44 protein-coding genes, 3 pseudogenes and 1 riboswitch (2 of these 48 running past the window's edge) are annotated in these 57671 nt (G+C 45.3%); of the genes and pseudogenes, 16 read left to right on the top strand and 31 right to left on the bottom strand.

The window, feature by feature from the left end; genetic code table 11:
• The 4 genes from NYE33_RS14955 to NYE33_RS14940 all read right to left on the bottom strand — a co-directional run.
• Positions 1 to 1494, bottom strand: partial view of an MMPL family transporter gene (locus NYE33_RS14955; RefSeq protein ID WP_076244480.1) — the 5' portion only. The gene continues 699 nt to the left of window position 1, outside the view; only the first 1494 of its 2193 coding nucleotides appear in the window; the start codon lies at positions 1492 to 1494; its stop codon lies beyond the left edge, outside the window.
• A gap of 154 nt (positions 1495 to 1648) precedes the next feature.
• On the bottom strand, positions 1649 to 2551 hold the full coding sequence (locus tag NYE33_RS14950; RefSeq protein ID WP_341066394.1) for a carbohydrate ABC transporter permease: 903 nt from the start codon (positions 2549 to 2551) through the stop codon (positions 1649 to 1651).
• Positions 2548 to 3429: a carbohydrate ABC transporter permease gene (locus NYE33_RS14945; protein WP_042139013.1), complete on the bottom strand. Its 882-nt coding sequence runs from the start codon at positions 3427 to 3429 to the stop codon at positions 2548 to 2550. Before NYE33_RS14945 ends, NYE33_RS14950 begins: the two co-directional genes overlap by 4 nt.
• Before the next feature lie 84 nt (positions 3430 to 3513).
• Complete coding sequence (locus NYE33_RS14940; RefSeq protein WP_076244476.1) at positions 3514 to 4896, bottom strand: ABC transporter substrate-binding protein; 1383 nt, start codon at positions 4894 to 4896, stop codon at positions 3514 to 3516.
• A gap of 150 nt (positions 4897 to 5046) precedes the next feature.
• Here NYE33_RS14940 and NYE33_RS14935 point away from each other — a divergent pair, with 150 nt between their 5' ends.
• From NYE33_RS14935 to NYE33_RS14925, 3 genes are read left to right on the top strand one after another with little or no spacing between them, the layout of a single operon-like run.
• A complete protein-coding gene (locus NYE33_RS14935) occupies positions 5047 to 6840 on the top strand; it encodes a cache domain-containing sensor histidine kinase (RefSeq protein ID WP_341066391.1) in 1794 nt (597 codons plus the stop codon).
• Between the two features lie 20 nt (positions 6841 to 6860).
• Entirely contained in the window at positions 6861 to 8441 is a 1581-nt protein-coding gene (locus NYE33_RS14930; protein WP_042139017.1) for a response regulator, read from the top strand.
• Complete coding sequence (locus NYE33_RS14925; protein WP_042139018.1) at positions 8422 to 9414, top strand: AraC family transcriptional regulator; 993 nt, start codon at positions 8422 to 8424, stop codon at positions 9412 to 9414. Before NYE33_RS14930 ends, NYE33_RS14925 begins: the two co-directional genes overlap by 20 nt.
• Before the next feature lie 57 nt (positions 9415 to 9471).
• Here the strand turns inward: NYE33_RS14925 and NYE33_RS14920 are convergent, their stop codons facing one another.
• The 3 genes and pseudogenes from NYE33_RS14920 to NYE33_RS14910 form a co-directional block, all read right to left on the bottom strand.
• Positions 9472 to 11049, bottom strand: a complete 1578-nt coding sequence (locus tag NYE33_RS14920) for an alpha-L-rhamnosidase-related protein (protein WP_341066389.1) — start codon at positions 11047 to 11049, stop codon at positions 9472 to 9474.
• 200 nt (positions 11050 to 11249) lie between these two features.
• Positions 11250 to 12206 (bottom strand): glycoside hydrolase family 43 protein, encoded by a 957-nt coding sequence (locus NYE33_RS14915; RefSeq protein WP_042141453.1) that lies wholly within the window; start codon positions 12204 to 12206, stop codon positions 11250 to 11252.
• Positions 12207 to 12479: 273 nt separating this feature from the next.
• A pseudogene (locus tag NYE33_RS14910) lies at positions 12480 to 13148 on the bottom strand (glycoside hydrolase family 43 protein); the annotation flags it as partial.
• An 863-nt stretch (positions 13149 to 14011) separates the two neighbouring features.
• Here NYE33_RS14910 and NYE33_RS14905 point away from each other — a divergent pair.
• Positions 14012 to 15019 (top strand): response regulator, encoded by a 1008-nt coding sequence (locus NYE33_RS14905; protein WP_341066387.1) that lies wholly within the window; start codon positions 14012 to 14014, stop codon positions 15017 to 15019.
• A gap of 162 nt (positions 15020 to 15181) precedes the next feature.
• Here the strand turns inward: NYE33_RS14905 and NYE33_RS14900 are convergent, their stop codons facing one another.
• From NYE33_RS14900 to NYE33_RS14860, 9 genes and pseudogenes are all read right to left on the bottom strand, one after another.
• Complete coding sequence (locus tag NYE33_RS14900; protein WP_042139022.1) at positions 15182 to 15583, bottom strand: MerR family transcriptional regulator; 402 nt, start codon at positions 15581 to 15583, stop codon at positions 15182 to 15184.
• A gap of 285 nt (positions 15584 to 15868) precedes the next feature.
• Entirely contained in the window at positions 15869 to 16228 is a 360-nt protein-coding gene (locus NYE33_RS14895) for an alpha/beta fold hydrolase (protein WP_336103364.1), read from the bottom strand.
• Between the two features lie 7 nt (positions 16229 to 16235).
• Positions 16236 to 16392, bottom strand: a riboswitch (cyclic di-AMP (ydaO/yuaA leader).
• A pseudogene (gene mnhG / locus NYE33_RS14890) lies at positions 16366 to 16695 on the bottom strand (monovalent cation/H(+) antiporter subunit G); the annotation flags it as partial. It overlaps the preceding riboswitch by 27 nt.
• Positions 16685 to 16978: a Na(+)/H(+) antiporter subunit F1 gene (locus NYE33_RS14885; RefSeq protein ID WP_042139024.1), complete on the bottom strand. Its 294-nt coding sequence runs from the start codon at positions 16976 to 16978 to the stop codon at positions 16685 to 16687. The pseudogene mnhG and the gene NYE33_RS14885, both read right to left, overlap by 11 nt.
• On the bottom strand, positions 16978 to 17460 hold the full coding sequence (locus NYE33_RS14880) for a Na+/H+ antiporter subunit E (protein ID WP_042139025.1): 483 nt from the start codon (positions 17458 to 17460) through the stop codon (positions 16978 to 16980). The genes NYE33_RS14885 and NYE33_RS14880 overlap by 1 nt, the downstream gene beginning before the upstream one ends.
• A gap of 5 nt (positions 17461 to 17465) precedes the next feature.
• On the bottom strand, positions 17466 to 18941 hold the full coding sequence (locus tag NYE33_RS14875; RefSeq protein WP_042139026.1) for a Na+/H+ antiporter subunit D: 1476 nt from the start codon (positions 18939 to 18941) through the stop codon (positions 17466 to 17468).
• On the bottom strand, positions 18938 to 19270 hold the full coding sequence (locus tag NYE33_RS14870; protein WP_042139027.1) for a Na(+)/H(+) antiporter subunit C: 333 nt from the start codon (positions 19268 to 19270) through the stop codon (positions 18938 to 18940). Before NYE33_RS14870 ends, NYE33_RS14875 begins: the two co-directional genes overlap by 4 nt.
• Positions 19258 to 22110 (bottom strand): Na+/H+ antiporter subunit A, encoded by a 2853-nt coding sequence (locus NYE33_RS14865; protein WP_341068674.1) that lies wholly within the window; start codon positions 22108 to 22110, stop codon positions 19258 to 19260. Before NYE33_RS14865 ends, NYE33_RS14870 begins: the two co-directional genes overlap by 13 nt.
• Before the next feature lie 45 nt (positions 22111 to 22155).
• Positions 22156 to 22788: a universal stress protein gene (locus NYE33_RS14860; protein WP_336103361.1), complete on the bottom strand. Its 633-nt coding sequence runs from the start codon at positions 22786 to 22788 to the stop codon at positions 22156 to 22158.
• Between the two features lie 193 nt (positions 22789 to 22981).
• Between NYE33_RS14860 and NYE33_RS14855 the strand changes: the two genes are divergently transcribed.
• The gene (locus NYE33_RS14855) at positions 22982 to 23206 is read left to right on the top strand and encodes a hypothetical protein (protein WP_341066386.1); all 225 of its coding nucleotides are present in this window, start codon (positions 22982 to 22984) and stop codon (positions 23204 to 23206) included.
• Positions 23207 to 23283: 77 nt separating this feature from the next.
• Positions 23284 to 24144, top strand: coding sequence for an alpha/beta fold hydrolase (locus NYE33_RS14850; RefSeq protein ID WP_341066384.1), 861 nt, complete (start codon positions 23284 to 23286; stop codon positions 24142 to 24144).
• A gap of 67 nt (positions 24145 to 24211) precedes the next feature.
• Here NYE33_RS14850 and NYE33_RS14845 read toward each other — a convergent pair.
• Positions 24212 to 24454, bottom strand: a pseudogene (locus NYE33_RS14845) (ATP-binding protein); the annotation flags it as partial.
• A gap of 151 nt (positions 24455 to 24605) precedes the next feature.
• Here NYE33_RS14845 and NYE33_RS14840 point away from each other — a divergent pair.
• On the top strand, positions 24606 to 25304 hold the full coding sequence (locus NYE33_RS14840) for a hypothetical protein (RefSeq protein ID WP_341066382.1): 699 nt from the start codon (positions 24606 to 24608) through the stop codon (positions 25302 to 25304).
• A 1487-nt stretch (positions 25305 to 26791) separates the two neighbouring features.
• Here NYE33_RS14840 and NYE33_RS36525 read toward each other — a convergent pair.
• From NYE33_RS36525 to NYE33_RS14820, 5 genes are all read right to left on the bottom strand, one after another.
• Positions 26792 to 37903 carry an alpha/beta fold hydrolase gene (locus tag NYE33_RS36525; protein WP_445669780.1) on the bottom strand — a complete coding sequence of 3704 codons (11112 nt, stop codon included), beginning with the start codon at positions 37901 to 37903 and terminating at the stop codon, positions 26792 to 26794.
• A 47-nt stretch (positions 37904 to 37950) separates the two neighbouring features.
• Entirely contained in the window at positions 37951 to 38517 is a 567-nt protein-coding gene (locus NYE33_RS14830) for a hypothetical protein (protein WP_341066380.1), read from the bottom strand.
• A gap of 637 nt (positions 38518 to 39154) precedes the next feature.
• A complete protein-coding gene (locus NYE33_RS14825) occupies positions 39155 to 39868 on the bottom strand; it encodes a hypothetical protein (RefSeq protein WP_341066378.1) in 714 nt (237 codons plus the stop codon).
• A 190-nt stretch (positions 39869 to 40058) separates the two neighbouring features.
• The gene (locus NYE33_RS36520) at positions 40059 to 40400 is read right to left on the bottom strand and encodes a prepilin peptidase (RefSeq protein WP_445669812.1); all 342 of its coding nucleotides are present in this window, start codon (positions 40398 to 40400) and stop codon (positions 40059 to 40061) included.
• A 711-nt stretch (positions 40401 to 41111) separates the two neighbouring features.
• A complete protein-coding gene (locus tag NYE33_RS14820) occupies positions 41112 to 41813 on the bottom strand; it encodes a DUF4145 domain-containing protein (protein WP_341066377.1) in 702 nt (233 codons plus the stop codon).
• Positions 41814 to 42484: 671 nt separating this feature from the next.
• On the opposite strand from NYE33_RS14820, the gene NYE33_RS14815 reads away from it, so the two are divergent.
• A complete protein-coding gene (locus tag NYE33_RS14815; RefSeq protein ID WP_341066376.1) occupies positions 42485 to 42748 on the top strand; it encodes a hypothetical protein in 264 nt (87 codons plus the stop codon).
• A 121-nt stretch (positions 42749 to 42869) separates the two neighbouring features.
• Here the strand turns inward: NYE33_RS14815 and NYE33_RS14810 are convergent, their stop codons facing one another.
• Entirely contained in the window at positions 42870 to 43046 is a 177-nt protein-coding gene (locus tag NYE33_RS14810) for a hypothetical protein (protein WP_341066375.1), read from the bottom strand.
• A 222-nt stretch (positions 43047 to 43268) separates the two neighbouring features.
• Between NYE33_RS14810 and NYE33_RS14805 the strand changes: the two genes are divergently transcribed.
• A complete protein-coding gene (locus NYE33_RS14805; protein WP_341066374.1) occupies positions 43269 to 43805 on the top strand; it encodes a hypothetical protein in 537 nt (178 codons plus the stop codon).
• 588 nt (positions 43806 to 44393) lie between these two features.
• Here NYE33_RS14805 and NYE33_RS14800 read toward each other — a convergent pair.
• Positions 44394 to 45083, bottom strand: a complete 690-nt coding sequence (locus NYE33_RS14800) for a hypothetical protein (RefSeq protein ID WP_341066372.1) — start codon at positions 45081 to 45083, stop codon at positions 44394 to 44396.
• A gap of 430 nt (positions 45084 to 45513) precedes the next feature.
• On the opposite strand from NYE33_RS14800, the gene NYE33_RS14795 reads away from it, so the two are divergent.
• From NYE33_RS14795 to NYE33_RS14780, 4 genes are all read left to right on the top strand, one after another.
• On the top strand, positions 45514 to 46581 hold the full coding sequence (locus tag NYE33_RS14795; RefSeq protein WP_341066370.1) for an MBL fold metallo-hydrolase: 1068 nt from the start codon (positions 45514 to 45516) through the stop codon (positions 46579 to 46581).
• Positions 46582 to 46797 (top strand): DUF3006 domain-containing protein, encoded by a 216-nt coding sequence (locus tag NYE33_RS14790; protein ID WP_341066368.1) that lies wholly within the window; start codon positions 46582 to 46584, stop codon positions 46795 to 46797.
• An 84-nt stretch (positions 46798 to 46881) separates the two neighbouring features.
• The gene (locus NYE33_RS14785) at positions 46882 to 47952 is read left to right on the top strand and encodes a YecA family protein (protein ID WP_341066366.1); all 1071 of its coding nucleotides are present in this window, start codon (positions 46882 to 46884) and stop codon (positions 47950 to 47952) included.
• A 424-nt stretch (positions 47953 to 48376) separates the two neighbouring features.
• A complete protein-coding gene (locus NYE33_RS14780) occupies positions 48377 to 48598 on the top strand; it encodes a hypothetical protein (RefSeq protein WP_341066364.1) in 222 nt (73 codons plus the stop codon).
• Between the two features lie 34 nt (positions 48599 to 48632).
• Here the strand turns inward: NYE33_RS14780 and NYE33_RS14775 are convergent, their stop codons facing one another.
• From NYE33_RS14775 to NYE33_RS14765, 3 genes are all read right to left on the bottom strand, one after another.
• Complete coding sequence (locus tag NYE33_RS14775) at positions 48633 to 48830, bottom strand: YolD-like family protein (RefSeq protein WP_341066362.1); 198 nt, start codon at positions 48828 to 48830, stop codon at positions 48633 to 48635.
• Positions 48831 to 48965, bottom strand: a complete 135-nt coding sequence (locus NYE33_RS14770) for a hypothetical protein (protein ID WP_341066359.1) — start codon at positions 48963 to 48965, stop codon at positions 48831 to 48833.
• A gap of 311 nt (positions 48966 to 49276) precedes the next feature.
• Positions 49277 to 49471, bottom strand: a complete 195-nt coding sequence (locus NYE33_RS14765; RefSeq protein WP_341066358.1) for a hypothetical protein — start codon at positions 49469 to 49471, stop codon at positions 49277 to 49279.
• 562 nt (positions 49472 to 50033) lie between these two features.
• Here NYE33_RS14765 and NYE33_RS14760 point away from each other — a divergent pair.
• Positions 50034 to 50645, top strand: a complete 612-nt coding sequence (locus NYE33_RS14760; RefSeq protein ID WP_341066357.1) for a toxin-antitoxin system HicB family antitoxin — start codon at positions 50034 to 50036, stop codon at positions 50643 to 50645.
• Positions 50646 to 50936: 291 nt separating this feature from the next.
• Here NYE33_RS14760 and NYE33_RS14755 read toward each other — a convergent pair whose 3' ends face one another.
• Positions 50937 to 51155 (bottom strand): hypothetical protein, encoded by a 219-nt coding sequence (locus NYE33_RS14755; RefSeq protein ID WP_341066355.1) that lies wholly within the window; start codon positions 51153 to 51155, stop codon positions 50937 to 50939.
• A gap of 391 nt (positions 51156 to 51546) precedes the next feature.
• Between NYE33_RS14755 and NYE33_RS14750 the strand changes: the two genes are divergently transcribed.
• Both NYE33_RS14750 and NYE33_RS14745 read left to right on the top strand, forming a co-directional pair.
• Positions 51547 to 52884 (top strand): reverse transcriptase domain-containing protein, encoded by a 1338-nt coding sequence (locus NYE33_RS14750; RefSeq protein ID WP_341066353.1) that lies wholly within the window; start codon positions 51547 to 51549, stop codon positions 52882 to 52884.
• A 9-nt stretch (positions 52885 to 52893) separates the two neighbouring features.
• Positions 52894 to 53508, top strand: a complete 615-nt coding sequence (locus NYE33_RS14745; RefSeq protein ID WP_341066352.1) for an SLATT domain-containing protein — start codon at positions 52894 to 52896, stop codon at positions 53506 to 53508.
• A 288-nt stretch (positions 53509 to 53796) separates the two neighbouring features.
• Here the strand turns inward: NYE33_RS14745 and NYE33_RS14740 are convergent, their stop codons facing one another.
• The 3 genes from NYE33_RS14740 to NYE33_RS14730 all read right to left on the bottom strand — a co-directional run.
• Positions 53797 to 54216, bottom strand: coding sequence for an A24 family peptidase (locus NYE33_RS14740; RefSeq protein ID WP_341066351.1), 420 nt, complete (start codon positions 54214 to 54216; stop codon positions 53797 to 53799).
• Between the two features lie 163 nt (positions 54217 to 54379).
• Positions 54380 to 56770 (bottom strand): CARDB domain-containing protein, encoded by a 2391-nt coding sequence (locus NYE33_RS14735; protein WP_341066350.1) that lies wholly within the window; start codon positions 56768 to 56770, stop codon positions 54380 to 54382.
• A gap of 122 nt (positions 56771 to 56892) precedes the next feature.
• Positions 56893 to 57671: the 3' portion of a copper amine oxidase N-terminal domain-containing protein gene (locus NYE33_RS14730; protein WP_341066349.1), read on the bottom strand. The gene runs 76 nt beyond the window's last position; the window shows 779 of its 855 coding nt (coding positions 77–855); its start codon lies off the right edge, out of view — the gene reads right to left on this strand; it ends in the stop codon at positions 56893 to 56895.

Raw genomic sequence — 57671 nt, 5'->3', positions numbered from 1 at the left:
ATGATCCTGCTGTTCAATGGCCGGGGCTTTATCCCGAATCAGATGCACAAGATCGATCGTTTCGGAATCATTAGGACCCGTCGCCGGCATGACGGTAATCAGCGATACTTTACCGGAAGGTCCGGTGACTGCCGGATTTACGGCAACCACATTGGGATAGGTTTTCACTTCCTCCATTACTTTATTAAGATTAGCCGCCGCCTCTTCTCCGCCATCCGTTTCGGCCAGAATGACCAACGGTCCGTGGTAGCCTGCACCGTAGGTATCAGACAAGAGATCGTATGCCCGGCGTTCAGTGGTATCCGGCGATTTCTGCCCGTCATTCCCCAGACCCGTCTCCATGTGAAAGAACGGCAGCGCAATGGTTGCCAGCAGCGCTACACCTGCCACGACAGCTATTAATGGCTGCCCGGTAACAAACGTTCCCCACAAATTCCCGCTGCCTGCGTTTTTTTGCTTGCTGCCTCTATTCCGGGAACGCTTAGCAGGAGCCTTAATCCGGCCGCCCAGCAAATCCAATACCGCAGGAACTACGAATATGGATGTCAATATTGCGGTGAGCACACAGAGCGCACCTGCTGCTCCCATCGCGGTAAGGAAGGGGACGCCAACGAAGGAGAACCCCAGCAGCGCGATAATGACGGTTACTCCTGCAAATACAACCGCACTTCCGGCTGTGCCGTTCGCGATGGCAATCGCTTCGCGTCTCTCATATCCTTCCGCCAGCTGCTGGCGGTATCTGGCAATAATGAATAGTGCATAATCGATGCCAACAGCCAGCCCAAGCATTCCGGCCAGTGACAGGGCAAAGGAAGGGATATCCAGTATACTTGTTCCGATGATAATCAGCATAATGCCAAATCCGAGGCCCAGACCTGCTGTAAGCACCGGAAGAACACCGGTAAGGATGGAGCCGAGTGCAACAGCGAGAATCACCAGAGCCAGCAATACCCCAAGTCCTTCAGCCGGACTGCTGGTTGCCATTTTTACATAGCCGTCCCCGATCAGTTCTGCCTGCCAGCCCGTGTCCCGAAGTGAGTCTGCGATTTCAAGAACGGAATCCTTCGATTCCTCAGTAACATCATCACCCGGAACGTTATAAGTAATCGTGGCATACCCGACGGTACCCTCCGCATTCAATGAATGATTGTCGTACGGACTTACAACTGAAGCTACCTCCGGGTCCGCTGCCGCTTCCTTGAGCTTCCCGGCAATCAGCTCCTTGGATGCTTCTGAAGATAAGGTTTCGTTGTCCGGCGCCTTCAGCACCAATTGGGTTGTCCCAAGATTTCCTTGCGGATTCGGGAATTCCTTGTTCATAACCTCGAGTGTTTTCTGTGAAGCAAGCCCGGGAATACGGGTCTCCTCACCGAAATGGATCCCCATCGACAACGCCACAATCGCTGCCACCACCACCAGCATAAGGCTTCCAATGAGGACCTTTAACCGGTTCTTCGCCGACCAATATCCCAGCCGGTATAATAATTTCGCCATAACAGTATCGTCTCCTCTGTGTAAGTTCTTCTCTATGCCCTTATCTTATAGACGTGTGAGCCTGCTGCCATCGTCCGATCGGGCGGGAAGCGTCTGCCCTTTCGGGCAGACGCCGAAAAGGCCCCGGATAGGGGCCTTACCGGAAATCTTCATTTCATCCCTTAACCGAACCCACCGTAAGTCCCCCTACGAAATACTTCTGCAGAAAAGAGAAGGCAATCAGGAGCGGAAGTGCGCACAGCATACAAGCTGCAAACAGCACGTTCCACTGGGTCGGATTCTGCTGATCGCCCATGAAGCCGAGCATAGCCAGCGGCAGCGGAGACTGCGACGACTTGGAGATAAACGTCATATTGAAGAAATAATCATTCCAGATCCAGATGCCCTGCGTGATGATCACGGACACCGTGACCGGAATCAGCAGCGGGAATACGACCGTCCAGAACCGGCGGAAGAGTCCCGCACCGTCAATATGGGCTGCTTCCTCTACTTCTTCCGGAACACCGCTGCGGATAAAGCCGGTATACAGGAAGGTGGAGAACGGCAGGCTGCAGGTTACAAACATTAGAATCGGCGTGTACTGCGTGCTGGGAATCCCCAGACTGTTGATCATTTGCACAATGGGGATCAGCACCATCTGCCCCGGGACAACCAGACCGGCCAGGAAGAAGAGGTACAGGAACTGGCTCCATCTGCTTCTGATCCGCGCCATCGGATAGGATGCCATGGCTGCGAAGACCACTACCAGCAATACGGAAATGGCCGTCAGCACCACACTGTTCAGGAGAGCAGTCCCAAAATGCATCCGCTCAAAAGCTGTCCGGTAACTGGCAAAGGAAAACTCATTGAACAAATTCAGCGGATTCGTATTGTTATCCGGAGACCGCAGTGAGGTGGATAACACAATCACCAGCGGAATCAGATTGAGCACCATAATCACGATGACCAGCAGCTGAAGAAGTGTCTTTTTGAGCAAAGCTCCGGGATTGAACGGTTTACGCGTCTTTAAGGCAGGCTCAGGCTGCAGCATTTTACCTGCAGTGGTTCCGCTGTTCATGCTGACACCTCTTTTCTATTCATCAGCCGTACCGAGACGGCAGTAACAGCGATAATCAGGATAAACGAAATAATCCCCAGCGCCGAAGCCTTGCCGAACATCTGCTCCGTGAAGGCCATTTTATAAATTGAATAAATCAGGGTGTTAGTCGAAGTTCCGGGACCGCCATTGGTCATAATGAACGGGAAGTCGAAGGCCTTCAGCCCGTTGATCAGGCTCAGCGTCGTGTTGATCGTAATCGATGTGGCAAGCAGAGGAAGCTTCACATAACGCAGCAGCTTCCAGCCGCCGCAGCCGTCAATCCGCCCTGCCTCCAGCAGATCATTCGGAACGGTCTGCAGCCCAGCGAGGAAGATAATCATCGTTGTGCCGACATTCTTCCAGATTTCCACGAAAATGATCGAGTATAACGCCGATGAATAGCTGCCGAGGAAGTTTAAGTTGTCATTTGGAATACCCAGCTTATCCAGGAATGTGGCAATCATCCCGCTGTCCGGCATATAGACATAGCTCCAGATGAAGCCGACCACAATTGCACTGAACAACGTTGGAATGTAAGAGATCGAGCGGTAGAAGCCTTTACCCCGGATCTTCATGTTGAGCAGCAGCGCCAGCGCAAGTCCAATCAGGTTGCCCGCCACTACACTGACTACGGTATAAATCAGTGTGTTGCTGATCGAATTACCTAGCGTCCCTCCGTTAAACAAAGCCTTGTAGTTATCGAAGCCGATATAATTGAAGGTCTGAGCAAACCCGTTATAGTCCGTCACACTATATTGAAACAGCTTGGTAATCGGAAAAATCCAAAAGGTCAAATAAAAGAGCAGCGCCGGGACTGCGAAAAAATACATCGTTTTTTTCATTACGGTAGATTTCATCTCTGTCTTATCCTCCTGTCCACAATTGTTCCGCCTCTCCGGCTGCCAGTTGACGGAGCTGGCGGAACAATGATCAGTTATACCTTATTTGTTCTTCCACAATTCCTTGAACTTCGCATCCATTGCCTCTGTAACCTGCTCCGGAGTGGTCTTGCGTCCGCCGATAATTTCGGCAAATTTAGCTTCCATTTCTTCAGCTACACCTGTCGGCCACATCTGATTAGGGAAGTATACGGACTTTCCGTTATTCAGGTAGGAATCGTTGACTTCCTTGAAGAGTTCATGGTTCAGGGCCACACCTTTATATACACTGATCGAGCTGTTCGCTCCGGTCCAGGCCTTGAACAGGTCAGACTGGCCGTCAAACAGATAATTCATCACTTCTTTGGCGACATCCAGATTCTCCGACTTGGCATTCAATGCGAACCCGGCAGCAGTTGCAGCGGACACGTAAGTCGGCTGTCCTGCTTCATTCGCCGGCAGGGAGAAGAATCCGCGGGTAAAGTCAGCTGCACCTTTGGCCGTTAATGTAGCATAATCCCAGGTTCCGTCAAAAATCATCGCCGATTTGCCGTCAATAAACAGCTGAGCCGCTTGGGCACTTCCAAGTCCGAGTGAATTTTTGACCACATAGCCTTTGTCGTACAATTCCTTCATCTTGGAGATTGTCGCTGCCCATTTCGGATCTGACAGTGATTTCTCACCCGCCTGAAGCTTGGTGTCAAAATCCATTTCATCCGGGTAAACGACATTCGCGGCAATCTGATACATTCCGAACTGCAGGAACCACGGGTCTTTATCCGCCAGTGAGATTGGAGTAATACCCGCGTCCTTCAGCTTCTGGCAGGCTTCAAGGAATGAAGGCCAGTCTTGCGGCATTTCCGTAATGCCCGCTTGCTTGAACAAGTCCTGATTATAGTAGACCCCCAGGTAATCCAAGCCGCCAGCGATACCGTAAGGCTTGCCCTCATAAGACATATCCTCCTTCGCCCCTTGGCTGATGTTATCCCAGAAGGTCAGGTCGGACAGATCGGCCGCATAACCAGCTTTGGCCATATCCAGCACTCCAAGGGATGCATTTCTCGGGAAAACCCAGTAAATATCCGGCCCTTGGCCTGAAGCAAGCTTGGTACGGATAGAAGTGAAATACTGCTCATCCGGAAGCTTCGAGGTTTCCAGCGTAACATTAGGGAACTTCTCCTTGACGAGCTTAGGCATGATATCGAGTGCAAAATCCTGTCCGTCCGGGGCTTTCGTGCCGGATACCATCATTGTGAGCGTCACCTTCTTGGCGCTGCTGGCGGTATCTGTGGCCGCTGCGGCCGTTGCCTCAGCCTCCGGTGTGGTTGAAGCGTTCCCATTATTGGCCGGCTGATTCCCGTTGTTTCCTGATCCGCAGCCGGCAAGCAGTGTAAGCATTAACGCCAGCAGCAGCGTGCCCGTCCGTTTCTTTGATCGCGTTTTCATTAAATAACCTCCCTATTCTTCTATACCTTCGATTTCCCGGCCGCCCTTCTTCCCGGTGGCTGTATTGATATCTTAATCGTGAAAGCGGTATAATTACTTTTGCATTTAAGGTGCACTATTTTACGGTCTTCTACATCGGAGGAAACAAGTATGAAATTTGTCAGTATCAAAACAAAGCTTTTTCTGGCGCTGGTTCTTGTCTCCGTCATTCCGATTGTCATTGTCACGTATAGCTCCTATCAGAGCTATACCGATCTGGTCAACCAGCAGACCTCACTTGTTGCCTCCAACACCGTTCATAATACGGTTCAGGGCATTGAGGACATTTTCGGAAATATTGAACGCATCTCGCTGACCATTCAGCAGCAGTCCTCGAGTGCAACCGCATACAGTACAGTAAGTGATGAACTGAAGAAGCTGGCACTTACCAGCGACTCCTACGACATTTTCATTATACAGAACAAGCTGAAGCTGATCTTCGAGAATTTGCTGCTCAGCTATGATTATGTTAACGGAATTTATCTTTTTGCCCCTGACGGCAAAAACATCAGCTACGGCAGCACCGCCGAGCTTCAGGTCGGCTATGTCCCGTTCCAGGATGACTGGTATCAGCAGACCATAGCCAGCAAAGGCCAGCTTTATATCGGAGAACCCGGTGTAAAGCCCTATATCATTAACTCTGAACCTTCCCTTGTCTTCTCCCGGGCGCTTTACGATATGAAGACCCAAGAGTTCCTCGGCGTATTCATGCTGGACTGCAGCCTGGATATTTTCAAGGGCCTGAACCAGGATGCCGTACCCAATATGAGCTACTTTGTCCTGGCGAATGACGACGGCAACATTATCTATGACAGTACCGGCAAGAACACCGACACCCGGCTGCCAAGCGCCTTAATCCGCAGAACGGAGGCCATGGCGGGCGATGAGCTGGAATTTTACGACGGGGACATGTTAACTGTGATTCAAAAGCTTCCGGTCTATCACTGGAGTGTCATCGCCAATATCTCACTAAGCGGGCTGTATGAGAAATACGGGATATCCCGGAAGCTGATCGTTTACATTTCTCTGACCTGCGCCGTTATTTTCATTCTGCTCTCTGTCCTGCTGTCCAACTGGATTACCAAACCGATTACCCGTCTGGCCCGGATCATGCGCAAAAACAAATCACAAAAGTTCATCACGACCGATATTGAGCCTCAGCGGGTGGACGAAATCGGCTTCCTGTATACGGAATACAACAAGATGATGAAGGACATCGATACCTTTGTCAGGGAAAGCTACCAGAATAAAATCCTGACCATGGACTCGCAGATGAAAGCGCTTGAAGCCCAGATTAATTCACATTTCCTGTACAATACACTTGAATCTATCAACAGTATCGCCGAGATTGAGGAGGTAGACAGCATTGCAGTGATGACCAAATCCCTGGGGGACATGTTCCGTTATAGCATCAAGACCGACAGTGAGCTGGTGCTTGCCCGGGAAGAGCTGCAGCATGTCGATAACTATATGACCATCCAGCAGATCCGCTATGGCAGCAAAATCCGTTATGTCAAAGAAATGGAGCCGGCTGTGCTGGAAGCCAGAATTCTCAAGCTGATTCTTCAGCCTTTGGTGGAAAATGCCGTCTACCACGGATTAGAGAACAAGAAGGGCAGCGGATTGCTTCTGCTCAGAGGCTACCTGGAGCAGGATAGCGGGCGGATTATCTTTGAAATCCGCGATGACGGGATCGGTATTCCCGCCGAACGGCTGAATGAGATTCAGGAGCTGCTGGAGCTGCAGCCTGAGTTCATGGGGCTGGGGCATCGCAGCAGACAGAGCATCGGCATTAAGAATGTGCACTCCCGCATCGCTCTCTACTACGGCTCCGACTTCGGACTGGCGATTACCAGCGAACCTGCGGCGGGTACGGCCATAACCTTGACTCTCCCCTCCAAATAACACTGAAAGTAGGCTGGACCATGTACAAATTCATCATTGTCGACGACGAGCCTTTAATCCGCCAGGGCCTGCTGAAGAAGATCCGCAGCGTAACTGCTGAGCTCAGCTTCTGCGGTGAAGCAGACAACGGCGGGGATGCCCTTGAGCTCGTCCGTACACAGGACCCGCATCTGATCTTCACCGACATGCGGATGCCGGTAATGGACGGCAAATCCCTGCTCCGGCAGCTGCAAAGCCAATATCCCGACAAAAAGATTATCGTAATCAGCGGCTACTCTGATTTCGAATATATGCAGGAGGCCATTTCGGCGCGCGTAGTCCATTATCTGCTGAAGCCGTTCAGTAAAGAAGAAATCCTTGATGCCATCTCCAAAGCGGTAACCGCAATCGAAAGTGAGCAGTCCTCCAAGGCGGAGACGCTGAGCATCACCAGAGAAGCTGAGCAGCTCAGTCTGCTTGGAGATATGCATGCCCTGCTGCAATATATTTCCGGGTTTTATCCCGTGGAGCACCCGCCCGTGTTCCGCTCTGCCCCCATGCGGAATCTCATGTCTGCCGGCAGAATGGTCCTGTTAACTCTCTATACACCGGAAGAATTAGCTGCCCAGGAGCCTGCTTTGGAGGGGACCCGCCTGTTTCTTCTGCACCCGCAGAGCAGGAAGGTGGCCTTCTCTCTCCAGCTCTATGACAGTTCACTTCCAGAGACCGAGATCCTGGAACTGGCCGCCTCAGAAGCCCGGAAGCTGATTGCCGGGACAGGACCCCAGGCCTGCATTGGCATCAGCAGTGTAATAAGCACTGTGTCCGGGCTGCAGCAGGCACGCGAGGAATCTATGTCTGCCCTGAACTGCCGGGCCATCGCAGACCAGGGCCAGTATTTCCTCTACCATCCCGGCAGCTACCAGACCACGCCCGTGATGTGGGAAGGCAGCCGGGACCTGATCTTTTTCATTGAATCGGGCAACACTGGAAAGGTCACTGAAGGGGTGCTCGATTATTTTGACTATTACCGCGGGCAGCCTGCGGCGACCATTCATCAGCTCAAAGAGAATTGCCGGCATATCATCGCTGAGGTCAAAACGCTGATCGCTGCTTACTTCCCGGCCCAGAACGGACAGCATCCGTCTTCGAGCCTGGAAGCCGTGCTTAGCATCTCGTTCGATGCTGAGGAGATCCGGCTGTACTTCCTGACGGTGCTCACCTCCGCAGCGGACTTGCTCAAGGAGCAATCGGTGTACTCTTCGCCAAATGTCATCGACAATGTGAAGGTGTATATCCGCAAAAACATAGCTTCTCCCGTCACACTTGAGCATCTGTCAGGTCTGTTCTACATCAGCCCGAGCTACCTGAGTTTTCTGTTCAAAGAAAAGACCGGTGAGAATCTGATTGATTATGTCAACAAAGAGCGTATTGAACGTGCCAAGCTGTTGCTGCGCACAAGTGAGGATAAGATTTATAAGATCGCCAAAGCTTTAGGAATCGATAACGCCAAATACTTTTTCCGGCTGTTCAAGAAAATGACGGGACACACACCGGAAGAATACCGGAAGCTGTGTGTAGCCGGAAAGGAGACCGGACCGGATGGATCACCGGGAGCTTGAACAGGCTCTGCGCCGCCATAATACCATAGAAGCCAAGCAGCGGCTCACCCGCCGCAACATCGAAGAGTTCGGCGGCCAAGAAATGACCCTGCCGCCCGGAGAACGGGTTCCGCGTCTGCCGGAACACCTTTTCTTCCGCCAGGGTGATTATCATATCAGCAAGCATCACAGGTTTGCGGCGATGCCGGAGCATACCCATTCTTTTATCGAGCTTAATTACATGTACTCCGGCCGCTGCCGTCAGAGGATCGGCGGCTCTGACATCGAGCTGACTCAAGGGCAGATCTGCCTGCTCGATACGGATATGCCCCATTCGATATCCATTCTGAATGAGGATGACATCCTGATTAATATTCTGATGCGCAAGGAAACGCTGAGCACGGCATTTCTGACACGCCTCGGCATTGACGGGAGATTAACCGACTTTCTGGTCAATGCCCAGTCTCCTTCCACCGCCCATGACCGTTATCTTCTCTTCCGCTCGGAGCACTGCCTGAACCTTCACCATATTCTCGCCAGTCTTATGTGCGAGTATTTCGATCCCCGTGAGTTCTCGGCGGATATGATCAGCGGCTATATGGTCATCGTATTCACGGAGCTCATGCGGGTACTGAGCCAAGATCCTGCCTTAAGCGGGCTTCCGTTAACCAAACGGGCCGATCTGCTGGAGATTCTGCAGTATCTCGAACGGCATTTCCGTCATTGTTCCCTGAAGGATCTGGCTGCTCACTTTAACTTCAATCCGAATTATCTGGGCAATCTGCTGAAGAAAAGCACCGGCAAAACCTTCGGGGAGCTGGTGCAGGAGCACCGTATGGCTTATGCCGCTCTCCTGCTCACCAGCAGCGGCCGCTCTATCGGAGAGATTGCCGGTGAATGCGGCTATGAAAGCCTGAGCTTTTTCCACAAGAAATTCGTTGAGCGCTACGGGTTAACTCCGCTGCTCTACCGCAAGCATAACCAAACAACCTGAGACGCCGCTTGCTGCGGATGCTCAGGTTGTTCGCGCTGCTGCCTTATCCAGTTGCTTCTACAGCTGATATTTACGGATCAGATAAGCCGGAGTACAGCTCCAGGCATGGCAATAGCTGTTAATCAGATGACTGCCGTAAGGTGAAAAGCTCTTGTCGTTTGGATCATACAGCTCCCAGAACGTATCCGCTCCGTCCTTAATCATCTGCCCCCAGTACTTCTTGATCTCCCGGATGGCTGTCTCCCTCTCGCCTACCTGAATCAGCGCCTCAATGAAGTGATGAACCATATAAGGTGTGGACATCGGAATCGCAGACTTGTCCTCCAGCAGCCTCAGCATGAGCGCCTTCGCCTGCTCCGGTTCCGGAACTTCAGCCAGCACCATCCAGATCTGTGACGCATAGGAGATCTGTCTGTCCCTGCCGCTGATGAAGCAGCCGGATTGGGCGTCCCATAAATGCTCCGCCGCCGCTTGTGTAAGCTCTCCGATTGTCCGCTCCAGCGTAGCCTTACGCTCATCTCCGAGCAAAGCTGCCAGATGCAGCGCGCGCTTCAAATTATAGATTAAGATAGCTTGGGAAGGGGCCTGCTTGTTCAGGTTAGGGTGCCAGTCAATAAAGGCCCACCAGCTCTCGTCATCAGCAACGATTCCGCGTTCGTCGAGCCGCTCCAGCCCCAGCTCAATCTGCCGGTAAGCAGACGGCCACAGCTCCTCCAGCGTATTCCGGTCACCGGTAGCCAGGAAATAATCGTGAAGCACAGAGACAAAAAAGAGTGAATAATCATAGAGATACGTATCGTCCGCTATGACCTGCGGCTTCATGAACAAATTGGCTGTGATCCTGCCCCGTTCATCCGGATAAGCCGCGAACAGGTACAGACAGCGTTTCACAAGACCGTTGCCTGAGAATGTCTCATAATTGGCGAGCGCCTGCAGCCGCAGGTCACCAAGCCATAGTCTGCGGTCCCGCTTGGGCCCGTCCTCGAACACCTCCTGCATACACTCCTCCAGCGTCTTTACACTGACTTCATCGATCACCTGCAGCTCCGCGTCCGCAGAGGTGAGCGTGGCGGATAACGCAGAGCGGTCGGCCGAGGTTACAGCTGTGCAGCTGATGTCGGCAAAGGATACCTTGTACTTGGGCGAGGTATCCAGAACCTTTAGCTTGAGATACCGGAAGCTGTATCTTCGTTCCAGCTTCAGGGCAGCGGGGAGTACATCCAGATGAATCCGCTCCTCCTGCAGCCAGGAGCTGCTAAGCCATCCGTTGTATTCCGAGAAGGGTTCCGCCATCTCCACCGGCATTTCACCAAGTGTAATCTGCAGATGCAGCGGGGCATCCGGCGGGCTGCCGACGGGAACGATCCGGATTGCCAGAGCTCCGACCAGATGTTCGCCGAAATCTAGAATCACCTCTTCACCTTTGCCGAATGACATGCCGGGCAGGTCTTGCACGTGTTGCACCGCTTCTGCCTGCCAGCCATGGATCAGCTGTTCATTCCTTATCATCCGGACGATCTGCTTCGGCGTACATTCCCGGTGAATAAGCCGGGGCTCCAGCTGCGCGGCAACTGCGGCAAATGCCTCATTTTTGCGTATGGATACGACTTCCTGACGCTGCATAGCTTGTGTCATACTGTAGTTCCTCCCTCGGGTTAGCTTGTTTCCTCCTCTAGTAAACCGTATTCCAGTCCGTTTGAACATGCAGTGAATACAGCAAATTTTGCTCTTATTACAGTTTGCTTCCCTATTAGGGAACACTATTTGGATAATCCATTGCTCAGCAAGAAGGGGCACCCGGCTGCTTGGCGCATGCCGGGTACCCCTTCCTCATTCTATAAAGTTAGCTCATGGCCATCCGGCACCGGCAATCCGAATACCGGCAGTCCGTCTTCTCCCCATGCCACAGGCTGGACACGGGTATGACGGTTAGGGTCATTCAAGGGATCTCCCTCTATTTCCTTATAATTTCTGGCGTGATAGACAAGCAGGTCCTGCGTTCCATCTGCCGTTACCGTAAAGCTGTTATGTCCCGGACCGTACTGGCCGTTCTCTTCGCTGGTCGTAAAGACGGGGACCGGGGATTTCGTCCACGAGCCGGGGTCCAGCAGATTGCTGTCATCCGGTGCGGTAAGCAGGCCCATGCAGTAATGGTGATCGGTCGCGCTGGCCGAATAGGTCAGGAGAACTCTTCCGTTCTTTTTCATAACAGCAGGCCCTTCATTTACACGGTATCCAATCGTCTCCCACTCATAGTCCGGCCGGGTCAGCAGGATCTGCTCACCTTCCAGCGTCCATGGATTAGCCATCTTCGAGATAAACAGGCTGGAGTTCCCCTGAACCGAAGGGTCCTCCTGCGCCCACACCAGATACTGCGATCCCGCATGCGCAAAGGTAGTGGCATCCAGCGAGAACGTATCCCATGCGGTATAGATTCTCCCCTTCTCCTCCCAGCTTCCTTCCAGCGGATTGTCAGAAGCATTCTCCAGTACATACAGACGCTGTGCAAAAGGTGCATCATCACTGCCGGCGGAGAAATAGATGTACCACTTCCCGCTGATGTAATGAATTTCCGGCGCCCATACATAACCGCTCATAATACCGGTGGTATGCTTCGTCCAGATGACGACAGGCTCGCTGGCTGTAAGTCCGCCGATCGTCCGGGCTCTCCGCAGCTCAATCCGGTCATATTCGGGAACCGAAGCGGTGAAGTAATAATAGCCGTCACTATGCCGGTAAATGCAGGGGTCTGCCCGCTGTAGGACAACCGGGTTGGTGATTGTTTCATTCATTATGTAGCTATGTCCGTCCCCGAAGGCCGCCAGCAGCAGGCTGCGTTCCCCGGCAGTAACCGGAAGGACTCCGCCGTGGCGTTTGGTGTTTACACCAAGGTCGAACTCCCTGTCTGCAAGCACGCGGAAATCGCCGCTGCTAAGGTCAGACGTTAACAAGGGAAGATATCCCTTCCCTTCCGCATAACGGTCCACAATCAGGCACCATTCCCCGCGGCCGTTCAGCTTATAAATCTCCGGGCCTTCCACGCCCATAATGGCCTCCAGAACCGGCGCATCCACAAAGCTGAAGGCGTCTTTATCCAGCGACGCACCTTGCTCCACCCGGATATTCTTAGTTGTCTCATCCTTCGAGAAACGGTAGTACCTCCCGCCAGCAGCGATAATTGTCGTATCAATGATATGATTGTCGCGCTCAATGTACTTCTCTGCTGCCGTAAATTCCCGGAAATTCTTCGTGCGCGCGCTGTATATTTTATGCTTCCGTTCACTCTCATGCGGCTCCTGAGTAGCCGAAGCCCAGAATACCAGGAATTCATCCGCAGCCTCATCGTAAATCGCCTCAGGAGCCCATACACATCCGGCGCCCTCCACACCGACCGTAACTGCCCACGGCTGTGACCAGTTCACCAGATCTGCAGATTCCCAGACGATAATATCGCGGCTGCCGGCCTCCACGGCTGCACCCCAGCCCTTGCCGTTGGCAATGCGCAGATCGGTGGCAATCAGATAGAATTTGCTTTCCTTCGGCGAACGGATGATAAAGGGATCTCTGGCTCCCTTTTCCCCGAGCTCCGAGCGCAGAACAGGCAGACCCGCGTTCAGATCCTTAAAGTGCAGGCCGTCCTCACTGTAGGAGAAGTAGACCTGTTCGCCATCCGGCTGCTCCCCGATGAAATGAACTAAGAGATAACCGGTGTATGCGGGTATAGATTGAGACAAGCTAAGCCCTCCTTAGGGAATTATTATACCGAACAAATCTTCCAGTCCGGCTTCGTGTCATTTAGTTAACACAAACATTAATCTATTTACTATTATATTAATATTATAGTTAGGGAACATAGATAGAGTCAATGCTGTTTCTGCTGAAATTCACCTGAGAAAAAAAACCGCTGAACGGATTCAGCGGCTTCATTACCTTTTACATGGCTGCAATGTCTGCCACCTAATGATAGCTGGGCAATAAAAATCAACCTGCTGGATCTCTCACGTTTACGGGATCACCGCTTTGATCTTCACCCGGGGCTAGTCGGGCTCCATCCTTGTTCAAGTAAGGAACACTGCGCCTATCCACTCAAAATTACAGCTTCGTTTCACCAGCCGGTTGCGCCCGAGACTGGTTACAGCCTTGCCTTCGCCATCAAAGCCCACAAAATTTGTTCATTTATTGTTCAGTTAAGACGTTTACACTATGCTCGAGGGAGGCATCTAACCTTGGGAAAAAAGCGAGCAGAAGAAAAACGGAAATGTGAGTGAGGTAGCTGCACTAACAACCATTACGCCAAAGGAATGTGCAAGCAACATTATTGGAAGGACTTTCGGTTTTATATGACAACCCTCTCCATTTATAGCATTTATATGTTGATTTTCCCGGTTAACTATCTCTTCAAAACTCTCACACGTATATGCAGATGAAAAAAGATTATCCCAAATTCTATTTAATTTGCTGCATAACGCAATTAAGTATAACGGAGCAAGGAGAGATTATTATTGAAGCCTCTAGGGTTAAACAACGCCGCAACATTAGCGAAGATAAAGGATCTGCTGAAGTGGTCCGTGCAGGATCGTCCGGGCCTCTCTATGAGATGGCAAGACCCAATATTCTAATTGTGGACGAGGATCCGGTGAACCTGAAAGTGTTGGCTAATATTCTCTATGAAGAAAATTACAGATTAACTGCGGTCTCCAGTGCCCATGAAGCCCTTGAACTGATCCGCTCTGCTTCCTGGGATTTGTTAATTGCCGATGTGAAAATGCCGCAAATGTCAGGACATGAGCTTACCAAGCAGGTCAGACAACATTTTGATATTACGGAGCTGCCGATACTCTTGTTAATTACCCATTCGATTTCAGAAGAGTCATATACAGAATTCTTACATGGAGCCAATGACTATGTAACCAAACCTGTTGAAAGATTAGAGCTGAAGTACAGAGTGCAGGCATTGATTTCGTTGAAACAATCGATTGACCAAAGTCTGCGGATGGAAACAGCCTACTTGCAGGCCCAGATCAAACCGCATTTCTTATTCAACACCATCAACTCCATTATGGCCCTGAGTGAATTTGATATGGAACAGATGCGTAATGTAGCGGGTGCATTTGCAGATTACTTGCGGTATAGCGTTGATTTCATTAATACGAATCAGCTGGTGGATCTGGAGAATGAAATTTCCCTGGTGAAATCCTATTTATTCATTGAGCAAGTCCGTTTTGGAGACAGGTTAACTGTGGTGTGGGAGATCCAGCCCGCTCTCCGTTTCAAGCTTCCTCCGCTGTCCATCCAGCCGCTCGTTGAGAATGCAGTAAGACATGGATTGCTGAGCCGGGCGAAGGGCGGCGAACTGGTGGTGCGCATATATCAGGCGGAAGCTGGCGCCTGTGTACAGATTATAGATAATGGCAAAGGGATTCCGGCTGCCGAGATTGAGAACCTCCTAAGCCTTACCCGGCATAACACCGGGGGAATCGGCTTAAGGAATACCAACCGCCGCTTGGTTCAGCGGTATGGCCAGGGTCTTCTTATCCAGAGTGAACCGGGCAGGGGCACGACAGTATCGTTCATGATTCCTCTTGATAATCATCCGGTATCTTAAGTTCCAACCGGATTTCACCACCTCATAAATCACGTCTAATGTCCGCGCATCTGGGCATTACTCCCGATACCTCGGTTACGCGGGGGCAGTGGCTGAGTCTAAGCAAAATGGACAAGCTCAAACCATGAAGCTGCCGCTCATTGAATTCGGGCCGGAATGTATTTATTGCACCTTCAAGTGGTTAAGATGATCCGCAATCCGGTTAAGCTCATCGGCAAGCGCCGCCAGGGAAGCAACAAGCAGCTGCTGTCTGTCCGGCTTCTTCGGCTCGGCGCTGATTTTCTCCATTGGCGGAGGAGGTTGCAACTCCTTCTTGTCCTCTTTGCCATACATCGGAAAGCCGTCTTCAATCAGCAGACGAACAATGGTACTAAGATGGTAACGCTCTGCACGCAGTTCACTGATCCGCTTCAGTAGTTTCAAAGTTTCATAAGGGTAAAGCACCTGGTCTCCCTGACGGGTCGCGGCTACAAAATAAGAGAAATACTCTAGCCATCTCTTCACTGTGGTCGGAGGTAATTTCGATATCGTGATCAATTCCAGCTGCGTGTAATGGCGAACCATAACATCTCTCCTCTTTCTAGTGGACTTATATATTTTAATGGTATTCGTGTTCCACGAAATAAATGTGTGAAATTACTTATTTGCGTTTTTTCGCATCAAAAACGGCCAACTGCCTGCGAAGGCAGTTGGCCGTAGATACATCCGGCTATGGGAAAATGCACGTTTACGAAGAAGTGGGCCGATCCACTGGATATTGCAGTCCCGCCGGACCCGCCGGTTTCGCCGGAGGCTTGAGGTTACCCTTCCCTCACTGTTCAGTTCCTTGAACAACCGATCCATTCAAAGTCATAAATGACCGCACCATACTCTGCTGCAATTTCCTTCGTGCGGTCTGTCGAGCTGGGCGAGCACAGCACCACTGGAACAAGCTACGATCACAGCCTTCTCTACAGATAAAGCGTCCAATAACAGCTTCAAATCTTCACATTGTGTGTCTACGATCCGGCTAATCTCCACATCCATTTTCCCCGATTGCCCGTTCCCTCTTAGATCAAATACGATCACTTTCGCACGCTTGCTGAAATAATCCGCTTGCGGCTCAAACAGATGATGGGAGGTCGAATAATCATGAATAAAAACAATGGGCAGACCGTTGCCCGACATCTCGTAATATAGCGACGTTCCATTCACTTCAATATGCGGCATAAACAGTGCATCCTCTCATGAACGCTTGCGGGGTTAGCTGCCGGATTCGGGCCTGAAAGTAGCCCTACTCGTTTTTCCCGAGATTCACCCCATATAACCTGGAAGTATTATTTTGCAGACGTTTCCTGACTTTCTTCCCCCAGGACCTTCAGATCATCCTGTATGCTTCCCTTCCATAAGGGAACTCCGGAACGGTAGGCTGCCCGGCCATTTAAATGGCCTGCCACCGGTGAAGTGATGAATACAAAAACAATCGCCAGCAGCAGCTTGATATTAACCGTTCCGTCTTTAAACCAAAAGTACAGGAAGCCTCCTGTCAGCAGACACAGCACCCCGAAGGTTGCACTTTTGGTAGCCGCATGTGAACGCAGGTACACATCAGGCAGCCGGACCAAGCCGAAGGCACTTAAGCCGCAGAAGACTGCACCCATCACCACAAGAATGGAGCTAATCAGTTCACCTGTCATTCGGGTTCCCTCCATCCTCTATAACGGCTCCCCGTTCAATATATCTGGCCAGTGCCGTTGTTCCAATAAACGTCAGAATACCGATAACCAGAATAACTTCAAGAAAATCCTGGGTATCCAGCAGCATACAGAAAACAGTGATCATTGCGAGTACATGAATGCCTATCGTATCGAGCGCGGCAACCCTGTCTGAACGGGTTGGCCCTTTCAGGAGACGGAACAGGCATGCCAGCATCGCCAGCGCCAGAATGATCATTGCCACGGTTAGCATAACTTGGATCATTACCGGGTCACCTCCATAATCGCTTGTTCGAAAGTGCCTCTAATCTGCGCGACAAGCAGCTCTGCATCTTTAATATCAATTGCATGAATGTACAGCGTCCTGCCATCCTTCGAAACATCAAGAGTCAGGGTTCCCGGCGTCAGACAGATCAGGCACGATAACAGCGTAACCTCCCAAGCCGAGGTCAAGGCAGTCTCATAAGCAAAGATACCGGGACGTATAGCCAGCTTTGGACGGATGATATGGCCGATGACCACGAAATTCGAGACCGTAAGTTCACGGGCAAAGATCAGCAGAAGCTTCAGTATAGCCCATATACGTATGAGATAGAATGGCCGGGTCCGGGCCAGGGATTTCGTCAAAATCAGCAATAATATAATACCGATGACGTAGCCCGCTATGAAGCTTGAGCCAGAGCCATCGTTATTTATCGCCATCCACAGAAAGGCAATCAACAGATTTAAGAGGAATTGTAGGGCCATCTTCTCTACTCCTTCATTATGGCTTCAATGTACCGCGCAGGTGACGCCAAAACCTCGCCTGCCTGCGATACATAAGCATAGACGGACTCGGCACCGACCCCCATAGCAATCACAAGCAGCAGGAGTCCGGCGGCAATAGCCGATGCAGCCTTCAAGTTCACTCTAGGCAATTCATTCACCGGTTCATTTCCCCAGAACGCCAGCCTGAACACCTTCATCAGGGAATACAGCACCAGTAAGCTCGATCCTAGTCCAATTAAGGACAACGTCAGCATTCCCTCAGCCAGAGCTCCGCGGATGATCAGAATCTTGCCGGCAAACCCGCTCAGCGGCGGAATACCTGTCAGGGCAAGAGCAAGGATAAAGAACATCCAGCCGATGAACGGATACCTTTTAATCATCCCGCCCATACTGCCTAGCCGGTCAGTTCCGGCTGCGGATATAATCATCCCGCCCAGAATAAACATGAGTCCCTTGGCCAGCATATCGTGCAGCAGATAGAAGACCGCCCCATTCAGTGAATCTGCAGTCCCTGCAGCGAGTCCAAAGGCTACAAATCCAACGCTGATAATGATGTTATAATTCAGAATCCTCGGGATATCCTTATAAGCTACTGCCCCCAGGCTGCCCAGAATCATGGTAGCAGCAGCCATCCAGGCAATCCAGTCATGGGTGAAGCCGGGATCGTTAACAAACAGCAGCGTGAAGGTGCGGATGATTGCATAGAGTCCCACTTTGGTCAGCAGTGCACCGAACAACGCTCTAACAGCCGCCGGAGGCGCACTGTATGACCCTGGAAGCCAGAAGAACAGGAACAGCCCTGCCTTTAGGGAAAATACAATCAGGAACAAAACAGCAATCACATTAAGCACGCCGCCTTGTCCCGCTTCAGCGATACGCTGGGACAGGTGTGCCATGTTGAGTGTTCCTACTGCTGCATAGAGATAAGCTACCGCTGCTACAAACAGTGTCGAGGATACGATATTGATGAGCAGATATTTCGATGTTTCTCTTAGCTGAAGCTTGGTCCCTCCGAGTGAGATGAGCGCATAAGAAGAAATCAGCATGACCTCAAAAAAGACAAACAGGTTGAAAATATCTCCGGTAAGAAACGAGCCGTATACCCCGACCAGCAAAAACTGAAAGAACGTATAATAATAGAACCGCTCCCGCTTCTCTCCAATACTGCTGAAAGAGTAGCACAGAATCGCAAAGCTGACGATCGAAGCCATCATTACCAGCAATACAGCAAACATATCACCTACAAATACAATCCCGTACGGAGGAGCCCAGCCCCCCATCTGCAAGGTCTGTATGCCCTCAGAGTGGACACGTGAAACCAGCAGCACTGCAACCAGAATGTTCAGCAGACCGCTGAGCGCACTAATCACGCGCTGAAGCCGGATCTTCTCTTTGAGAAAAATCAGGATGACAGCCGTAGTCAGCGGAATGAGAATCGGGAGTACCAATAGATTGCTCATTCGTTGTCCTCCTTAATGCTGTCAATTTCGTCAGTACCCAGCGTCTGGTAAGACCGGTACGCGAGTACGAAGTAGAAGGCTGTAACCCCAAAGCTGATAACTATGGAGGTTAGAATCAATGCCTGCGGCAGCGGATCAACATAAGTATCCGCTTTGCCCAGCACAGGGGCTGCACCCTTTTTGAGCCCGGCCATTGTGAGCAGCAGCAGATGGACACCATGCGTCAGCAGGGAGGTTCCCAGCACAATGCGCAGCAGGCTTTTGGACAGAATCAGGTACACACCGATCGTGAAGAGAATGCCGACCGCAACCGCCATTAGGAGTTCCATTTCTTTTCCCCTCCGATCGATAAAATGATGTTCATCGTTACACCGACCACGGCCAGGTATACGCCAAGGTCAAACAGGACGGCAGTCGCCAGCTCCGTATCGCCAAGCACTGGCAGATGAAAATGGCCGAAAGCATGACTTAGAAAAGGAGCGTCAAACAGGAATGAGCCTGACGCTGTTAGAATAGCCAGCAGGAGTCCGGAAGCTGTAAGCAGCCGGTAATTCACAGGTAACACCTTACGTACCTGATCCATTCCAAATGCGATTGTAATGAGGATCAGCGCAGCAGAAGTCATCAAAGCCCCGATAAAGCCTCCCCCCGGATGATTATGTCCGGCAAAGAACAGATACAGGGAGAATATCAGAATAATGAGGACAATCCCCTTGGACATTGTCTGCAGAATCACGTCATTGCTGCGCAGCGGTAATTTTTCATTCTTGGCGGGTTGGAGCGGCGGCAACTCCTCTTCCATTCTCAAATGAATCAGACCATAAATGGCCAGTGAGGCGATGCCAAGCACCATGATTTCAAACAAGGTATCGAACCCGCGGAAATCTACCAGGATGACGTTAACAACATTCTTGCCGCCAGCCAGGTTATAGCTTTCTTTCAGGAAAAACTCGGAGATAGGTTCAAAAGGACTGGTACCCATAGCCGCCAGAGCGATCAACGTCATTGTAATGCCGGCTCCAAGCGCTATGATCAGATTGGGCAGCTTAAAGCGCAGCGGCTCTCTCTGCTTCTTCAGCTTAGGTAAATACCGGAAACAAAGAAGGAACAGAATGACCGATACGGTCTCTATAATCATTTGGGTGAGTGCAAGATCCGGTGCCCGGAAAAGAACGAAGAGCAGCGTCACCATGTACCCTACACCACCGGTGAAAAGAATCGCGTTAACACGTGACTTGGCAAATGGAACAGCAAAGGCAGCCAACAGCATTGCTGCTACAACAGCCGTTTCATAAAAAGACAATGAGGCATACTGATCCATGCCAAAGCTTATGCCTGACTGCAGCAGCAGAACTGTGAGTAACGAAATGATGAAAAAGCTGAAAATATAGAGCAGGTAATGGCGATTGGAACCAGTCATATAGGCATCAGTCAAACGTCTTGAACCATTCTCCAGCAGTCTTAGCGAGAAGTCATACATACGGTTCAGCGTATTGCGTCCGCTTGCTTCGCGGTCCAGTACCCGCAGCCGGGTATAGATTCTAAATAACAGTGTACCTGCGGCTATAACGCCGAGGGTCATGAAGATTTCCGGTGTCCAGCCATGCCAGAAATGAATAGAAACTTCAAAAGCTTCTTCCGGTGCGAGTATCCCCGTATGGATGGAAGACATTGCCGGTTCAATCAGCGTAGCAGAGACCAGGTCAGGGAAGAATGCAAACACTACAGCAAGTGAAATTAGAATCACCGGTGACAGCAAGAGACCCAGTGGAGCTTCATGCGGAATTTTATCCAGTTTGTCTTCCCTCAGCTTGCCGCGGAAGGTCTTGAAGACAAAAATCATGCTATATACAAAGGTAAACACACTGGCAATCCAGGCAATTACCGGAAAGAGCTGCGTCCAGTATCCTGAGCTCAGGATGTCAAACTCCCGGATATTAAGCATAGAGGTGAAGAACATTTCTTTACTAAGGAATCCGCTGAATGGCGGCAATCCAGCCATGGAGAACGCCCCGATCAATGCGACAGAGAAGGTGACTGGCATGAGAGACATAAGCCCTCCAAGCTTGCGCAGATCACGGGTACCCGTCTCGTGGTCAATGATGCCCACAACCATAAACAGACTGCCTTTAAATACAGCATGATTAATGAGATGAAAGAGCGCTGCAGTAGTAGCCATCGTATAAAAAACCGCATCCCCCGTGCCGGTAAAGAAGGCTGCCGCCGACCCGAGTCCCAGCAAAGACATGATCAATCCGAGTTGACTGATCGTGGAGTACGCGAGTAAGGCCTTGAGATCCGTTTGCCGGATGGCTTTGAACGAACCATAGATCAGAGTTACCAGTCCTGTGACAGAAACGAGCCAGAACCACTCGGATGCTCCGGCATATAGAGGGGTGAGCCGCGCCACCAGATAGATCCCCGCCTTAACCATGGTAGCCGAGTGAAGGTATGCACTTACCGGAGTCGGCGCTTCCATAGCATCAGGCAGCCAGATATGGAACGGAAACTGGGCGGATTTCGTAAAGGCACCCAGGAGAATAAGCAGCATGGACGGGATAAACATGGCACTTTCGGTCAAGGTCCCTGCCTGTGCAACAATCTCGCGGATACTATAAGTGCCGGTCATTATATACAGAAGATTAAATCCGGCAAGCATCGCCAGACCGCCGAACACTGTGATCAGCATGGACTTCAATGCTCCATAGGAGGATCTTTCCCGGCGGTGCCAGAAGGCAATGAGCAGGAACGAAGAAATGCTCGTCAGTTCCCAGAATCCGTACAGCACCATCAGATTATCTGACAGGACAACACCCAGCATTGCTCCCATAAACATGAGCAGGTACATATAAAACTGGCGGATTCCTTCCATCAGCTTATCGAGATAATAAATGGAATAGAGCACAACCAGGGCACCCATTCCGGTAATCAGCAGGACAAAGAGCAAGCTGAGTCCGTCCAGCACCAGAGAAATATTTACCCCAAAGGACGGCATCCAGTTGATATTGTTAACAATAGGCTCGCCAGCCCGGATGGCTGGAATTCTCGTCAGGAAATAAATGAAGAGAGCTGCGGGAGGGGGCAGAGCGATCCAGCCCAGGTGGAACCGTTTATTTCGCTTCATCAGCAGCATTAGCGCAGCCAGCAAAAACGGAAGCAGGATAATCATATGCAGCAAGGCTTAATCCCCCTTTCTAGTTTTGGTATAATCCGCTTAACGGGGCTTAACCCATTCGTTCTGTACAATCCTCAAATATTGCGCTTCACCGTTTCTGACGATTTTGAACAGGCCGGTATTGAAATCCGTATCGAGCTCACGGAAGAAGACCCCCTTCATGGCTTCATCTCCATCCGGTTCATCCATAAGGATATGGCGGTCGCCCTCTTTGACCAGATAAGCAGAGAATCCTTGCTCATGGGACTTTTCGAGCAGCTCCGGATAGCGCTGCACCGCAACGATATGAAGATCAATCGGGCCCATCCGCTCCAGCAGCTCATTGATGAAGCTTCCCCGTGTAATCTCCTGCCACAGCGTTTGGCTTGACTGTCCGAGTACAATTTGCGTTATTTTATTATCCTTTGCAGTCTCCACAATCACATCAGCCGTTTTCCTGCCATTACATTTGCGGATCACAAATTGTCCGCCGGCCTCCTGGGTCTGTTTCTCCCAGCCAGACAGGTACTGCTGCTTCTCCCGGTTATATTCATTGTCTCCGGATGCATCTACTGTAAGCACAATCAGCGGAGCCTTGAGCAATTTGGCCAATTGTCCTCCACGCTGTATTAACCTCTGCCCGTGGGGGCCATAATGCACACATACCATAATGCTCTCATTGTTCATTTCCATTCCAATACCTCCGCAGCAGTAAATTTATTCCAGCAAAAAAACACAAAAAGAGCCCGCTGTTGGCAGGCTCCTCCGGTTAACTCCGTATACAATTATTGCAATTATATAGTCACCGAAGGAGAATGTAAAGGCAATTTGCGGTGAATAATCCGGGAAGCATCAGGAGAGCCTGTGTGAAAAGGAGGCATTCCCCATGTTAATACGTAAAATAATATGCAGCATTTTCCTGTTCGCCGGCATGTTGATACTCGGCTGGAAAATGGAAAAGTTATTAACTCCTAATACGGCAGTATCCCAAACAAGCAGCTTTTCCGTTGAAGAATTTAGTATCCGTACTGAAAGCTTTACTGATCCGCTCCCCATTAGCGTACCCTATCACCCCAGGGAATATGTGAGAATTAGACGATCGGTAAAATAAAGTGGTTATGCTTCCCTCTGTTCACTTATTTCGGGTAAGATGGGATTAACTTTTGATAAGAATGGGAGCAGAGAGATATGCTGAGAAGCACCCGGACATTAGAGCTAGACAATGGGACATTCCTTGAATATACAATAACCGGAGCAGGGAAGCCCATTTTGCTTTTTCATGGTGGGCATTCCAATTGTCATGAAGAGTTTGGATACAAGAATCTGTTGGAGCAGGGCTATTCGATTATTACTCCTTCGCGGGCTGGTTACGGCTTAACAAGCAAAGAACTTGGACTTTCGTTAAATACGGCTTGTGAGGCTTATCTGCAGTTGATCAATCACCTAGATGTATGTACGGTTCATGTCGTTGCTGTATCAGCTGGCGGACCCAGCGGTCTAACCTTCGCTTCCCTCTATCCCGAGCGCGTCAGCAGTCTTGTCCTTCAGTCTGCCGTATCCAAGGAATGGCATACTCCTAAAGACGCTATTTATAGAATGGCCAAAATATTGTTCCATCCGGCCACAGAAAAATATACATGGAAGCTTGTTTCCTTCTTCAGCCGTACATTTCCAAATTTCATTCTAAAACAGATGGCACCTTCCTTCAGTACCCTTCCCGTACCTGAGGTCTTGCAACAGTTCAGCCAAGAGGATATTGACCAATTTGTCGCCATGAATCAGCGCCAGCGCTCCGGCCATGGGTTCATGCTTGATCTTGAACAGAGTGCAGCCTTTACACCCTCCAAACTACAGAAAATTTTGTGTCCGACCCTGATTATGCACAGTAAAAATGATAAGGCTGTTTTTCCGGAGCATGCATTGTCTGCTCATCACCATATCCCCGGATCCAGACTATGCCTTCTTGACTCATGGGGACATTTGATATGGCTGGGCAGTGGAGCCCGGAGCGTTGACACGGAATTGAATAAGTTTTTGGGCTCATTATAATTTTATGAATGAGCAACATCCGAACCTGCCACAAAGCAAGGAATCGCGAACGAAAAAACGTGCTGCCCTGCTCGCTGGTATCCTTAAGCCATACTCTGCCGTTCATTAACTCGACTAGCTGTTTACAGATAGAGAGCCCAAGTCCGGCACCGCTATAGCTTCCCGTTGAGCGTCTTTCATGAATTTGTGAGAAGGAGCGGAACAGGTTGGCTTTCTGTTCTACAGGCAGTCCAATACCGGTATCCCCCCCATATTCAGAGTTACGGCCATATCCAAGGCCTAAATGGCTATAGATTTCGACATTACTCAAGCAGGCATAGTCAGCGGCTGCTTTACAGTTTGAGATCCGTGAGTCAGATCATTGTCGATAGCATCCGTCGTGCGATTAATAGGCATGGTAATATTTAACTAGCTCTGTTAGACTTATTTTGTAAATTATTATCGTACTTAGGAGGAAAAGAGTGAAAAAGCCGATTTATAAAAAATGGTGGTTCTGGGTACTATTAATTCTCCTTATTGGAGGTATTGGTAACCTGGGCAATGATAAAGAACTTAATGATCAGACCATAGCTATTGCCACTGTAAATCCTGAAGAAGAAGTGGTTGCAGAAGCTACTATAGAACCAACGACCACTCCTTTTTCTGAGCCAACGTTTGCGCCCACAGCCCAGTCAACCCCAGAACCAACACAAACAGTAGCCTCTGATCAATCGCCATTATCCAAAGATGAGGTACTTGCCTACACAGCGAATCTTACGGGAAAAACTTTTATCAAGGAAGTCAAAGTCGGAACGGATAGTATAAGTGTGATTTTCTTTAAAGACTTCATTGAATATAAAGACGCCAATCCGAATTCTGGGATTTCTAACGAGGATTATGTAGATTATTTTGCTACTGGAGATCAGATCAATAAGTTGCTCATGCAGGAAACTACTCGATTATTTAAACAGTTCCCAGGTACTGCTACAGTTGATATGACCATTCCCTATGATGGAGAGACATATTCCGTTGATTTGACTAAGGGTGAGATAGAAAGCTTCTACAACGTTGACTTTAGTACAATTACTTCAAATGATATATGGAGAGAAAAGATAAGTGATCCCCACTTCAACAAATCGGACCGACAAGACTTCGTCGATAAATTTGTTACTATAGAATAATTAGGACCACCCGTCCAACGGGTGGTTTGCTCTTGAGGTACACCCCCCTGTTGGTCTTGGTGATCAAACCCTCGTTCCCTCCACCCACATAGCGGGTGGATTTTTGTTTCGCACGTTTCACGCACTAAACTGGCTAAAGCCATAATAAAACACGCTATCAATGAGGCGTGTCCTCTATATGGTATTCAACTCGATTACTGTACACATTTCATTTCGTTACCTAAATCCAGTCCATTTGGGCCCTAGTTTCTTTATCAAGTAAATCATATGAAATAAACACAACTCTTCCACTGTACGGTAAAGAAGAACCGGCTCAATTTCTATGCCTCGATCTGCTTTGGGGCCAAGGCTTGTATCTGAACTTGCGCTTTGTACTAGTGGTGAATGAGGGCTACTGCTCCATTTCGGATAGTATGGATTTGAGACTGGATGTGCCAGTGCATTGTAATGGGGCTTAATGGGGCTCCTACAACTCGTCACCTCCAGCTTGCAGGCGAACCTTGGGACCATTTTTACGCTGTTTGCAAACAGCCCTCCCATGCCATGGTCTCAGAATCCAGCGTTGCCGCTTACTTACGCAAGTCTATTTTTCATCTATTTGCTCAATATCCGCAATTATTCATAACGGAAATAATTATATAAAAGCAGGAAAACATTGATGTGGAGCACGAATCGCTGGTTTCTTAGAGTTGTAGAACTTTTGACTGACCAGTGAATCTCGCTCAAACAAAAAATTCAGGGCACCCAACAGAGGGTGCCCTGTTTATTTTGCTCAGGCCCACGCATTACGAGTGCGACCCAGCATAGATTTATAAGGTTTTCCTGGGGTCTTTTGGCAATAGATCGCGTGTTATAAGTGTATAGTTACTTCTAAAATTTTGTTGATATTTGGATGTTGTTAGTAGATTGGTTAGAAGTTTTGTTAGACCGAAATACTACTTAGCACCATCTTCCCGCTGTAATACTTAACAAAAGAAAGTCTGAGGTAGATAATCTACAACTGTGGCCGAGCATATCACTTCTTCCTGAATCTCCTTATACTCGGGTGTCTTTGTGTTTACACGTTTATTATAGACGTCATTGCATTACTTGGAGAAGTGGGAACTATTTCTGTATAGGTATATCGCAAAGCTCTGGATATATAGTGGATAAAAAATATAAGCATGCGAGCTATCTCCTACCATCTTTCATTTTTCTAAGTTCACTTATAAAGTAATTTATTGTTCAAAGTAAATTTGAAAAGTACATAGTGTATCATTGGCTTGTTAATTTTGTTGAAGCAAAATATTCCTACTATCTCTTATCTTTAATGAATTTATTCTGATTAAATCTCCCTCTTATAGAATCAATAATTCAAAGAGCATCAAAATTCAATTACGATACAATTGAGAAAAACCCCATCATTAAGATGGGGTTAGGATAATTAAATCTCTATACTGATTATTCTCTCTAAATATCAACTTATTCAACAATACTTATTTGAAATTTTATTGCGAAATCATCCATTTAATTACTGACCATTCTGACCAAATCGCACCGTCGGTTACCTTCACTCGCACTTGTAACTTTTTAAAGGTAGGTATTGCTGTAGTTACCGTCCAAGTGTTGCTAGTTAACGACGTATTCGTTGCTAGTACCCCTGAATCCAGCACGACCGCTCCAGACTCATCCAGCACCTGCACCTGGTACTCCGTAAAGGTGGTCACCGCGGCATCTGCCTGTGTCCATCCGATCGTCGGTTTCGTAATGTTAAACACGCTCGGACTGGCCTGAGTTCCCGATGGTGTCGTTACCGTCACCTGTGGTGCGGTATTCCCCACCACCGCCACCGGCGTCAGGCGCTGTACGATACTTCCATCGCCTAACTGGCCGGAACTGTTATTTCCCCACGCCCAGACACTTCCGTCCGTTTTTTGGGCTAAACTATGACTGTAACCCCCAGCGACGGTTTTCACGCCGCTTAGGCCACTGACCTGCACCGGAGTCACCCGTGTAGTTGTACTGCCATCTCCCAGCTGACCATACCCGTTATACCCCCACGTCCACACACTGCCGTCACTCTTCACGGCCAAACTGTGTGTGTTGCCGGCGGCAATGGCGGTGATCCCGTTCAGTCCACTAATCGCGGCCGGGATGGTCCGCTGTACGGTCGTTCCGTCTCCCACTTCACCATAACTATTACTTCCCCATGACCAGACCGTTCCGTCCCCTTTGAGAGTTAGGTATTGACCGGCACCTACAGCAATCGCGGTAACTCCACTCACGCCTGTCATCTGAATTGGTGTTCCTCCGGTCGTCCAAATCCACACCGTTCCGTCACTCTTTAGGGCCATGCCGTTCGTTCCGCCGGCTGCAATCGCGACGATTCCGCTCAGACTACTAATGGCTACAGGGCTGGTGCCGTATCCTTGACCCCATCCCCAGACTGTTCCGTCACTCTTCAGGGCAAAGCTTTGGGAAGATCCTGCGGCTACAGCAATGATGCCGCTGGTTAACGTGCTGACTGCCACTGGCGTTGTACGCTGCACGCTCGTTCCGTCGCCCAGTTGACCGTTATAATTGTAGCCCCAGGCCATCACGCTGCCGTCACTCTTCAGCACGAGAGTATGCGAGCTACCGTTAGCCACCGATACGGCTCCATTCACACCCGGCACATTGACACTCGTTGTCCGGGTTACCGTCACTGCACTTCCGTCGCCCAGTTGACCATTTCCGTTATTTCCCCAGATCCGGATCAGTCCTGCACTATCAATGGCAGTACTATGACCACTGCCTGCCGCAATCAGATTCTTGGTTTGAACCGTGTTAATCATCATCCATTTCACGCTTGACCATTCCGACCACGCTGCACCATCCGTCACTTTTACCCGCACCTGCAGTTTTTTTCCTGCCGGCAGGGCTGTACTAACCGCCCAGGTATTGTTATCCAAAAGCGTACTGCTTACCTGTACCTCTGAATCCAGCACGACCGCTCCAGACTCATCCAGCACCTGCACCTGGTACCCCGTAAAGGTGGTCACCGCGGCATCTGCCTGTGTCCATCCGATCGTTGGTTTCGTAATAGTCATTGCGGTTGGACTTGTTTGCGTTCCCGATGGTGTCGTCACCGTCACCTGTGGTGCGGTATTCCCCACCACCGCCACCGGCGTCAGGCGCTGTACGGTACTTCCATCGCCTAACTGGCCGGAACTGTTATTTCCCCACGCCCAGACACTTCCGTCCGTTTTTTGGGCTAAACTATGGCTGTAACCCCCAGCGACGGTTTTCACGCCGCTTAGGCCACTGACCTGCACCGGAGTCACCCGTGTAGTTGTACTGCCATCCCCCAGCTGACCGGTATAGTTATATCCCCACGTCCACACACTGCCGTCACTCTTCACGGCCAAACTGTGTGTGTTGCCAGCGGCAATGGCGGTGATTCCGTTCAGTCCACTAATCGCAGCCGGGATGGTCCGCTGTACGGTCGTTCCGTCTCCCACTTCGCCATAACTGTTACTTCCCCATGACCAGACCGTTCCGTCCCCTTTCAGGGCCAGGTATTGCCCGTTGCCCATGGCAATCGCCGTGATGCCGCTCACTCCTGCCACCTGGCTTGGCGTCACTCCGTTCGACCAGGTCCAGACCGTTCCGTCACTTTTCAGAGCCATGACTCTCGTATCACAAGATGCAATCGCGACGATTCCGCTCAGACTACTAATGGCTACAGGGCTGGTACCGTATCCTTGACCCCATCCCCAGACTGTTCCGTCACTCTTCAGGGCAAAGCTTTGATTCGCTCCAGCCGCTACAGCGTTCACGCCACTCGTTAATCCACTAACCGTCACTGGCGTAGCTCGCTGCACATTCGTTCCGTCACCCAGTTGACCGGAGCTATTAAAACCCCAAGCCATCACGCTGCCGTCACTTTTCAGCACGAGAGTATGCGAGCTACCGTTAGCCACCGATACAGCTCCACTCACGCCCGGCACGTTCACACTCGTTGTCCGGGTTACCGTGACTGCACTTCCGTCGCCCAACTGTCCGTTTCCATTCGTTCCCCAGATCCGGATCAATCCTGCACTGTCAATAGCCGTACTATGACCACTGCCTGCCGCCACCACTTTATTCGGCAATACGGTACTAATCGTCATCCATTTCATGGCTGACCATTCCGACCACGCCGCACCATCCGTCACTTTTACCCGCAACTGCAATTTTTGCCCTACGGGAAGCGCTGTGGTAACCGCCCAGGTATTATTATCCAAAAGGGTACTGCTTGTCTGTACCCCTGAGTCCAGCACGACCACTCCAGACTCATCCAGCACCTGCACCTGGTACCCTGTAAAGGTGGTTACCGCGGCATCTGCCTGTGTCCATCCGATCATCGGTTTCGTAATGTTAAACACGCTCGGACTGGCCTGAGTTCCCGATGGCGTCGTTACCGTCACCTGTGGTGCGGTATTCCCCACCACCGCCACCGGCGTCAGGCGCTGTACGATACTTCCATCGCCTAACTGGCCGGAACTGTTATTTCCCCACGCCCAGACACTTCCGTCCGTTTTTTGGGCTAAACTATGACTGTAACCCCCAGCGACGGTTTTCACGCCGCTTAGGCCACTGACCTGCACCGGAGTCACCCGTGTAGTTGTACTGCCATCTCCCAGCTGACCGGTATAGTTATATCCCCACGTCCACACACTGCCATCACTCTTCACGGCCAAACTGTGTGTGTTGCCGGCGGCAATGGCGGTGATCCCGTTCAGTCCACTAATCGCGGCCGGGATGGTCCGCTGTACGGTCGTTCCGTCTCCCACTTCGCCATAACTATTACTTCCCCATGACCAGACCGTTCCGTCCCCTTTGAGAGTTAGGTATTGCCCGTTGCCCATGGCAATCGCCGTGATGCCGCTCACTCCTGCCACCTGGCTTGGCGTCACTCCGTTCGACCAGGTCCAGACCGTTCCGTCACTTTTCAGCGCCATGCCTCGCATATTGCTGGATGCAATTGCGACGATTCCGCTTAGACCATTAATGGACACCGGGGTGGTTCCGTATATTTGACCCCATCCCCAGACTGTTCCGTCGCTCTTCAGGGCAAGGCTTTGGTTCGATCCCGCGGCTACGGCAATGATTCCGCTGGTTAACCCACTGACTGCCACTGGCGTAGCTCGCTGCACATTCGTTCCGTCACCCAGTTGACCGTAATAATTATAGCCCCAGGCTGCCACGCTGCCGTCACTCTTCAGCACAACCGTATGCGAATCGCCATTGACCACCGATACGGCTCCGCTCACGCCCGGCACATTGACACTCGTTGTCCGGGTTACCGTCACTGCACTTCCGTCGCCCAACTGTCCGTTTCCATTCGTTCCCCAGATCCGGATCAGTCCTGCACTGTCAATTGACGTACTGTGAGATCCACCTGCCGCCACCAATTTATTCGGCAATACGGTACTAATCGTCATCCATTTCATGGCTGACCATTCCGACCACGCTGCACCGTCCGTCACTTTTACCCTCACCTGCAGTTTTTGCCCTACGGGAAGCGCTGTGGTAACCGCCCAGGTATTGTTATCCAAAAGGGTACTGCTTGTCTGTACCCCTGAGTCCAGCACGACCACTCCAGACTCATCCAGCACCTGCACCTGGTACCCCGTAAAGGTGGTTACCGCGGCATCTGCCTGTGTCCATCCGATCGTCGGTTTCGTAATGTTAAACACGCTCGGACTGGCCTGAGTTCCCGATGGCGTCGTTACCGTCACCTGTGGTGCGGTATTCCTCACCACCGCCACCGGCGTCAGGCGCTGTACGGTACTTCCATCGCCTAACTGGCCGGAACTGTTATTTCCCCACGCCCAGACACTTCCGTCCGTTTTTTGGGTTAAACTATGGCTGTAACCCCCCGCGACGGTTTTCACGCCGCTTAGGCCACTGACCTGTACCGGAGTCACCCGTGTAGTTGTACTGCCATCCCCCAGTTGACCATACCCGTTATACCCCCATGTCCACACACTGCCGTCACTCTTCACGGCCAAACTGTGTGTGTTGCCGGCGGCAATGGCTGTGATCCCGTTCAGTCCACTAATCGCAGCCGGGATGGTCCGTTGTACAGTCGTTCCGTCTCCCACTTCGCCATAACTGTTACTTCCCCACGACCAGACCGTTCCGTCCCCTTTGAGAGTTAGGTATTGACCGTTGCCCATGGCAATCGCCGTGATGCCGCTCACTCCTGCCACCTGGCTTGGCGTTACTCCGTTCGACCAGGTCCAGACCGTTCCGTCACTTTTCAGCGCCATGCCTCGCATATTGCTGGATGCAATTGCGACGATTCCGCTTAGACCACTAATGGACACCGGGGTGGTTCCGTATATTTGACCCCATCCCCAGACTGTTCCGTCGCTCTTCAGGGCAAGGCTTTGGTTCGATCCCGCGGCTACGGCAATGATGCCGCTGGTTAACCCACTGACTGCCACTGGCGTAGCTCGCTGCACATTCGTTCCGTCACCCAGTTGACCGTAATAATTATAGCCCCAGGCTGCCACGCTGCCGTCACTCTTCAGCACAACGGTATGCGAATCGCTATTGACCACCGATACGGCTCCACTCACACCCGGCACATTGACACTCGTTGTCCGGGTTACCGTGACTGCACTTCCGTCACCCAACTGACCATTTCCGTTATTTCCCCAGATCCGGATCAGGCCCGCACTGTCAATTGACGTACTATGACCACTGCCTGCCGCCACCAATTTATTCGGCAATACGGTACTAATCGTCATCCATTTCATGGCTGACCATTCCGACCACGCTGCACCGTCCGTCACTTTTACCCTCACCTGCAGTTTTTGCCCTGCAGGTAGGGCGGTGGTAGCTGTCCAAGTATTGCTAGTTAGCAGTGTACTCGTTGCCTGTACCCCTGAATCCAGCACGACCGCTCCGGACTCATCCAGCACCTGCACCTGGTACCCTGTAAAGGTGGTTACCGCGGCATCGGTTTGCGTCCATCCGATCGTCGGTTTCGTAATAGTCATTGCGGTTGGACTTGACTGTGTTCCCGATGGTGTCGTTACCGTCACTTGTGGTGCGGTATTGCCCACTACCTCCACCGGCGTCAGGCGCTGCACGATACTTCCGTCACCCAGCTGGCCCGAGGCATTATTCCCCCATGCCCACACACTGCCGTCACTTTTCATCGCTACACTGTGGCTGTAACCGCCCGCAATGTCCTTTACGCCGCTCAAGCCGCTGACCTGCACCGGAGTGGACTTCGTAGATGTACTTCCATCTCCCAGCTGACCGTATCCGTTATACCCCCACGTCCACACACTGCCGTCATTTTTCAGTGCCAAACTATGCATGTTACCAGCGGCGATCGCGGTAATTCCGCTCAACCCGTTAATCGCCGCCGGAGTGGTCCGCTGTACGGTGGTTCCGTCTCCCACTTCACCATAACTATTACTTCCCCAGGACCAGACTGTTCCGTTCCCTTTAAGGGTCAGGTATTGCCCGGCCCCCATCGCAATGGCGATGATGCCGCTCACCCCTGCCACCTGGCTTGGCGTTACTCCGTTCGACCAGGTCCAGACCGTTCCGTCACTTTTCAGCGCCATACTCTTCGTTCCGCCGGCTGCAATTGCAGCAATTCCACTCAGCCCACTAATGGCCACCGGAGTAGTGCCGTACCCTTGACCCCATCCCCAGACCGTTCCGTCGCCCTTCAGTGCAAAGCTTTGGGTCGATCCCGCTGTTACTTCAATAATTCCATTTAAGATACTGACTGCAACTGGCACACTATGCTGAATGATAGTTCCGTCACCCAGTTGACCGTTATTGTTATTTCCCCATGCTACAACGCTACCGTCACTCTTTACGGCAATGGTATGCTCTTCTCCGGATGAAATAGACGCAATACCATTTATCAAAGGTACATCTATGGCAGTAGTCTTGGTATATTTTGTACCATCACCTAATTGTCCATAAACATTAGAACCCCAAGCAGATAAAGTACCATTCTGCTCAGACTTTAGAAGGAAGCTTTGACTTCCTGAAGCTTGAATCATTGTATGTCTTGTATACACATCAATAGCATTACTTTTTTCTGAAGAATTACCAGCCTCATCCTTAGTTATTATATAAAAATTATATAGTGAATCTGCATTTAGATTATTAATAGTAAAATTCAAACTAGTAGTTGATCCTATTAATTTTGAATCCATATAAATTTCGTATTCTTTTATTACACCAATTGGATCTATTGATTCTCCCCACGTTAAGGTAACTGACTTCAGTCCTTTTCCTGTCAAAAAAGGGAGTACTGTCAAATCAGTTGGTTTACTAGGAGGTGTTCTATCAATATAAACCTTTGCTTGTACTTCAGCACTTATGTTTCCAGCCAAATCTATTGTTCTAGTGTAAACTGTATTGATTCCTTCCTCATGCAAAGTAACAATAGCTGTATAATCTACCCATTCACCCTGATTAATTTTATATTGGCTTTTTTTAACGCCACTTAATAAATCAACTCCATCAGTGATGGTTGCTTTAACATCATCTTGTGTCCAATGTATATTGCTTAAAGTAATGGCACCTTTACCAGGTGGAGTTTTATCGATTTTAATAATAGCTGAAGCTTCATTGCTGATGTTTTCAACTCTATCGATGGTTCTGGCGTATACATGATAAATCCCTTCTTCAGTTAGCTTAAGTGGAATATCCTTATATTCAATCCATGTACCATTATCGATTTTATATTCTGTCCTACTGACGCCGCTCAACAGGTCGACTCCAGGAACAATTGAGAAATTCACATCTGTATTGATCCATTCTAGAGTATCAGCATTTATCTGGGGAATCGTTGGTCCTGATTTATCAACCTTTACAACAGCATAAGTCTCGTTACTTATGTTTCCAGCCATATCTACTGCTCTTGCGTATACAAGCGTTTCCCCTTCACTTGATATAAAAACAGGTCCAACAAATTTCATCCATGATCCTGTCGTCCCAATACGATATTGAAAATACTTCACACCGCTAAGTGAATCATCAGGCTTATCAATATAAAAAGAAACATCTTCCGCGGACCAATCCTGATGGCTAAGTACGATTTCCGGTGCATTAGGTGCAGTCTTATCAATGTAGACTGTTACTTGAGTGACATCACTTATATTGCCGGAGTTATCGATCGAGCGGGCAGAAATAGAAATTCTACCTTCCTCCGAAATAGTAGTTTCAGAATTAAAATCAAGCCATTCACCGTTTCCAATTTTATATTGACTTTTTTTAGTTCCACTTAAGGAGTCTATACCATCTACAATGGTAAAGAATGCATTCTCATTCGTCCAATCAATTGGATGGTATTCTATGGCTGGCTTTTCAGGAGCCGTTTTATCAATCCGAATTGTTTTGCTAACAAAGTCAGAAGAGTTTGTATTATTATCAGTAGAATAAGCTTTAATTATATATATTCCATCTTCTGTTAAAGTAATCGGTGAATTATATTTTTCAAATGGATCGTTATCATTAAAGTTATACTGAATTTTCATTATATCATTCAAATCATCATGAGCTTGAAGCGTTACATTAACATTAGTATTGTTCCAAGCTTCATTAGGTGCCCCATCATCAGAAATAACTGTTACCGGAGGAGCTTCATCCTGACTTTGGATACCATTTAATATAACTGACGGTTGAATTATATAGTCTGTTGTGCCATTACCATCTTCATCAACGTGCAATACAATTCCTTGATCGGGATTTGTAGTAGAGTTAATAATCATTGTTGGTGTTATTGAAACATCATCAAAGCGGTATGTTTTTTCCTTAGTATCTGCTTCGTCAAATTGTTGAACTGTATAAGTAATCGAACCACTTCCAGTTCCTAACAGTTTCACATGATAGTCGCTCTTATTTAACAAAGCATATCTCAAACCGCCACTTTCATAATAATCTCCAGTGTTTATCTGTTCATCAATAGTTCCATCAGAGTTAGGCCCGAGATGTGCACCATTAAGATCATATAAATTTAGATCTATCAAACTATTAACTGTATAATCTAAGTTTTCAGTTTGAAGACTCGAGCTTCTCAAACTTGTCTTACTTGCAGTAGTATTTGTTATCGGATTCTCAACCTTGATTTTCAAAGTTTTTGTCTTAGCAATTGATCTGCTCAATATATTAGTATTTCCGCCTTTTAAGATATCCAAAATTTGTGCTTGAACCTTGGGGTCCTCAGGTAATTTCGAATGTTCCACCTGCATTGCATAATACATTTTGCTTTGGAAATTTTCTGCCACCGAAGCACTCCACAAGGGGACTGTTTTATCGCCATTAACTGGATCCATATCATTATCCGTGAAATTTTCCCAACCACTTGCCCCCTTTATAAAGTGAGGAATGATAACACCTGGTGTTTCTAAGTTATACCCTGCGATAATATATAATTTATTTCGAATAGAGTTTAAGGTGCTGATAATGTCAAGTTGGTTATGGAATGACTCAGATTTACTATAAATATAGGAATTGAAAAACGCCTTATTTATATCTGAACTAAGAAAACCTTTTGTATCCGAGTAGTTAATCATTGGGGTGAACTTTTGAGTAAAATTATAAGCTACATCTAATCTCTTCTTTATATAATATTGATTAGATAAAAAGTAATTTCGAGAAGGAAGTAGTTCATTTACACCTGTCGAATCTCTAGCAAGCTCCATTAAAAATTCATGAAGGAATCCTTCTTTAATTTTATCCATTATTGGAGTATGGTCCATACTAGACAAAAAGAATCCACTATTCATAGTAGCATAAGCCTTTGGAGCTCCGAGGTACGGAGTTCCTATAGAAATGAATTTTTTTACTTTATCATCTTCTCCTGCAGAATTGGCATTTTGTATGTATTTTGCGGCGACTAAGCCACCCATACTATGTCCAACCAAATTGACTTTCTTTACATTTAAACTATTTATAAGAGTTTTCAACCCTTGGGCTGCTACTTGATTGTCTTGCCGAAAATCATAACCAAAAGGAATAACGTTATAATCTTGTTTTAAATAATCAATTAATGAGCCGTAGAAGCCCGGCAAAGGTTCTCCCGTTGGATACTCACTATTTTTAAAAATAGTGTTATTATCTAATGCCACCCCATACGAATCAACTTTCATATGTTCCAAATCTGTATGAAGATGAGCTGGCCTTGGCTCCCAAATCTGATCACCTTGATAAAATGCTGCTGAACCAGCCATTCCAGCAAGTACAATAACTGTTTCTTTCAGAGTAGAAATACTTTTGATACTGTACTCACTCTGGTCCTTTGAGTTTACAGCTGCAACGCCTACTCGATATAAAGTATTTGGACTTAAATTTTGATCAAACGTTATATACTTTCTATCTGCTGGTAAAATAATATCTGATTGTCCGTAAACCTTAGCTTTGTATGAAGTAGCCCCTGGCACACTATCCCAACTAAGTGTAATAGTTGAGTCTGTTGAAGAAACCGTCAAATTAGAAGGACTTGCCAAAGCAGCAGGTTCATTTACAGTTACGTATGTATTTCCACTAAAATCATGGTCTTTATCGTTCGGCGCTACATTAATTTTATAACTTCCGAGATATTCAGGTTCAAAAACCCACTGTCCTTGAGTCTGTTCCTGATATATGTAAATTGGATCTCCCATTTGGATATAATCATCATATCCGGCCAAGTATCTATATACTGTAATAATTGTTCTGTGCGCCTTGTCTTTGTAGTCAAAACTGATTGTGGAAGTTTCACCCAATTCTATTGTGGAGGGTGAGGCGGATACATTAGTAGTTGAAATTTCTACTTCCCCATCAGGGTCACCATCTCCTTCTTCCAATCCAGATGGATCAATGATAGTATCTCGAATGAAATTCTCATCAATTGCGGAAAGTGGATCTACAACTCCATACCCAAACAATTCTTTATCACCAATAATTTCAGCCGAGTCTAACAAAGCTTTTCTTATCTTTAAAACATCCCAATCGGGATGAGAAGACCAAACTTCGGCTGCTGCTCCAGAAACAAAAGCCGCGGCAACTGAGGTCCCTGAAACGGACTCATACTCATTTCCTCTAGCAGTAGTAATTATCCCTTCTCCTGGAGCTGAAATATCAAGTCCAACTCCATAATTTGAAAACGCAGATTTTTGCATATTATAAGTAACCGCACCAACTGACATTACTGTTTGATAACCTGATGGATACGAAACCTTAGGGCTGTTGGTATTTCCTGAAGCCCCTACAATAAGGATGCCAGCATCCCATGCTCTCTGAGTAGCATCTTTCATTGATTTGCTAAATTCTAATCCCGTAATGCTCATATTGATTATTTTTATATTGTTTTCTATTGCCCAATCAATAGCTTGTATAACATTACTATATGAACCCTTTCCAGATTGACCAAGCATTTTCACAGCATATAAATCAACATTTGGTGCCAGGCCACCAATACCAGAATCATTTATTTTCGCCTGAATTATTCCTGCCATTTTAGTACCATGTCCATTATCATCATCATAAGAATCTCCAATAAATGAAACTCCACCAGCAAGTTCAAGGTCACTATGATACATATCAACACCTGTATCAAAAATAGCCACCTTCACTCCATCACCTTTTACACCTCTGTCATGTAATTCATTAACTTTTAATTTTATATGTCCCCAGGAAAAAAATCAGTTCCATATACTAAATTGTCTACAGTTTCTGGTTGAACCGAGTAAGTATTGTAAGTAACACTCGAAACAGTGTTATCAATTAAGTCAGCTTTATCTAAATCGCTTTTAGTGAATTCAATTAATTTCGAAGAGAAATCTTTGGAGTCAGTATGTAATGGGGAGGTTGATGCAACTTTTTCAACAGATTGTTCATTATCACTTAATTGGACTTCTTTATCAAGTTCAATAAATGAAACAACTGAGTTATCCTGTAGGTTGCTCACTTCTGCGGAAGTCAGATTAAGAAGGAGGTATGGTAAATTTTCAAATTCTTCTTTTACTTTTTTAGTACCAGTCATGTTCTCAATTCCCAACATAACATTTTCTAAGTCTATTTTGTCCTCTTCCGTTTTTAACTTCACAATATAAGAATTAGTAGATAAAGAAGTCGCATTTACTATTCCATTCAAGTCACTAAAACTAGAAGTCTCTGCGAACGCGAGATTAGGTATAGTACTTATAAGTACCATCAATGATAAGGCTACGTTTAAAATTTTTTTCAAGTGCATCCCCACTTCTCAAATTTTTATTGTTGTTTATCATATTGAGAATTCGCTCTTTTCCTTTTATACCGTTAAATCCCTCCTTATTGTATTTCAGTGATATCAGTATACATTTTTTAAAAAAATAAAATAGAGGGTCAATTGTAAATAAGTGTCGAATTTAAGTCAGAATAATCAGTTAAGTAACTAATGTATATTAATCAAATTTCCTATTCATTATTTTAAGATTCAGCAATGAGTTTAAAACATATTTTCACCAAAACACCCTATATTTTTTGTTACGAATTGATGATACACACCGCTAGAAATTTGGCATCTATGACCCACAACATAAGAAAAAAACTCTCCGTGAAATAGCCGCCACGGAGAGTTCTGTAAGGATTTATAACTTGTTGGTGTCTTCCAAAAAAAGAAAATTAAAAAGCAACTATCATAAACCACTAATTTTCAATAGTTATTTTCACCGATTCCAAATCTCGATCCAGCATAAAACTGAAACCAAAAATTTTTTTACGCTATCATGAAAGGAAAAAAATACTCTACATTATTGAAAAGTTAAACGAATAATGAATCCTTATACAAAATGAAGAGGTAAAATTTCATAAGCCTCAGTGAATGCTTGACAAAATCTTTCAAATTAATTCATGATCAATTTCCCATCAGACTTAATAACATTTAAAATGTTAACCTCTCCCGTAATATCATTTATAAATACACTTGTTATAATTTTTTCTTTTCTTTCGAAATGATACACTTTTTCACCATGTTTTTTTAGAACTTTCGAAACTTGCTGTTCCGTAATAAAGTTTGATATTTTGTTTGTTTTAATATCATAATATGCAAATCTAGATAAACTCCCCATTAAAAGAGATGGTTTAAGAACCTCAAACCAAACAATAGGTTCATCGTTATCAGTCTGTAACCGGCTTAACACAAAATCTTTCGGAATCTCATCATTTATAGTTATAATTAACTTGTTTTCTACATTGCGATCATTGGGATGAGATGTAGAGACAAAGTATTGGACGCTAGACTGGCCTGATTGTTTATTATAAAGAGAGGATTCGTAATTGCTTTTTCGTTGATCCAAGTTGATAAAATAAGGCTCTACAATTGAAAACAAATAAAATGAAAGAATAGGTATCAAAATAAGCAATATAATTAAAATTCTTTTTCTCATTGTTATAAGGAAAATAATTGTAAGGACTAGAGACAAGGCTGGAATATATACTCCCCAATTTGCAAAAGGAAAACCTTCTACAAAAGGTTTTGGGTTAAAAAAGGCCAAAATAAAAATAATAAAGCTTTGTATCACTACAAATATAAATATAGAAGGAATTATTCTTTTCATACCTCTTCCCCCCAACAATAACTCTTTACTCTTACTCGGATTTAGAGGAATTACCTCACTAAAAAATCACCCTATCAGCCTAAGCTAACAGGGCGATTGTGCCGATTCTTTCAGACTCACGCCGGTGCTTCCGATCAGTGTAGTTTCACATTAACATGATTGTAACAATCTGTAAATCGACAATTCAAAGTCATAAACCGACAACGATCCCTAGCAGACCTAAAGTAAGAAATGGTGCGAGCGGCACAGTGGGTTGAGCATCCATTGAAAGCAGCTTTCTTCCTCCCTGATACAGAAAAACAAAAATGCACATCACCAACAGAACTACCACCACTCGTTCTAGGCCGATACATAATCCAAGCAGTGCAACCCTCTTCACATCACCAGCTCCCAAGGACCGGGGGCTGATCATAAAGATCAAGAAAAACACTGCACCTGGGATCAGCCCCCATAAATAGTCCGGACTACACACGATCCTTAACGCATGCAAAACTATAATCGCAAGCATATTGGAAATCCGCCGCTCCGTAATATCCGTGTAACTGTTTTTACATGTTTATTAAAGACGTACTGATATTGTATTGAAATCATTATTGCAAATCCTGTAATAACAAAACAGCGCAACTCCAGTCAGATATATTAAATCTGATGGAATTGCGCTTTATTACAGGGAGCTGACAGCTCTATCCAACTGATATAGAGGAAAGGGATAAATGCCCTAAATTCAGTTCGCGAATCGTTGATTTTATTGGGGTTAGGGACTATGAGATAAATTGGATTATAGAGAGTTCGTGACCAAATATGTGACCAATAAATCCTGGAGAAATCCAGGGTTTATTTTTTTTGCAAAGGAATTCACCCTGAAATACTAAGACTGTTCAAGCACCTCTATCCAACTGAACTTGAGGAAAGGTTAAATTACATATAATACAATTATCTTTCCCTTGATTTCATGTGAAAAAATGTGTTTAACTCTAGGACAAATAGTTTGTTAACAATATGCCTTTCCCTTTACGCTTTAGGATTCTTCACTGTTGTTCCAAGTTCGATACAGCTTCCTTGGCCTTCGTCTATATGCCCGAGACTCGGCATCCTCTCTGCCCCTTTTCAGGGCCTTTTTTGACGACGCGGCAGGATTCACTTCATGTTGCGGCCTAGGTTGTTGCTCGCCCTGTCTCGGACAGGTACTTTTGTCGATGCGCTTTACTCACAGTTTTCGCCATGCGCAGCGCTCCTATGGGGCTTATTGTTTAAGCATTTCTCCTTTTCCAAGTTCTCTCAACTTTGTGTTTAAGCTATCCTGACGTTCTTGGAGCTTGATAGGTTGAACGAATGTGTAATCGAATAAAGCATCTAATACATTAAGTAACCATTCAGCTTCCCCATCTTCTACATCCATTATCTCACCAGTTTGTTTGCTCTTTAAAGGATGTGCAGCAAAGTTGCCAATGTTTCTTACAGCATCGACAGAATCTGCTATGTATGAAGGCACGCCCTGACGCTGAATGAACTCCTCAATTTCTTGATATAAATCTTTTTTCTGAATCTGGAATTCATCTCGCAAGATTTGTTGAAGCATCCTTCTACAAATTGCAGCACTTGCTTTAGGACTTATGGGAAGAATAAGGCCCGCCTCTCTGTAATCCTTTCTATACTTTTCTGGAACATAATCCGATAAGTCCATATCAGCAGTTTTTGGAAAAATGGTTTTTTCAGTTAATATTTCTTGCTTGATCATATGGTAAGAATGCGCCCCGAGTGGTACTAACCTTCCATACCGCAGAATAACAATCATATCGCTACACTCTGGACATACGAAACTTTCTATTTCATAGCCAGCGACCGTCTCTTCATACTCTTGATATTCTTTTGCTTTTTCATGATGTACGGTCTCACTTTCTTGAACTTTAAAACTTGTACCACAATGCGGACACAGCATTTTCATAATCGCAGCCCCCTCTAATCATATCTTGTTGACTCATTTTAACATGATATATTAGGTGAAACAGGGTAAATGTATTACGATCAGGCTATTTTTGAAATGTCGCAAACCACTTCTCAATGTAGCCACGCCACCATTCATCCCTACAATAACGCAGCCTCATTGCTCTCCAGCCTTGCAAGGTGATCTCTTGGCTTACTTTACAGTTTCATAATTGTTCTATTCCATTACTTTACTACTCTAAAGTTTCCGGCTAATATCCACTTCAAAAACAGGCGTTGAGTTAACCACAAAGGATATCTGGTGCATTCAAGTGATAACCTATTTATGCAGTTCCTAAATGTTCAGTTCCGATTATTGAGGATAACCGCATTATAATAAAAAGTCCCGTGTTTCGATTCCGATTAATTCAGATCAGTTCTGATAAAAATATGGTCACGGAGGCATGACTTAATGAAAGTGGAAACTATGCAGCTGCAGCAGTTCTTAGACAACTTTATTGAACATCATCCTCATGCGTCAAATTACGAGCGTCCCCAACTTACACCAAGTCTATCGGTACGACGAGGACATTGAACGCCGGGATCGAGATGATCTTCCCTATGGAGCGCCGGTGCTTGCAATCAAGCGCAGAACGGAGCGTATTGGACGGACATACTAAAGGAGGCCGCACAGTGGATTTGTCACAGCACATGAGGGAAACAGCAAATATGATTGACGGCTACTTATCCGGCCGTTTGGTTGTTGATCTTGATGAATGTTTAGTCGGTCTGCAATTAGAAAATAACAGCATTACACCGCTGAATGCGCAGCACCAAATCGAAGTAATGCAATGGGAAAAATATTGCCCTATGAGATATCAGCGGCTTCTTGATGCTAAGACAATTGAAGGCTGGCCGGGGTATGCCGGACTTGAAGCTAGAATTAAAGGCATATAGATTCCCTCTGTAACTAGCTGTAGATAGCTCAGAGGGTCTGTCGAAACACCCGTCCAGGATGGCGGGTGTCAGGCAGACTCGCTACGAGTTAAGCATGCCATCGGTAGACATTAAATGAATTTCATATATCAACACCTTGCTCGCGAAGCTTGAGAACAATCCTCCAGCCTGCTTGATAGAACTCGCGCGTTACCTTTTCAATATCTTCAGGTGTACGAGCTACATAATCATCACAAAATTCTATTTCCCCCCCATCGATCCAAATTGTTTTAACTACATTCCCTTCAGGTAATTTCATTCCCCACAACTCCTTTTTAGGTATAGCTAAGACTTCGTCATATTTTCCACAGAAACTCTATTTTTCTTCCTAATTTCAAAAATTTCGGTATGCACCAAATAAGGGTTCCCTCTACGGTTCCTAATACTTTTTATCTCATTTGACCCTGGGGGGGCAAAATAAATGAATAATTAGCGAAAAAAATCACAATATATAAATACAACTTGATTAGGAGGTTTTATTGTGGAAAATTGGAAAGTAACTCACACCAGTGACACTACACTTTTGCGGAAAGTAGTACCTAAAGATTTAACTTCAATAAGTACTCAATCACGAACTGAGTTAAGGAATTTTAATGGTGAACTTTGTAGACTTGGGCATGGCTCCTCTTTCGCTCTCGAAGATACAGTTTTGGGAAAGCGTCCCATTGTGGGTGGAGAGGTACTTCTCAAAATGAATCCTTCTGTCGGTCCCGGTAAATACCGCACATCTTGTTGGACCATTTCTATCCATGATTCGATGATGGAGGCTTTTTATAAACAAATTGATGAGAAAACTGATCATATTTACGCATTAAAGGGGACGCAGGTGATTTTCGAGTACGACGAAAACAACAAGCCCTTTGTTATAACAACTATTGAGGAGGGTCAAAAAGCTGTAATGAGTATCTCTAAGACTGATAATATTCGAGATCGATACTCCGCCAAGGTTGAAAAGATAACCGACCAAGAATATGATCATGTCTTACAAAACTACATGGACAATAGAAAATGGAACTAATTAAAAGGAATCGCCTCAAAGGCGGTTCTTTTTTTCATTACCAATATTGTTTAAACCATTAGTATTCGTGTTTGAACAGCACACTTCTAACATTTTTTCACATTTGTTCCCTTAACTAAATAACGTCTGCTGTTGTTCTCCTCCTGAAAAACAGCCTTGAGTGAACCATAAAGGATTTCTGGTGCAGTCAAGTGATACCCTCTTTATGCAGTTCCTAAAATACTTGGTTCGGATTAGTCCCGATTTTCACGCTATATATAGGAAGTTACTATTTTAGTTCCGATCACTTGGGATAGGTTCTGTTCTAAGTATGGTCAGAATATGGTCAACGAAATATCTCGGTTCCCTTTCAATGTATTTCTGATTCAAATTAAGGCATTACCTTCAAGTATCCAGCAATTAAAAAGTAATAAACCTAATTTAGCCTAATCTCTCCTCTATCTTCGCGTTAACTGACCGTAAACTCAAAATATATATAATTGGCGCTTCTCGCACTCCTTAGAAGCGGCGCTTCATTTTTCTTTCATATCTCTCTACAACAAAGACCGCCCCGAAGGACGGCCGTAGTTAAGATATTCTATGATAATATTAGTCTTTATTTCCGCTTTCTTTTTTTGAATCATTTTTACTTCCACCGGAGAAATTGCCTTCATTTAGTATACTCGGCGGCGGAGATGATGGTGGCGGGGTTTGATTATTATTACTATTGTTATCACCCATATTAACACTCCTTTCCTGTAATGTATTTAATATTTCAACTCTTTGAATCTCTTCTTTACTGAATGCGATATAAATGACAAAGAGTAATGAACTTAGGCCAAATACAATAAATAGTAATCTGAAGGCTCTAATAATCGAGTTTTGTCTTCTTTCGTTTAAAATTTTATTATTGTGAGTAAAATCTCTATAATTTTCGTAGGTTGCTTGTTTTACGTAGGATTCGTTATAAGCAGTACCGTAGTAATCAATCTGAGATTGAGTATGTGCCTCTATTATCTGTGGAGAATTAAGAAAATGATATTCATAACCAAAAAGGGATCTAACAAAGTAATATAAGGAAATACTTAATACTATGAAAATTATAATTATTAAAAAATAACCCCAGTTTCTAGCATTATCGTTTTCAATATCCTTTATTTTGCTTGCAAAATATACAAATGCTGAAATTAATAATGGGAGTGCTGTTAAATATCCCATGATCATATTCCAGATACGATCTCTAGTAGCTATCTCATCATAATAAAGTTGCTTAAACAAATCAAAGTGTCTATCTTTCACTAATCAATCACCCATTATTTACATTAACAGGAATATTGTTTGCTGACAATAAAAATATTCGAGCATTTCTAAAAACTCAAGAGTAATCCTTCTGTGTTTATATATTGCGATTTCCCAACGCAAACTATAGAAGGGAGTTGAATCGTAAACCCACGTATTACAAGAGCGCCCCCAAGCTATTCCACAAGATTCCTTAAGGTTTTGTATGATATAGCTATGCTGCATTTATCATTATAAAGTTTTAAAATGTTCTGTAAAGTTCCTCATGATGGTAGAAAAAATGGTAGAAGAACCCCGTTGTATTTATTCCCGTCCGGTCCTTGTATAAACGAGAGGCAGTTCAGCAATACATATGTATGGTAGAGCATTTTAATAGAAAATTTTACCTCTATCTGATAGACTATTTCCAGAACTACTCTGGGGGGATTTTATGAAGAAAAGAATTGCTTTATCAGTGATTTTGTCGATTTTACTGATTTTGCTTCCCGTAATTGCAGAAGCTCATCCAGGACGAACCGACTCCAACGGTGGGCATTATTGCAGAACAAATTGCGCCAAATGGGGACTTAAGGATGGTGAGTACCATTTCCACAATGGTGGTGGAACTAAGTCAGCACCGGCTGCCACTAAAAAACCAACCGTAAAGGCTACAACAAAGCCAACTGCTAAACCGACAAGCAAACCGACCGCTACACCAGCTCCGGCTTTGCTGGTGCCGAAGAAACAAAATGTCGGTACGCTGCAGGTCTATTATTTTGACGTTGGACAAGGTGACTCTACCTTAATCCGGACACCCAGTAATCAATATGTCCTCATCGATGGGGGTAACAACGATCAAGGTAAAAACCTCGTGAAATACCTGAATGCTCTCGGTGTCAAAACACTCGATGCTATGGTGGCCACTCATCCCGATGCAGATCACATCGGCGGGCTGGATGATGTAATGAAGGCGGTGGAAGTGAAGTCCGTGTACGCTCCAAAAGTTTCGCATACTACTGAAACCTATAAAGACTTTCTGACCGCAGTCAAGAATGAAGGTCGTACTATTAAAGCAGTAACTAAAGGAGAATCAATTCCTTTGACTGGTGTTGAAGCAAGGTTTCTGGCGCCTGTTAATACCTATGGTGATGATCTTAACGATTGGAGCGCAGTTCTAAAGGTTACTTATAAAAATAAGTCCTTCTTATTCACCGGAGATGCTGAACTGAAATCTGAAAATGATATGCTTGCGGATGGAGTAAGTCTGAAAGCCGATGTACTAAAGGTAGGCCATCATGGCTCCAATAGCTCAACCAGCAAAGCCTTTATCGATGCTGTAAAACCAACCTATGCTATTATCAGTGTAGGGAAGAATAATTATGGTCATCCGGATTCCGGTATTCTGGCCAGATTAAAAAATGCTAATGCTTCTGTGCTGCGGACTGACCAAAAAGGGACCATCACAGCTATTAGTGATGGGAATTCAATTTCATTCACGACTACCAAGGGGGCCAAGTAAATGAGGAAGGGAATTATTGATCGCTTCGAGGGTGGGTATGCTGTCATTGAATTTGATGGAAAAACTGAGGATGTCCTTAGATCAGAACTACCTGCAGAGGTTAAGGCCGGAGACACTCTTATTTTTAAAGATGAAGAGGTCATAATTGATACTGAGGATACGGCTTCTCGGAAAGAAAGGATCGATAATTTAATCGACGAGTTATTTAAAGACTAATTATAAAAAATTACGCATCCATATAAAATCCCCACCTTAATTTCGCAATAAAAAATCTTATGAACTAGGTGGCATCGTAGAATTATGAATAAAATTCGTCGTAATGATCCTTGTCCGTGTGGATCAGGAAAAAAGTATAAAGTTTGTCATGGAAATAAAGAAGATCAACAGATCTTAGACACAAATATCCCTGTCGATTCAGGAATTGAAAGAAGGCTCAACAATTCGAAGATAAAGCATTGTATCCATCCTAAAGCCGAAGAATGCTCAGCAAAAATTATCAAAGCTCATACTATTCAAAATAATAGAATTTTAAATCGAATTGGTCGAGATGGTAAAATATACATGGTTCGATTTACTGCTGAATCAAATAAGCCCAGATATCGATTTAAAGAAGTAGGCAGAAGCCAAGCAACCACTATAACTGGATTTTGTAGTAATCATGATAAAATGTTATTTCAACCGATTGAAGATAGTGATTATGTGGGCACTCAACAACAAAATTATTTATTTGCTTATAGAGCTTTCGCATATGAATACCAAAGAAAAATTGAAGCTAGTAAAAGTCATACTAATCTAATAGATGATAAGCCTAGTCTTTTAAACGACGAGCATTACCAAGCGCTCCAAGAAGGGTATAAACTAGCTGAAGTTGATAATATTAGAGAGAAGATTATCTTCGACAATGCATTGTTACAAGGAGATTACAACGTAATCGAGACGGTAAGTATCACTCTAGAAGGTGAATCGAAATTTGCTGTCTGTTCTGGTTTTAATCTCGAATACGACTTAAATGGAGACATTGTGAATCGTCTGTATGATCACAAAGCGATTGTAAGCCTTTTAACTTTAAATGTATTCCCACAAAACGGAAAAACTATTGTTCTTTTAAGTTGGTTAAAAGAGGATACTGCTATCTACAATGCCTTTTCTCAACAAATCCAAGCTTTGAATACAGAAGAAATAAAACAAATGCTAAATAATATGATCCCCAGTTACTGTGAAAATGCAGTTTATAACCCAATATTTATCGACTCTTGGTCAGACAAAGCGAAACAAGAGTACCTTCGTATATTTAAAAATTCAACAATTTCAGGCATTGTAGAAATAAACAAAAGAAACCTACTTTTAAAAACCAACTTCAATTTATTTTAATGAATACCTAATCAAAGGTGTTCATTATCGTGTTCAAAATCTCTTTCGCTTTGAATTAAAATTTGCAAACAACCCATCGACTTTAACGGATGGGTTGTTTTATGTAATTCTAAATTCAAATCTCTATCTGATGAAACGGAATTGTTTATTTTAATCCACCTGATCAATATGTATCTCCATGAAGTGTCTTTATGCATTAGATATTTACTAAAGGTTACAATTAGTAAGCTATATTGAGTTCAGTGATATGCAAAAATTAGCAGCAAAAGCAAATGAACTGCCTAACAACAGTGAAGCAATAAGAATCTGTCCTTACTTTCACACTTTAACTTATTTTCCCTTACTATAAATATACAGGAAAATAGTCCGAAATAGTTATTATGGATTATTGATTTGATAAGTTTTCCTGAAATATTTGTCGAAAGTGAGTGATGTCATGTTCAGAGAATTAAAGATTGCTATTGAAAAAGAACAACCTGTGAGTATACATACGAAAGATGGAGATGTAGTAGTAGGAACTCCGGAAAGTTGTCAAATCAGAGCAAAAGTGAAACTGCGAAATGGAGAAGGAATAGTATACTTACCATACGAGGATTTAGTTCATGTGATGAGGTTGATCGCATTCCCTTTAAAGAAGCAAATATAAAATAACCCGCGAGGTTTATCCTGGGGGGCCTTATTTATGTAATGACACGAATTACATCGTCGATCTTGATCCAGCTATAATCCACTTCTGACTGAAATTTGATTCGTCGCAGCTGCCTATCTACTTGCACCACAACCCCGCGGACCATTAGATCTTTGTAAGGGTCAAACAATACAATTGTGATCTGCTCCTGCTTCACTAAGGAGTACCCGATACCCGAGCGCCTGGTCAATTAGCTCCCATTCACAGGATCAATCACGGGTCTGCTGCGTCGGCCCTGCTCCTGTATTTCTTGCCTAAGCTGCTGCACATGCTCTGGCAACATAAACCGACTGCCTTCCCACACACTCTCCAATTTTTTTGCCATGATGTCTGCCCTCCTAGTAATCGGTCCAGTAATCTATACTCCCTGTCAATGGCGCTTGCTGTGATTTGTGTGGGCCTGCCCCGACAAGATTTTTAAACGGGACGTCCCTTTCCCATGCCTCGATCACAACAGCGGTCTCAACAGGCCGTTTATCGTCCCACTGAATGTAATACTGTTCGACCAGTTGTAGCATGCCTACTTTGATTGCTGCCGGTCTGCGGCCACTCAGCCGTTTCAATTCTGATAGCGTTGGCATCCGACGAAAGTGTCCTTTGAATTGGAACATGACTCGAAGCAGCTTTCGCGCTGTATCATCCAACATGGCGCTTTTCCGACACTGGTCTCCACGAGAGGATGTTGGCAGCCAAAAACACCCGCAGTGCGCCGGTAGTCAGGCATGTAGCCCGGATACGGCCGTCACGGATGCCGAGAATCTCAACCTCTCGCTGCGTGATCTTCCCTGCTTTGTCCAGGTATATAATTTCGATGGTTTGGCCGATACTCATTTTCGTGTGATCGCCTCCAATAAAATAAGAACATTCGTTTGTATTATATGCCTGGTATATAATTCTTAGCAACAGTGAATAATGTATTGTTCCTGAATATCTAACATCGGACAGACACTACAATGAAATATGATATCGTATATAATATCATTACATTGAATTGTGATATCGTATATGATATCATTTATTTGTAGGTTATTTTCAAGTGAAGGAGTCGGGGACATGTGGTATCCAACAGAATCAAAGGAATAGTGGTGAAAATGAGGAAACAGCCACACAGCGTCAGTTACAAAGAGGCGCAAAAGGTTTGTGAAGCGTATGGATGGCCGCTTATGAGAAACGGCAAAGGGTCTCACCGTATATTTACCAATAGCATTACGGGTGAACATATTGCATTAAAAGATGCAAACCCTTTAAAGATTTCGTACATAATTAAGATTTTAGAAAGAGTGGTGGGGGAGTAATATCCCCTTTCATCTCTCTACATAACCCCTGGTGGGATAGAGCAACATACTACAAATAAGTGGGTTGGTAATAAACCAATTCAAGGAGTGATATCTAATTGACTAAGAAAGATGAAAAGAAATTAAAACTTTTTGAAGAGATACATATGGATAACTACAATGATTTAAAAATAAACAATAATAATGAGCAACATTCTAAAAGTATTTTTGTTGGAAATACTGGTTCAGGAAAAAGTATGACTATCTCTCCTTATCTAAAATCTCAAGTAGATAACATAGGAGGAGAAGAAAATATTGCGAAACTTCCGACATTTATTAATCTAGACCAAAAATCTTTAGAAGAAATCAGTGCTACATCAGAGAAAGATATCAATTATTACTTGAACTTACCCTACACAACGAATGTGAAAAGAGTCGATTCACCTACTGAAAGTTATTATTGGGCTTGGATTGAAGAATTAGAAGGATGTCATACTGACGGAATAACTGCAGTTGAAGCAATTACAGAGCTTGAAGAGTTAAAACGTGATTTTTTAGAGGTTATGCTTGAGAACGGAACAATGATTCCTGAACCCGATGAGGATTTACCCAGTGGAAAATTCGCATTGAGGATGCCGAGAACATTGCATAGAGACTTACTTAAGGAATCCAATAGGGAAGGAATATCGCTTAATCAATTGATCGTTTATAAAATATCTAGAAAAATGTAATTGTATGAGACAACTTCCGCATCTTGTAATAAGGCTTAAATCTTAAGCGGATGAAAACAGTAGTTTTACTGGTATTGAAAAAACAATTCACTTGTTTGATATTATCAAAGTGTAGAATGACCATGCCAACAAGAAAGACGTTTTCCGAATTGTTCCAGGCGAAAAACAAATAGATCACAATAACTGTTTTATGAGATCTTCAGTTTACCTGGCTATATCATGGATTCTTTTGGAGATTTGAGATGCGAAAATTGATTTACTAAACAAACCCGTCAGGCATAAGCCGGCGGGTTATTTTATATACGCTCTAAATTCAAATCGATCTCGTCTAAAACAGTTTCCCTCTATCTTAACCATACCCGAATGATACCCTTCCACTATTCCACCATAATCATGGAGTCGCCCTTCTGCATAATCATTGTATTGGTGCCAGACAGATACTGGCGCTTGTGACATGGCCGCAATCATGAAGTCTGTATCGCTCTCCAGGATTTTGTAAACAGTGTTCATATATTCACTTCCTCTGCTGCTCAGCTAAAATTCGTTTCTCAGCTTTATAAACCTTCTTGATTACTTTATCTCCATCCATATAGTTATCCCAAGAATCGTATTTCAAATGGGCTTCTCCCTCATTTTTCCTTATCATATTGCCCAGCCTTAAATAAATCCATCCTAGGCATCATCATCCATGGTGTCCAATATAGCAGGTGACAACTTATAACATTTATGAGAGAATAAATCGAGTCCCTGACTTTGCATATAGAAAACTTTCTATGTGGACTCCTTCGGGAGTGTGCCTAAACGAAGGTATTTACCTACACAGTGACCTGCTTCTTGCAGGTAATTATCCTTATCCTTCAGGGACTCACCTCCATAATTACAAAGGAAACGAGACTGAATAATGAAATACAATCCACTATATTCAGAAAAATTATCAATAGATAATCTAAATTCCATTTTCACTTTAAAAATAAGACATAAAGCGAATCCAGGTCATGATAAAATTAGTTTAAAGAATTTTGATGTTGATAAACACATCGAGATTATCTCCCGAAAGACTCAAATAGGAAATTATAAATTCACCCCCTATAAAGAGAAGTTAATCTCGAAGGGAAAAGGTAAATTTCCACGTATTATTTCAATTCCTACAATAAGAGATAAAGTCACTCTTTCTGCCCTTAATGAAATACTCACCGAAAGCTTCTCAATGATTCTGGATACAAAAACATCTACTATTACCATGCAACAAATAAAAGCTGAAATAGACTCTAAACAATTCGATTACTTCATAAAGATTGATATTAAAAGCTTTTATGACGCAATAGATCACCAAATTTTAATGAAAAAAATCAAAAAAGTTATTAAGGATAAAAGAATTCTCGAACTAATCCAAAACGCTATTGAAAATCCTACTGTAGCTTCAACATCAAAAAAATATACAATGAGCAAAAAAGGAGTCCCCCAAGGTATTTCTATTTCGAATATTTTAGCAAACATTTTTTTGAATGATTTCGATAATAAATTTTCACGATTTAAAAATATTGCATATTTTAGATATGTTGACGATATTCTAATTCTTTGTAAATCTAATAATCATAAGCGCATTCAATATTCAATACATAATGAGCTCTGTAATAAACTGAGTTTGGAGATAAATGAGAAAAAAGACCATGGTTCTTTAACTAAAGGATTCGATTATTTAGGATATAAATATACCGAAATAAAGGAAGGTCTACTAGGACTAACAGTCAAAGAGAAAAATTTAAGAAAACTTGAGGATTCTCTTATTAAGATAATTAGTACCTATAAAGTTGATAAGAAAAGTGAGGTACTAGTTTGGAACCTAAATTTAAGGATTACAGGATTTATTATTGAAAAAAAACGATATGGTTGGTTATTCTTCTACTCCAAACTTGATGATATTTCAATACTTTATCACCTAGACTGGCTAGTAAATAAGATATGTGATGATGCAGGAGTAAAGAAAGAATTAAAATTAAGGATAAAAAAATTTGTTAGAGCATACCACGAGATAACAAAAAAAAAGGGGAAGTCAGACTATATTCCTAATCATGAGAACTTCGACTTGTATCATAAAATTAAAACTTTACATAGTATTTTTGGATACAAAAATGATGAATTAGAAAACATGTCTGAGGAAGAAATACATTTGCTCTTTAGAAAAAAAATGTATGATTCTGTTAGAGAACTTGAAAAGGATGTGCAAGAGATTTCATAAGATCAGGAGTTGGTTAAAATAGACTTTTCAAATGAAATTGAGTCACTTAAAGATAAATTATGGATTACAAAAAAAAGTCGTATGGAATCTGAGGCTAGAATGAAAAAGAATGCAAATCTTTCAACAACAATCATTGCATATTACACTTTTTTTGTCCTTAGCTTTTCTATCTGGGCTTTAGTATTAGATGTTACAAAGCGCTCCACTCTAATAGTTAATGTTGCTGCAGTAATAGCATCAGTAGGCTTGTTTGGTTTATCGCTACTTATTTCAACTTTTAATCACATCGAAAAAGCTTTTCAATACAAACATTCTTATTTAAGCTTAGATGAATTGGAGCACAAAATAAGTCATTTTTCAAGACGAGTACCAAGTTTAACTGATGATCAAATATTAGATGAATTGAATTGTCTTGAGATTGAATATAATAATATACTTTCAAAAACTGAAAATCACGAAAGAATTGATTACATAAAAATGCTTATTGATAAGAACCACTCTAGGTTGACAACTGGTATGAACTCAGAATACAAAATTTATCTTTTTAAGAATAACATCATCAAAATATTCATATTTTGTGCACCTCCTATAGTCGCAATAGCAACATTTTTAATAAACACATAACTCTCAATGAATAGCACTTCTCAGAATACTATTTCTTCAATAGAATCATATTCATATTGTTTCTTTTATTTTGATGAACGCACGCTTAGGTAAAGGTAAAGGAAGCACAAACGTAAAATCTCCACGATCGTAGAACAAGTGACAAGCACAAAAAAATGAAAAAACGCCCTGCCAGCCTAAGCTAACAGGGAATTTTTTCCGATTCTTTCGGACTACACGCCGGTGCTTCCGATCATTGTAGTTTCACATTAACATGATTGTAACAATCTGTAAATCGACAATTCATAGTCATAATTCGATAACAATCCCTAGCAGCCCTAAAGTTAGAAACGGTGCAAGCGGCACGGAAGTCGGCCCCCCCATAGACAGCAGCTTTCTTCCTCCCTGGTACAGAAATACGAATATGCACATCAACAACAGAGCTACCACCGCTCGTTCCAGGCCGATACATACTCCAAGCAGTGCAACCATTTTCACATCACCGGCCCCCAGGGAACGGGGGATGATCATGAAGATCAGAAATAACACTGCGCCTGGGATCAGTCCCCATAAATATTCCGGACTACACGCGATCCTGAACACAAGCAAAACTATAATCGCAGGATAAGTCAGCTTATTTGAAATCCGCCGCTCTTTAATATCAGTGTAACTAAACCAGCAGCAAAGTATGATTAGACTCATTATCAGCAACATATTTACTATGGCCATCACTTTATACTCCTAGATCCGGGAATAACAGCTGCAAGCCACAGATAACGATGGCCTCCAGCAGTGTACATAAGTTAGATTTCATGATTTCCTCCTTCAGCGAGCCCTCTCGGTGCTCACAAGTAAAACCCCACCGAGAACGATGGGGTTAGCTATTTACTATTTAGTTTGTCCGTCTTACATTCTGCACATCATCATACATACTGCCGTAGATCTCTACTTTCTTCGTAATACATGTCACCAAGCCATTCATGCCTGCAGGATCGGTTGAAATCTTGATCCGGTAATAGCCATCTGTAGCATTCACAGAGGTCATGTATTTCCGGCTCTGATAGACTTTGCCCGAGTCGGAGGTAATCTTGGTCAATGGTAACTCCCAGGTGGCATTATTGCTGTCCCCACCGGTCTGCTCCAGTTTGACTTGGCGTTCGTACTTCCAGTTTGGATCATAGAAGGTAGCGTACACTGCATCGGGACCATAGTAGGTTCCCCCTAACGGATATGCCGTCCCTTCCAGACCAGCAGGGATTTTGTTCTCCCAATTCGTGGTATAGGTTGTATTTACTTTTAGCTCAATACCGTAACCGGCTCTAGTAATTGCATTGGCATCCTTTCCGCTTTTCTTGGCGTAGGGAATAATCTCCCAGGAACCACGGCTCTCCTTATCCGTCTCTTTGGGGTGATTGAGATCTGTCTCTATTCCTTGCTTGGTGCTTACTTCGGCAGAGATCTTCAAATTCTCCTGGTACGTTACAGGAGTATTGTTCCAGTTAGGGTCACCGTAGTCTGTGTAATAGTCAGTGAAATAGTGAGTCTTACCATCTGCCGTTGTATAGCTAGAAGTGTAATACTTTGTTGGATAACCAGTAATTACTGGATAGGACACTGACCATTCACCCGCAGCCTCAGGCTGATTACATTCGCTCCCACCTCCTGAAGCTCCTGAAACAACACTGCAGCCTGTCGTGACAATATTATTGCTCCGATTCTGATCCATCTTCTCTTTCTCGGGATCTACAGAGAGCGTAAGGTTGTGGACCCCTGTCGAGTTTCCTGTCCAATTAAAAGGCCCTACGGTTAGCGTCTGACCTGCAGCAAAAGATTTTCGCGTCTCATAGATTTTGCTGGCGTTATCATACAAACGAATAAGCACATCATTCTGCCCAGCTGCGCTGTCATTCTTGACCTTTCCGGTAATGCTGGACTGACCACCCTTGGTAATGGAATCTGGCGAAGCCGTGATCGATACTGCAATCAAATCAGCTTTCGGAGCCACACGTTCAATCATCCATTCTCCGTGTAGCATATTGTTATTGTAAGCCACCGCCGGTGACTCCAGCGCTCGATCCTGATGGACCGGATTGTTAATCGTAGCGTCCACTTTGATATAGTACTTCCCCGGATCATCACCAATCTCGACTTTGCCAAGCATGTAATTGAATTCTTGGCCATTCGTTATCGTCGCTGGAAGTGAGCTGTACATCGAGGCCAGCGAAAACTCTGCGGTAAGCACACCGCCAATCTTGACTGCAGCATTCATTGGCATTCCTCGTGTATTCACATAATCGGAAGCCATGATATCATCACCGTCATACCGGAACTTCACCCAGAGCTGTCCGCCGTCCGTGAGCGTCAGCTTCGTAGGCACGAAGTCTAGTGCTTGCTCATCTGGGAGCGTAATACTCTTAATCGCTGTCCGGCCATAACCATCATCCACGATGATATCTACATCTTTACCAAGGACTTTGGAGATATCCTTTGCATTCACGCTTACATTGCCGTCATAGCTCGGTTCAGTGGTGTGGATTAGTTTACCGTCTGTCAGACTAACCACTTTGGATAAGTCCGGAAATGCCCCCTTAGGTGCTACAATGACCCGAATGTCCCGTTCGGAATAACCATAGGAGGAAAATGCAACATTCAATGCGTTTCCCTGGGATACTGTTAATTTAGGCCAAGGAGAAACATCATAGAGCGCTCGGTAGGAGTCAGAACTGATCTTTTGGGTGCTGTTGAACTTTATCCCCATGCGCGGGACAATGCCGGATGTGCGGAGGAACGGAAAGGCATTCCTGAGAATATAGTAGTATTCGTGTCCTGATTTAAAAATGGGATCTTTAGCAGTTTGAACAAACCGATCACTGAAATATTTCCGCTGTTTAGTTTCAATCGGTTGACCCGACCAAATAGAGTCAAACAAATCACCAAGAGCTGCTTCACTTTTAAAAACCAATCCAAAGCCATTCTCCTTACTAAAATTCTCATCGACAGGAGTTTTCTTTACATTAAAGACATCGTAATTAGGGACTATTCTTGTCTGCCCATCTGCGAATGTGAACAATCCAGCCCATTGGTACAGCTGCCACGGGTTATTTTCCACTTGTCTTTCTAATGCAGGGACAAAACCATTGAAATTTTCTCCCTCCAGGCCATATTCCCATGACGGAGTATATGGATACAACATCGGTGTTCCCGCTGCAGCAGCCACCGGGACCAGTTGCAATATTACAGCAATTATTAATAGAAAAGCTTTTCCTAGCTTTTGTTTCCTCATAATTCTCCCTCCATTCGGATACTATTCCAAAAAAAAGAGCCTGCCGCATTAAGCGAATCAGACTCTTGTAAAAAGTTATATTAAGCACATATGATCACCGATATTCACCCTTAAGTTTCATCTTACTTTAGAGACTTGGCCTTCTGAATAACTTCAGTCAAAGTTGCTCCACTATTCCCCTTCCCAAAGACTACTACATCATTTGTAATTGCCCCAAAGAGCAGGGCCATATCCTCATTGTATTTTGTATCTAAAGCTATGGCGTATCCTTCCCAACTATCACCAGACGTTTCAGCCTTGGATAGCGAGATTAGACCTGCATTCTTACCGATAGGAAATGAGTATGATTTACCTGGCTCAAGCTTATATGATTTACCCCCAACAGGACCGTCATAGTCACCACTAGCTTCTTTAGGCAAAGTAAAACTTAGTTTACCGCCAGATACTCGCATATTATCGACAAACAGAGCCTTGCCCAGTTGAGTCTCACGAGGCCACTCAAAACCGACTTTAAACATGTTATTCCCACCAACAGCAGGCGTCGCCGTAGGGGAAGGACTCGCTACCGGTGTTGCAGATGCTCCTGTCGTAATCGTCACCAGACGTTTTTCTTGATTCCAACCCACCTCAGCACCGAGGGCCTCCGACACAAACCGCAAGGGTACATAGGTACGGTTCTGCTGCAGACGCGCAGGTACATCAAGCTTCTGAATGACCGAATCAACCGTAACAGTATCGCTGTTGATCTTCATCAGGATTTTCTTCGGACCTAACTCAATGGTTACGGATCTATCGAGGCTATAGCCCACCTTCGCTCCCAACGCTTCACTGACGAACCGGATCGGTATCATGACCCGGTTATTCTCATAGTACGGCTTCGCGTCCGGGAATCTGAGCGCTG

Origin of the sequence: Paenibacillus sp. FSL R10-2199 (assembly GCF_038000235.1) — a bacterium.
Classification (GTDB): domain Bacteria; phylum Bacillota; class Bacilli; order Paenibacillales; family Paenibacillaceae; genus Paenibacillus_AQ; species Paenibacillus_AQ phytohabitans.
Note: the sequence above shows the minus strand (reverse complement) of the source record. Positions and strands in the feature narration are given on the sequence as shown.

Coding starts and splice junctions, on each gene's coding strand:
- NYE33_RS14950 (WP_341066394.1), bottom strand. CDS start 2,551: ATGAACAGCGGAACCACTGCAGGTAAAATGCTGCAGCCTGAGCCTGCC.
- NYE33_RS14945 (WP_042139013.1), bottom strand. CDS start 3,429: ATGAAATCTACCGTAATGAAAAAAACGATGTATTTTTTCGCAGTCCCG.
- NYE33_RS14940 (WP_076244476.1), bottom strand. CDS start 4,896: ATGAAAACGCGATCAAAGAAACGGACGGGCACGCTGCTGCTGGCGTTA.
- NYE33_RS14935 (WP_341066391.1), top strand. CDS start 5,047: ATGAAATTTGTCAGTATCAAAACAAAGCTTTTTCTGGCGCTGGTTCTT.
- NYE33_RS14930 (WP_042139017.1), top strand. CDS start 6,861: ATGTACAAATTCATCATTGTCGACGACGAGCCTTTAATCCGCCAGGGC.
- NYE33_RS14925 (WP_042139018.1), top strand. CDS start 8,422: ATGGATCACCGGGAGCTTGAACAGGCTCTGCGCCGCCATAATACCATA.
- NYE33_RS14920 (WP_341066389.1), bottom strand. CDS start 11,049: ATGACACAAGCTATGCAGCGTCAGGAAGTCGTATCCATACGCAAAAAT.
- NYE33_RS14915 (WP_042141453.1), bottom strand. CDS start 12,206: ATGAATGAAACAATCACCAACCCGGTTGTCCTACAGCGGGCAGACCCC.
- NYE33_RS14905 (WP_341066387.1), top strand. CDS start 14,012: ATGGCAAGACCCAATATTCTAATTGTGGACGAGGATCCGGTGAACCTG.
- NYE33_RS14900 (WP_042139022.1), bottom strand. CDS start 15,583: ATGGTTCGCCATTACACGCAGCTGGAATTGATCACGATATCGAAATTA.
- NYE33_RS14895 (WP_336103364.1), bottom strand. CDS start 16,228: ATGCCGCATATTGAAGTGAATGGAACGTCGCTATATTACGAGATGTCG.
- NYE33_RS14885 (WP_042139024.1), bottom strand. CDS start 16,978: ATGATCCAAGTTATGCTAACCGTGGCAATGATCATTCTGGCGCTGGCG.
- NYE33_RS14880 (WP_042139025.1), bottom strand. CDS start 17,460: ATGGCCCTACAATTCCTCTTAAATCTGTTGATTGCCTTTCTGTGGATG.
- NYE33_RS14875 (WP_042139026.1), bottom strand. CDS start 18,941: ATGAGCAATCTATTGGTACTCCCGATTCTCATTCCGCTGACTACGGCT.
- NYE33_RS14870 (WP_042139027.1), bottom strand. CDS start 19,270: ATGGAACTCCTAATGGCGGTTGCGGTCGGCATTCTCTTCACGATCGGT.
- NYE33_RS14865 (WP_341068674.1), bottom strand. CDS start 22,110: ATGATTATCCTGCTTCCGTTTTTGCTGGCTGCGCTAATGCTGCTGATG.
- NYE33_RS14860 (WP_336103361.1), bottom strand. CDS start 22,788: ATGGAAATGAACAATGAGAGCATTATGGTATGTGTGCATTATGGCCCC.
- NYE33_RS14855 (WP_341066386.1), top strand. CDS start 22,982: ATGTTAATACGTAAAATAATATGCAGCATTTTCCTGTTCGCCGGCATG.
- NYE33_RS14850 (WP_341066384.1), top strand. CDS start 23,284: ATGCTGAGAAGCACCCGGACATTAGAGCTAGACAATGGGACATTCCTT.
- NYE33_RS14825 (WP_341066378.1), bottom strand. CDS start 39,868: ATGAAAAGAATAATTCCTTCTATATTTATATTTGTAGTGATACAAAGC.
- NYE33_RS14820 (WP_341066377.1), bottom strand. CDS start 41,813: ATGAAAATGCTGTGTCCGCATTGTGGTACAAGTTTTAAAGTTCAAGAA.
- NYE33_RS14810 (WP_341066375.1), bottom strand. CDS start 43,046: ATGAAATTACCTGAAGGGAATGTAGTTAAAACAATTTGGATCGATGGG.
- NYE33_RS14795 (WP_341066370.1), top strand. CDS start 45,514: ATGAAGAAAAGAATTGCTTTATCAGTGATTTTGTCGATTTTACTGATT.
- NYE33_RS14790 (WP_341066368.1), top strand. CDS start 46,582: ATGAGGAAGGGAATTATTGATCGCTTCGAGGGTGGGTATGCTGTCATT.
- NYE33_RS14785 (WP_341066366.1), top strand. CDS start 46,882: ATGAATAAAATTCGTCGTAATGATCCTTGTCCGTGTGGATCAGGAAAA.
- NYE33_RS14770 (WP_341066359.1), bottom strand. CDS start 48,965: ATGGCAAAAAAATTGGAGAGTGTGTGGGAAGGCAGTCGGTTTATGTTG.
- NYE33_RS14765 (WP_341066358.1), bottom strand. CDS start 49,471: ATGAGTATCGGCCAAACCATCGAAATTATATACCTGGACAAAGCAGGG.
- NYE33_RS14755 (WP_341066355.1), bottom strand. CDS start 51,155: ATGAACACTGTTTACAAAATCCTGGAGAGCGATACAGACTTCATGATT.
- NYE33_RS14750 (WP_341066353.1), top strand. CDS start 51,547: ATGAAATACAATCCACTATATTCAGAAAAATTATCAATAGATAATCTA.
- NYE33_RS14740 (WP_341066351.1), bottom strand. CDS start 54,216: ATGGCCATAGTAAATATGTTGCTGATAATGAGTCTAATCATACTTTGC.
- NYE33_RS14735 (WP_341066350.1), bottom strand. CDS start 56,770: ATGAGGAAACAAAAGCTAGGAAAAGCTTTTCTATTAATAATTGCTGTA.